The 57671-nt window shown below is 72.6% G+C and carries 49 protein-coding genes and 2 riboswitches (1 of these 51 running past the window's edge); of the genes, 25 read left to right on the top strand and 24 right to left on the bottom strand.

The genetic code is table 11. The features are described from left to right. Together icmF and ACFP1K_RS15465 are read right to left on the bottom strand one after the other, a co-directional pair. Positions 1-2604: the 5' portion of a fused isobutyryl-CoA mutase/GTPase IcmF gene (gene icmF / locus ACFP1K_RS15470; RefSeq protein WP_380752874.1), read on the bottom strand. The gene continues 609 nt to the left of window position 1, outside the view; only the first 2604 of its 3213 coding nucleotides appear in the window; its start codon is at positions 2602-2604; its stop codon lies off the left edge, out of view. A gap of 72 nt (positions 2605-2676) precedes the next feature. Continuing rightward, the gene (locus ACFP1K_RS15465) at positions 2677-3903 is read right to left on the bottom strand and encodes a serine hydroxymethyltransferase (RefSeq protein WP_380752869.1); all 1227 of its coding nucleotides are present in this window, start codon (positions 3901-3903) and stop codon (positions 2677-2679) included. 248 nt (positions 3904-4151) lie between these two features. On the opposite strand from ACFP1K_RS15465, the gene ACFP1K_RS15460 reads away from it, so the two are divergent. Further along, complete coding sequence (locus tag ACFP1K_RS15460; protein ID WP_380752864.1) at positions 4152-4382, top strand: DUF6400 family protein; 231 nt, start codon at positions 4152-4154, stop codon at positions 4380-4382. Continuing rightward, positions 4363-4599: a hypothetical protein gene (locus ACFP1K_RS15455; RefSeq protein WP_380752857.1), complete on the top strand. Its 237-nt coding sequence runs from the start codon at positions 4363-4365 to the stop codon at positions 4597-4599. The genes ACFP1K_RS15460 and ACFP1K_RS15455 overlap by 20 nt, the downstream gene beginning before the upstream one ends. A 156-nt stretch (positions 4600-4755) precedes the next feature. Here the strand turns inward: ACFP1K_RS15455 and ACFP1K_RS15450 are convergent, their stop codons facing one another. Further along, the gene (locus tag ACFP1K_RS15450; RefSeq protein ID WP_380752850.1) at positions 4756-6408 is read right to left on the bottom strand and encodes a sensor histidine kinase; all 1653 of its coding nucleotides are present in this window, start codon (positions 6406-6408) and stop codon (positions 4756-4758) included. A 290-nt stretch (positions 6409-6698) separates the two neighbouring features. Between ACFP1K_RS15450 and ACFP1K_RS15445 the strand changes: the two genes are divergently transcribed. Next, positions 6699-8405 (top strand): P-loop NTPase fold protein, encoded by a 1707-nt coding sequence (locus ACFP1K_RS15445; RefSeq protein ID WP_380752844.1) that lies wholly within the window; start codon positions 6699-6701, stop codon positions 8403-8405. Positions 8406-8408: 3 nt separating this feature from the next. After that, the gene (locus ACFP1K_RS15440) at positions 8409-10274 is read left to right on the top strand and encodes a hypothetical protein (RefSeq protein ID WP_380752841.1); all 1866 of its coding nucleotides are present in this window, start codon (positions 8409-8411) and stop codon (positions 10272-10274) included. A 3-nt stretch (positions 10275-10277) separates the two neighbouring features. Here the strand turns inward: ACFP1K_RS15440 and ACFP1K_RS15435 are convergent, their stop codons facing one another. Continuing rightward, positions 10278-10844, bottom strand: a complete 567-nt coding sequence (locus ACFP1K_RS15435) for a TetR/AcrR family transcriptional regulator (RefSeq protein ID WP_380752838.1) — start codon at positions 10842-10844, stop codon at positions 10278-10280. 145 nt (positions 10845-10989) lie between these two features. On the opposite strand from ACFP1K_RS15435, the gene ACFP1K_RS15430 reads away from it, so the two are divergent. From ACFP1K_RS15430 to ACFP1K_RS15415, 4 genes are all read left to right on the top strand, one after another. Further along, positions 10990-12594: an MDR family MFS transporter gene (locus ACFP1K_RS15430; RefSeq protein ID WP_380752835.1), complete on the top strand. Its 1605-nt coding sequence runs from the start codon at positions 10990-10992 to the stop codon at positions 12592-12594. A 99-nt stretch (positions 12595-12693) separates the two neighbouring features. After that, on the top strand, positions 12694-13626 hold the full coding sequence (locus ACFP1K_RS15425) for a Ppx/GppA phosphatase family protein (protein ID WP_380752831.1): 933 nt from the start codon (positions 12694-12696) through the stop codon (positions 13624-13626). A 124-nt stretch (positions 13627-13750) separates the two neighbouring features. Beyond that, the gene (locus ACFP1K_RS15420) at positions 13751-14374 is read left to right on the top strand and encodes a hypothetical protein (RefSeq protein WP_380752828.1); all 624 of its coding nucleotides are present in this window, start codon (positions 13751-13753) and stop codon (positions 14372-14374) included. Positions 14375-14649: 275 nt separating this feature from the next. Then, positions 14650-16236, top strand: a complete 1587-nt coding sequence (locus ACFP1K_RS15415; RefSeq protein ID WP_380752824.1) for an alpha/beta fold hydrolase — start codon at positions 14650-14652, stop codon at positions 16234-16236. Between the two features lie 18 nt (positions 16237-16254). On the opposite strand, the gene ACFP1K_RS15410 is transcribed toward ACFP1K_RS15415, so the two are convergent. The 4 genes from ACFP1K_RS15410 to ACFP1K_RS15395 form a co-directional block, all read right to left on the bottom strand. Continuing rightward, positions 16255-18432, bottom strand: a complete 2178-nt coding sequence (locus ACFP1K_RS15410; RefSeq protein WP_380752821.1) for a serine/threonine-protein kinase — start codon at positions 18430-18432, stop codon at positions 16255-16257. A gap of 154 nt (positions 18433-18586) precedes the next feature. Continuing rightward, positions 18587-20194: a monocarboxylate uptake permease MctP gene (mctP, locus tag ACFP1K_RS15405; RefSeq protein ID WP_380752816.1), complete on the bottom strand. Its 1608-nt coding sequence runs from the start codon at positions 20192-20194 to the stop codon at positions 18587-18589. Continuing rightward, positions 20191-20418 carry a DUF3311 domain-containing protein gene (locus ACFP1K_RS15400; RefSeq protein WP_380752813.1) on the bottom strand — a complete coding sequence of 76 codons (228 nt, stop codon included), beginning with the start codon at positions 20416-20418 and terminating at the stop codon, positions 20191-20193. Before ACFP1K_RS15400 ends, mctP begins: the two co-directional genes overlap by 4 nt. A gap of 159 nt (positions 20419-20577) precedes the next feature. After that, positions 20578-22173: a CocE/NonD family hydrolase gene (locus tag ACFP1K_RS15395; protein WP_380752809.1), complete on the bottom strand. Its 1596-nt coding sequence runs from the start codon at positions 22171-22173 to the stop codon at positions 20578-20580. Between the two features lie 401 nt (positions 22174-22574). Here ACFP1K_RS15395 and ACFP1K_RS15390 point away from each other — a divergent pair, with 401 nt between their 5' ends. Both ACFP1K_RS15390 and thyX read left to right on the top strand, forming a co-directional pair. Further along, on the top strand, positions 22575-24716 hold the full coding sequence (locus tag ACFP1K_RS15390; RefSeq protein WP_380752804.1) for an anthranilate synthase component I: 2142 nt from the start codon (positions 22575-22577) through the stop codon (positions 24714-24716). Between the two features lie 85 nt (positions 24717-24801). Continuing rightward, positions 24802-25512: an FAD-dependent thymidylate synthase gene (gene thyX, locus ACFP1K_RS15385; RefSeq protein WP_380752801.1), complete on the top strand. Its 711-nt coding sequence runs from the start codon at positions 24802-24804 to the stop codon at positions 25510-25512. 46 nt (positions 25513-25558) lie between these two features. Here the strand turns inward: thyX and ACFP1K_RS15380 are convergent, their stop codons facing one another. Together ACFP1K_RS15380 and ACFP1K_RS15375 are read right to left on the bottom strand one after the other, a co-directional pair. Then, a complete protein-coding gene (locus ACFP1K_RS15380) occupies positions 25559-25864 on the bottom strand; it encodes a hypothetical protein (protein ID WP_380752794.1) in 306 nt (101 codons plus the stop codon). Between the two features lie 287 nt (positions 25865-26151). After that, on the bottom strand, positions 26152-27225 hold the full coding sequence (locus tag ACFP1K_RS15375) for a globin domain-containing protein (protein WP_380752791.1): 1074 nt from the start codon (positions 27223-27225) through the stop codon (positions 26152-26154). Between the two features lie 661 nt (positions 27226-27886). Here ACFP1K_RS15375 and ACFP1K_RS15370 point away from each other — a divergent pair. Further along, positions 27887-28573, top strand: coding sequence for a gamma-glutamyl-gamma-aminobutyrate hydrolase family protein (locus ACFP1K_RS15370; RefSeq protein ID WP_380752784.1), 687 nt, complete (start codon positions 27887-27889; stop codon positions 28571-28573). 70 nt (positions 28574-28643) lie between these two features. Here ACFP1K_RS15370 and ACFP1K_RS15365 read toward each other — a convergent pair whose 3' ends face one another. Continuing rightward, entirely contained in the window at positions 28644-29825 is a 1182-nt protein-coding gene (locus ACFP1K_RS15365) for an acyl-CoA dehydrogenase family protein (protein ID WP_380752776.1), read from the bottom strand. Positions 29826-29897: 72 nt separating this feature from the next. Then, positions 29898-30497, bottom strand: a complete 600-nt coding sequence (locus ACFP1K_RS15360; protein ID WP_380752773.1) for a class I SAM-dependent methyltransferase — start codon at positions 30495-30497, stop codon at positions 29898-29900. Positions 30498-30766: 269 nt separating this feature from the next. On the opposite strand from ACFP1K_RS15360, the gene ACFP1K_RS15355 reads away from it, so the two are divergent. The 7 genes from ACFP1K_RS15355 (at position 30767) to gcvP (ending at position 40060) form a co-directional block, all read left to right on the top strand. Continuing rightward, a complete protein-coding gene (locus ACFP1K_RS15355; protein ID WP_380752770.1) occupies positions 30767-31345 on the top strand; it encodes a CDP-alcohol phosphatidyltransferase family protein in 579 nt (192 codons plus the stop codon). A gap of 93 nt (positions 31346-31438) precedes the next feature. After that, a complete protein-coding gene (locus ACFP1K_RS15350; protein ID WP_380752767.1) occupies positions 31439-33940 on the top strand; it encodes a sugar phosphate nucleotidyltransferase in 2502 nt (833 codons plus the stop codon). 361 nt (positions 33941-34301) lie between these two features. Next, positions 34302-34805: an FHA domain-containing protein gene (locus ACFP1K_RS15345; RefSeq protein ID WP_380752764.1), complete on the top strand. Its 504-nt coding sequence runs from the start codon at positions 34302-34304 to the stop codon at positions 34803-34805. A gap of 12 nt (positions 34806-34817) precedes the next feature. Continuing rightward, positions 34818-35483: a transcriptional regulator FtsR gene (gene ftsR / locus ACFP1K_RS15340; RefSeq protein ID WP_380752761.1), complete on the top strand. Its 666-nt coding sequence runs from the start codon at positions 34818-34820 to the stop codon at positions 35481-35483. A gap of 130 nt (positions 35484-35613) precedes the next feature. After that, positions 35614-36084, top strand: coding sequence for a bifunctional nuclease family protein (locus tag ACFP1K_RS15335; protein WP_347634304.1), 471 nt, complete (start codon positions 35614-35616; stop codon positions 36082-36084). 146 nt (positions 36085-36230) lie between these two features. After that, positions 36231-36854 carry a MerR family transcriptional regulator gene (locus ACFP1K_RS15330; protein WP_380752757.1) on the top strand — a complete coding sequence of 208 codons (624 nt, stop codon included), beginning with the start codon at positions 36231-36233 and terminating at the stop codon, positions 36852-36854. A gap of 59 nt (positions 36855-36913) precedes the next feature. After that, positions 36914-37039: riboswitch (glycine riboswitch) on the top strand. Continuing rightward, positions 37040-37155, top strand: a riboswitch (glycine riboswitch). A 46-nt stretch (positions 37156-37201) separates the two neighbouring features. After that, positions 37202-40060 carry an aminomethyl-transferring glycine dehydrogenase gene (gene gcvP / locus ACFP1K_RS15325; RefSeq protein WP_380752754.1) on the top strand — a complete coding sequence of 953 codons (2859 nt, stop codon included), beginning with the start codon at positions 37202-37204 and terminating at the stop codon, positions 40058-40060. A gap of 53 nt (positions 40061-40113) precedes the next feature. Here the strand turns inward: gcvP and ACFP1K_RS15320 are convergent, their stop codons facing one another. Then, on the bottom strand, positions 40114-40437 hold the full coding sequence (locus ACFP1K_RS15320) for an STAS domain-containing protein (protein WP_380752751.1): 324 nt from the start codon (positions 40435-40437) through the stop codon (positions 40114-40116). Between the two features lie 188 nt (positions 40438-40625). After that, on the bottom strand, positions 40626-40766 hold the full coding sequence (locus ACFP1K_RS15315) for a hypothetical protein (RefSeq protein WP_380752748.1): 141 nt from the start codon (positions 40764-40766) through the stop codon (positions 40626-40628). Between the two features lie 307 nt (positions 40767-41073). On the opposite strand from ACFP1K_RS15315, the gene ACFP1K_RS15310 reads away from it, so the two are divergent. Beyond that, complete coding sequence (locus ACFP1K_RS15310; RefSeq protein WP_380752745.1) at positions 41074-41910, top strand: tetratricopeptide repeat protein; 837 nt, start codon at positions 41074-41076, stop codon at positions 41908-41910. A gap of 91 nt (positions 41911-42001) precedes the next feature. On the opposite strand, the gene ACFP1K_RS15305 is transcribed toward ACFP1K_RS15310, so the two are convergent. Then, complete coding sequence (locus ACFP1K_RS15305; protein ID WP_380752742.1) at positions 42002-42400, bottom strand: hypothetical protein; 399 nt, start codon at positions 42398-42400, stop codon at positions 42002-42004. Positions 42401-42481: 81 nt separating this feature from the next. Continuing rightward, a complete protein-coding gene (locus ACFP1K_RS15300; protein WP_380752739.1) occupies positions 42482-43765 on the bottom strand; it encodes an endonuclease/exonuclease/phosphatase family protein in 1284 nt (427 codons plus the stop codon). A gap of 166 nt (positions 43766-43931) precedes the next feature. On the opposite strand from ACFP1K_RS15300, the gene ACFP1K_RS15295 reads away from it, so the two are divergent. Then, complete coding sequence (locus ACFP1K_RS15295) at positions 43932-44525, top strand: alpha/beta hydrolase family protein (protein WP_380752736.1); 594 nt, start codon at positions 43932-43934, stop codon at positions 44523-44525. 710 nt (positions 44526-45235) lie between these two features. On the opposite strand, the gene ACFP1K_RS15290 is transcribed toward ACFP1K_RS15295, so the two are convergent. Together ACFP1K_RS15290 and ACFP1K_RS15285 are read right to left on the bottom strand one after the other, a co-directional pair. Continuing rightward, positions 45236-45436: a DUF5999 family protein gene (locus ACFP1K_RS15290; protein ID WP_380752733.1), complete on the bottom strand. Its 201-nt coding sequence runs from the start codon at positions 45434-45436 to the stop codon at positions 45236-45238. A gap of 331 nt (positions 45437-45767) precedes the next feature. After that, positions 45768-46379, bottom strand: coding sequence for a TetR family transcriptional regulator (locus ACFP1K_RS15285; protein ID WP_380752730.1), 612 nt, complete (start codon positions 46377-46379; stop codon positions 45768-45770). 220 nt (positions 46380-46599) lie between these two features. Here ACFP1K_RS15285 and ACFP1K_RS15280 point away from each other — a divergent pair, with 220 nt between their 5' ends. After that, the gene (locus tag ACFP1K_RS15280) at positions 46600-46998 is read left to right on the top strand and encodes a hypothetical protein (protein WP_380752727.1); all 399 of its coding nucleotides are present in this window, start codon (positions 46600-46602) and stop codon (positions 46996-46998) included. A 549-nt stretch (positions 46999-47547) separates the two neighbouring features. Here the strand turns inward: ACFP1K_RS15280 and ACFP1K_RS15275 are convergent. The 3 genes from ACFP1K_RS15275 to ACFP1K_RS15265 all read right to left on the bottom strand — a co-directional run bounded on the left by ACFP1K_RS15275 (position 47548) and on the right by ACFP1K_RS15265 (position 50882). Further along, positions 47548-48969 (bottom strand): RNA polymerase sigma factor, encoded by a 1422-nt coding sequence (locus ACFP1K_RS15275; protein WP_380752724.1) that lies wholly within the window; start codon positions 48967-48969, stop codon positions 47548-47550. Positions 48970-49244: 275 nt separating this feature from the next. Continuing rightward, positions 49245-49589, bottom strand: coding sequence for a hypothetical protein (locus ACFP1K_RS15270; protein ID WP_380752721.1), 345 nt, complete (start codon positions 49587-49589; stop codon positions 49245-49247). A gap of 78 nt (positions 49590-49667) precedes the next feature. After that, on the bottom strand, positions 49668-50882 hold the full coding sequence (locus ACFP1K_RS15265; RefSeq protein ID WP_380752718.1) for an AMP-binding protein: 1215 nt from the start codon (positions 50880-50882) through the stop codon (positions 49668-49670). Between the two features lie 97 nt (positions 50883-50979). On the opposite strand from ACFP1K_RS15265, the gene menB reads away from it, so the two are divergent. The 3 genes from menB (at position 50980) to ACFP1K_RS15250 (ending at position 54300) form a co-directional block, all read left to right on the top strand. After that, positions 50980-51801 carry a 1,4-dihydroxy-2-naphthoyl-CoA synthase gene (menB, locus tag ACFP1K_RS15260; RefSeq protein ID WP_380753049.1) on the top strand — a complete coding sequence of 274 codons (822 nt, stop codon included), beginning with the start codon at positions 50980-50982 and terminating at the stop codon, positions 51799-51801. Positions 51802-51875: 74 nt separating this feature from the next. After that, entirely contained in the window at positions 51876-53564 is a 1689-nt protein-coding gene (gene menD, locus ACFP1K_RS15255; RefSeq protein ID WP_380752715.1) for a 2-succinyl-5-enolpyruvyl-6-hydroxy-3-cyclohexene-1-carboxylic-acid synthase, read from the top strand. Between the two features lie 10 nt (positions 53565-53574). Next, a complete protein-coding gene (locus ACFP1K_RS15250) occupies positions 53575-54300 on the top strand; it encodes a DedA family protein (RefSeq protein WP_380752712.1) in 726 nt (241 codons plus the stop codon). On the opposite strand, the gene ACFP1K_RS15245 is transcribed toward ACFP1K_RS15250, so the two are convergent. Continuing rightward, positions 54287-55027: a GntR family transcriptional regulator gene (locus ACFP1K_RS15245; protein ID WP_380752709.1), complete on the bottom strand. Its 741-nt coding sequence runs from the start codon at positions 55025-55027 to the stop codon at positions 54287-54289. The genes ACFP1K_RS15250 and ACFP1K_RS15245 overlap by 14 nt on opposite strands. 134 nt (positions 55028-55161) lie before the next feature. On the opposite strand from ACFP1K_RS15245, the gene ACFP1K_RS15240 reads away from it, so the two are divergent. Further along, positions 55162-55902 (top strand): sensor histidine kinase, encoded by a 741-nt coding sequence (locus ACFP1K_RS15240; protein WP_380752706.1) that lies wholly within the window; start codon positions 55162-55164, stop codon positions 55900-55902. Positions 55903-55918: 16 nt separating this feature from the next. On the opposite strand, the gene ACFP1K_RS15235 is transcribed toward ACFP1K_RS15240, so the two are convergent. Both ACFP1K_RS15235 and ACFP1K_RS15230 read right to left on the bottom strand, forming a co-directional pair. Beyond that, complete coding sequence (locus ACFP1K_RS15235; protein WP_380752703.1) at positions 55919-57064, bottom strand: hypothetical protein; 1146 nt, start codon at positions 57062-57064, stop codon at positions 55919-55921. 131 nt (positions 57065-57195) lie between these two features. Continuing rightward, on the bottom strand, positions 57196-57671 hold a 476-nt coding region (locus ACFP1K_RS15230; RefSeq protein WP_380752698.1), incomplete at its 5' end, for a cellulose binding domain-containing protein.

The raw sequence follows: 57671 nt of genomic DNA, 5'->3' as shown, positions 1-57671 counted from the left end.
CACCGCGATCAGCGCCTGCAGCGTGGTGCGGATGTCGTTGAAGTTCATCTCCTGGGCGTGCAGCGACCGCCCGGAGGTCTGGATGTGGTACTTGAGCTTCTGCGAGCGCTCGCCCGCGCCGTACCGGTCGCGCATGGCGACCGCCCAGATCCGGCGGGCCACCCGGCCGAGGACGCTGTACTCGGGGTCCATGCCGTTGGAGAAGAAGAACGACAGGTTGGGCGCGAAGTCGTCCACCGCCATGCCCCGCGCGAGGTACGCCTCCACGTAGGTGAAGCCGTTGGCCAGCGTGAACGCCAGCTGCGTGATCGGGTTGGCCCCGGCCTCGGCGATGTGGTACCCGGAGATCGACACCGAGTAGAAGTTGCGCACCCGGTTGGCGATGAACCACTCCTGCACGTCGGCCATCATGCGCAGCGAGAAGTCGGTGGAGAAGATGCAGGTGTTCTGCCCCTGGTCCTCCTTGAGGATGTCGGCCTGCACGGTGCCGCGCACGCTCGCCAGCGTCGCCGCGCGCACCGCCTCGGCCTCGGCGGCGTCCGGCCGCCTGCCGTGCTCGGCGGCGAAGCGGTCCAGCGCCTGGTCCGTCGCGGTGTGCAGGAAGAACGCCAGGATCGTCGGGGCGGGCCCGTTGATGGTCATGGACACCGAGGTGGACGGCGAGGTGAGGTCGAAGCCGTCGTACAGCGTCCTCATGTCGTCCACGGTCGCGATCGACACCCCGGAGGTGCCCACCTTGCCGTACACGTCGGGCCGCTCGGCGGGGTCGTTGCCGTACAGGGTGACCGAGTCGAAGGCCGTCGACAGCCGGACGGCGGGCTGGCCCTGCGACAGCAGCTTGAACCGCCGGTTGGTGCGGAACGGGTCGCCCTCCCCGGCGAACATCCGGGTGGGGTCCTCGTCGGCCCGTTTGAACGGGAACACCCCGGCCGTGAACGGGAACCGGCCGGGCAGGTTCTCCGAGCGCAGGAACCGCAGCAGGTCGCCGTGGTCGGTGTACCGGGGCAGCGCGACCCGGGGCACGCGACTGCCCGACAGGGTGGTGCGCCACAGCGGGGTGCGCTGCTCGGCGCCGCGCACCGTGACCACCAGCTCGTCGGCGGAGTAGGCGGCGACCGTCTCCGGCCAGCCGTCCAGCTGCGCCCGGTCGGCGGGGTCCTGCTCGGCGTCGGCCCGCTCGCGCAGCGCGTCCAGCGCCGCGGTGTCCCCGCCCTCGGCGGCCACCAGCGCGGACGCCTCGGCGAGCCGCTGGCGGCGGCGGGCGATCTCGGCCTGCTGGGCGGTGCGCCCGTGGTGGCCGCGCACCGTCTCGGCGATGTCGGACAGGTAGCGCACCCGGGACGGCGGCACGATGGCGGTGCCCAGGCTGGAGGTCGTGGTCTCGGACGCCGGCAGCAGCCCGGCGCCCCTCGGCAGCCCGTGCTCCTCCAGCAGGGCGCGCAGCCGGTGGTAGAGGGCGGTGACGCCGTCGTCGTTGAACCGCGCGGCCACCGTGCCGTACACCGGCATGTCCTCCGGCGCACTGCCGAACGCCTCGCGGTTGCGCACCAGCTGGCGCCGCACGTCGCGCAGCGCGTCCTGCGCGCCGCGCCGGTCGAACTTGTTGATCGCGACCACGTCGGCGAAGTCCAGCATGTCGATCTTCTCGAGCTGGGAGCTCGCGCCGAACTCGGGGGTCATGACGTACAGCGACACGTCGCTGAACGGGATGATCGCGGCGTCGCCCTGGCCGATGCCGGGGGTCTCCACGATCACCAGGTCGTACCCGGCGGCCCGGCACACCGTGATCACGTCGTCCAGGTGCTCGGGCAGCTCGTGGGCGCCGCGGGTGGCCAGGGAGCGGAAGAAGACGCGGTCGCCGCCGAGGCTGTTCATCCGGATGCGGTCGCCGAGCAGCGCCCCGCCGCCGCGGCGCCTGGTGGGGTCGACCGCGATCACCGCCACCTGGAGCTTGTCCTCGTCGTCGAGCCGCAGGCGGCGCACGAGCTCGTCGGTGAGCGACGACTTGCCGGACCCGCCGGTGCCGGTGATGCCGAGCACCGGCACGCGCCGGCCGTCCGCCGCCGCGCGCAGCTTCGCCAGGTACGCCTCGTCCGCCCTGCCCGTCTCGGCGAAGGTGATCGCGCGGGCCACCGCGCCGTGGTCGCCGGGCACGGCGGGCGGCTCGGCGCCCTCGGTGAGGTCGACGTCGCAGGCGGCGACGATCGTGTTGATCATCCCGGCGAGGCCGAGGCGCTGGCCGTCCTCGGGGGAGAAGACCTTGGTGACGCCGTGCTTCTCCAGGGCGGCGATCTCGGCGGGCACGATGACGCCGCCGCCCCCGCCGTACACCTTGACGTGCCCGGCGCCCCGCTCGCGCAGCAGGTCCACCAGGTAGGTGAAGAACTCGACGTGGCCACCCTGGTAGGAGCTGATCGCCACGGCCTGGGCGTCCTCCTGGATCGCCGCGGTGACGATCTCCTCCACCGAGCGGTCGTGGCCGAGGTGGACGACCTCCGCGCCCTGGGACTGCAGGATGCGCCGCATGATGTTGATGGCCGCGTCGTGCCCGTCGAACAGCGCCGCAGCGGTGACGACGCGTACGGGATTGGCAGGTGCGTGCACGGCGTGCCTCCGGGTTACTAGGACGTCCTACTAAATTGTAGGTCGTCCTAGTAATAATCTGTACCCTGTCGATCAGCCTGCCGCGCGCGCCTCGCCGATCGAGTGTCGTAGTGCCACCGTGTCCGCGCGCACCGCCGCCGGATCCTCGCCCTTGAGCAGGGCCCGCGCCATGAGCCCGGCCACGGCCGGCATGTGGCGCGGTCCGAACCCGTGCCGGGTCACCTCCTGGGTGCCGATCCGCAGGCCCCGCATCGGCTCGCCGGACGGCCCGCCGGGCAGGCCGATCCCGCTCAGGTAGATCCCCGCCGCCGCGAGCGCCCGCGCCGCCGGGTCGCCGCCGCCGAACGCCGAGGCGTCCACCGCGACGTGGTGGGAGACCGTGCAGCCGAGCCCGGCCGCCGCCACCGTGAACCCGGCCGAGCGCAGCTCCCCGGCCAGCGCCCTGGCGTTGGCCAGGCACGCGTCCGCGTAGGCCGGGCCGGTCTCGGCCAGCTCGGCGGCGGTGACGGCCAGCGGGGCCAGCCGGGCGGCGTCGTAGTTGGCGGTCAGGCCCGGGTAGGCGGCGGCCGACAGCCGCTCGGCCAGCCCGGCGTCCCGGGTGACGATCGCCGCGCCCGGCGGGCCGCCGAACGACTTGTAGGTGGACATGGTCAGCACGTGCGCGCCCTCGGCCAGCGGGCGCTGGAAACGCCCGCCCGCGATCAGCCCGGCCACGTGCGAGGCGTCGTAGACCAGCGTCGCCCCCACCTCGTCGCAGGCCGCCCGCACCGCCCCCACGTCGTGCGGGAACAGCATGAGGCTGCCGCCGATCACCACGATCGCCGGGCGCTCGCGGCCCAGGAAGGCGGGCAGCCGCTCCAGGTCGACGTTGAACGCGGCGTCGTCGTACGGCAGGTCCGCCACCCGCAGCCCGCGCACCCCGGCCGCGCCCTGCGCGTGGTGGCTGGCGTGCCCGCCGGCCGCCTCGGGCAGCACGGCGACCGTGTCGCCCGGCCGGGCGAGGGCCGTGTAGCAGGCCAGGTTGGCCAGCGTGGCGCTCTGCAGCCGCACCTCGGCGTACTCACCCTCCATGAGCGCGGCCATCCGCAGCGGCGCCAGCGTCTCCAGCACGTCCAGGTGGTCCAGTCCCGCCTGGAACTTGTCGCCGGGCCATCCCATGGAGGGGCGGGTGGACACCGCCGCCCGGTGCGCCGCGCGGGCGCGCGGGCTCATCGTGTTGGTGCCCGCGTACAGGACGACGCCGTCGTCGTCGAACGCGCGGCGGTGCGCGTCCAGCGCGCCGGTGACGGCCCGCACCACGCCGTCGGCGTCCAGCCCGCCGAGGGCGGCCTCGAGTTCGGCCAGGCGCCGTCGCGCGCGGGGGGAGGCCCAGGGGGCGACGCGGCTCTGCGTGTCCAGGGTGACCAGCTCCGTTCAGGGGGCAAAGGGAGATCTTTCGGCGTCCGGCCGCGGTATACCCGCTCTGGCCAGCAGACACCCATATAACTCTTATAAGGTGTCAAAGCCGACAAATCCCACGGAAAGCCCTGTTTATGCACTCTGATCACATGGATGTGTTCGAGTTCGACCTGACCGCGCACGAGGCGCGCCGCCGGGCCGAGGTGGTCGCCGCGCTCGGCGACGGCTGGGACCCGGTGGCCGTGCTGCGCTCGGAGCAGGAGGCGTACGACCTGCTCTATTCGGGCCTGGACGAGGACCAGCGGCGCACCTACGCGATGCTGGCCGACGCCGGCGTCCTGCCGCCCCGGGAGGACGGCCGTGCTGCCGATCGACCCTGACGCCGACCTGGGCCGCCGCGCCTGGGTGGCCTGCCCGCGGTGCCGCGACGACCGGGACTGCGCCCCCTGCGGCGACGGCCGCAACTGCGGCGACCACTGGCGCTACCTGCTCGGCTCGACCGGCGGCGTGATCCACCTCCAGTGCCCCACCTGCACCCACCTATGGAGCCACGAGACCGGCTTCGGCGCCGGCGGCCGCCCCGCCCATTTGTGGTGACAGTGGTGCCAGTGATGCCAGTGGTGACACAGGCACACTGACCTCACCGTTCCTCGCGGTGGCACCGTCCCGGCCGCGACGTTCCTCGCGGTGGCACCGTTCCGCCGTGACGGCGAGGCCGGGTGTTTCCGCCGCGCTGCTCCCGTGCGTGTCCGCCTATGGCCCCGGGTCCTGGGGGACGGTCGCGATCGCCTGTCCGGCGGGTCGCGGGGTGGCGGTCGTCCGGGTCCCCGGGTCCGGTGACGTGAGGTCCGGGACGGGGAGGGTGAAGACGAACCTGCTGCCCTCGGCTACGCCGGTGTCCAGGTGGATCTCCCCGCCGTGGTACTCCACGATCTTCTTGCAGAGAGCGAGGCCGATGCCGGTGCCGTCGTACTCCTCGCGGTTGTGCAGGCGCTGGAAGATCACGAAGATCTTGTCCGCGAAGCGGGGCTCGACGCCGATGCCGTCGTCCTGGACGGCGACCTCCCACATCTTCCCGGCGCGCTCCACGGTGATCCGCACCTGCGGTGCCCGGCCGGGTACCCGGAACTTCACCGCGTTGCCGATGAGGTTCTGCCACAGCATGGTCAGCAGGCCGGGGTCGCCGACCACCTCGGGGAGCGCGGGCCGCGCCACCACGGCCCCGGTCTCCTCGACCAGCGTGTCCAGGTTGGCCAGCGCCGCCTCCAGCGGCCGGTCGAGCGGGACGGGCACGTGCTCCTCGTGCGCGCGGCCGACCCTGGAGAACGTCAGCAGCCCGCTGATCAGCGTCTGCATGCGCTTGGCGCCGTCCACCGCGAACGAGATGTACTCGTCGGCCCGCTCGTCCAGCTGACCGGCGTACCGGCGCTGCAGCAGCTGGCAGAACGCCGTCACCTTGCGCACCGGCTCCTGCAGGTCGTGCGAGGCCACGTAGGCGAACTGCTCCAGCTCGGAGTTGGACCGGCGCAGCTCAGCGGCCTGCTCGCTCAGCAGGTCGGTCTGCTCCTGCAGCAGCCGCCGCGCCTCCTGGGAGACGGTGAGCTCGGTGGCGATCCGCTGCCGCATCGCCTCGACGCCCGCGGCGAGCGCGGTGATGTCGCTCGGCCCGCGCACGTCGATGCCGCGCCCGAAGTCGCCGCCGGCCGCGCGCCGCGCCGCCGTGCCGAGCCGGTCCAGGGGCCGCAGCACCGTGTACCGCAGCAGGATCGACACCGAGACGAGGGTCAGCACGAACACCACCAGGACGGCCGTGACGATCAGGTTGCGCCACAGCCGCGCGGTCTCCAGGGCCGCCTCGGCCCGCGCCTGCCCGCGGTCCAGGTCGCGCTCCTGCGCGGCCAGCGCCCGGCGGATCCCGTCGAACAGCTCCTTGCCCCGCGCGGCCTGCGCCGGGGTGACCGTGCCCGCGCCCCGCTCGGCGACCGCCGCCGCCATCGGCTCCGCGTAGTCCTCGCGCCACGACGCGGCGCCCCGCAGCACCGCGTCGAGGCCGCCGATCAGCCCGGTGCCCCCCAGCGCACTCCGCAGCCGGGCGACCGAGGCCGTCTCCTCGGCCACACCCCGCCGGTAGGGTTCGAGGAACTCCGGCCGCCCGCTCAGCACGTACCCGTGCAGCCCGGCCTCCTGGTCGAACAGCGCCGTGCGCAGCCGGTGGAACGCGAGCACCCCTGGGAAGATCTGCCGGGTCACCTGGTCGGTGGCCTGGCTGGTGGCGCTCAGCGCCCAGGTCATCAGCCCGGCCGACACGGCCAGCAGTACGGCGAGACTCCCCAGCGTGACCGTGAACCAGGCCCGCGTGCTCAGCCGCCGCCACCGCGCCACCGGAACCCCGCCGGATCCCTGCACACCACCCTCCTCAGCGTCCTCACCGGTTGACCGACCCTATCCGGATTTTCCCCTTTCAGTCCTGGCCACGGCACCGCCTGGCGGTGGCGCGGCGCATCCCCCTATCCGGGGATGGCCGGATCCCGGCGGGGCGTCCATAGTCATGAATGGCGAACCCCGGCCGTCCCGACTGAAGCCGGGTAAAGATCGAGCAAGACGAATCCCTTGATTTCACGCTTCAGGGGGCCCACAGTGGATTTCCGTGCGGCCGTTCCCGGGGGGGAACCCACATTGAGCGGGTCACGACCGGTATGACCACCGACACGAAACCGGAACGGGCCGGCGGGCAGCCGGCCAGGCGCGGGAGAAGGCTGCCCGCCGCCGTCCTCGTCCTCATCGTCCTCGCCACCCTCGTCGACCTGCTCGGCGCCGTGTGGCCCGCCGCGGTGACGCGGCTGATCCCGACCGGCCTCGCTCCGGTCGCCGCTCTGACGGCGCTGGTGCTGCTCGCGCACCGCCTCCACGCGCGGCTGCCCGCCCTCGCCGGGTTCGTCCTGCCGCTGGTGCTGGTCAACGCGGTGCTCTCCGCGATCGAGGTGCCCGGCCACCTCGGGCCGGCGGAGCGGACCGCGGCGATGGACACCGCCCTGCGCGTGCTGTGGGCCCTGTTCATGCTCTACCTCGTCGGCAAGGTGCTGCTGCTTCGCCGGTTCGCCCGCCGCGCCTACCCGGCGGGGGACCGGGTGCCCGACCCGATGACCCCACTGCCCTCGCAGGAGAAGGACCTGGAGAAGCTGGCCGCCCTCGTCGCCCCGGCCGGGGACGAGGCCGGGCGGGTGGTGCCGCTGCGCGGGCGCTGGGGCGAAGGCAAGTCGTTCCTGCTGCGGCTGCTCAAGGAACGCTGGGACCCCGACCCGGGCGCGCCCGCCCTGGTGATCGTGGACGTGTGGCAGCAGGAGACCGAGGCGGACCTCCAGGTCAGCATCATCGAGGCCGTGCTGAGCCACCCGAGCTACCTGCGGGACCTGCGCTGGTGCCGCATCCCGGTCTCCTTCCTGTTCGCCCGGCCGGTCGCGGGCCTGCGCGACTCGGTGCGCAGCGTCCAGTTCAGGATGCTGGAGAGCCGCGCCGGCAACCTGGAGGCCGAACTGCAGCTGCCCCGGGTCAGCTGGCAGGGACTGTTCGAACGCCTCACCCAGAGCGGGGCCCGCTGCCGCACCGTGATCGCCCTGGACGAGGCCGACCGCGCCACCCCGACCGTGACGCAGGCCGCGCTGACCCTCGCCCGCCGCTCCGCCGACAGCCCCCGCGTCACCGTCCTGCTGCCCTACATCCAGCCGCTGATCAGGTACAAGGCGTTCAACCCGCTGCTGCCCACCCTCCCGGACCTGGCCTCGTCCATGCAGGCCGTGCTGTACGAGGAGGCCATGGCCCCCGGCGGCCTGGCCGCGGCCGGTCACGGCCCCGACGGCGACGGCTCGATCCTGGACATGATCAAGAGGAGCAACTCCGGGTGGCGGGCCGCCGTCAAGGACATGCCGGGGGAGCAGATGCGGCTGGAGCCCACCGGCGCCGGCGAGGTCCTGCCGTGGCTGCTGGCCGCGACCTTCGCCTCGGCCGGGCCGGAGCGGCGCCAGATGCTCCAGGCGAGGTTCGAGGAGAAGTACCTCGGCCCGGCCGGGCTGCGGATAGCCCCGCCCGGCGCCGACGACCTCGCCGCCATGCTGGGGATCCTCGTACGGGTCCGGGACATCGTGGAGCACAAGCTCCTGCACGAGAAGCCGCTGTCCGCGCGGACCCACGAGGAGCTCGGCACGGCGATCCGCCAAGGACTGGAGCGCTGGCACAGCCGGCTGGCGACGGTCCCGCCGCTGCGCATCCTGGAGGGACGCCTGCACGAGGTGTTCTACGCCGCGGGCACGCCAGCCCGCCCGTGCGATCCCCGGGTGGTCGCCACCCTGGCACTGGCCGCCTACGACGTCGCCGCGCTGATCCACGGCGCCACTTTGGAGGGGTAGACGATGACCCATCCGCCTGCCGGACCCGGGGACGGTGCGGCGCCGCGGGCCGGGGTCCCGGCCGACGAGTCCGCCCAGCGGCTGGTGCCGCTGCGCGCCGCGACCTCCAAGGAGGTCTCCACCAGCGAGTCCGCGCCGCTGCCCGCCGAGTCCGCGCCCAGCGACCAGCAGACCTTCGCGGAGCTGTACGAGGACAGGCTCCGCGACATCTGGAGGGCGGTCCACGGCACCACCCCCGACGCCGTCGTCGGCGCGGACGCGGAGGGATGGCTGCTGGTCAGGGACGCGGTGTTCGCCGCCGGTTTCCTGTCCACACTGACCGAGGCCGTCCTGCGGCGCAGCATGGAGTCCGCCGCCGGGGACGAGCCGCTCGACGGCGACGCCGACATCGTGGAGCTCCAGGTCGCCTCGGTCACCGAGAACATGCCGGAGGCGATGCTGGAGAGGTTCATGCGCGGGCCGCTCGCCGCCACCGTGGAGCGACTGGAACGGCAGGGCGCCACGCGGGAGCAGGTGGCGGACATCATCCTGCGGCCGCTGCGCAGGGTGGTCGGCCGCCCCGGGGCCACCGTCCTGTCCATGCACCTGCTCGGCTACGTGCAGGCGCAGCGGAACCGCACCCTCGCCTACTACCTCACCGTGGCCATCATCGCCGACATGCTCGGGGAGTCCGCCGACCCGGAGTCCTCCGTCGCCTCGGTCATCGCCTACCACTGCGCCGTGCGCGGGGTGTGGCGGCTGGTCGCCGAGGACGAGGTGCGGTTCGAGGGCCGCGCGCGCCGGTTCGTCTCCACCAACACCACCAACCTCGCCACCGAGATGTGGAAGCTCATCGAGGCGGTGCAGCTCGGCGGCGAGCCGGGGGAGGCCCAGCACAACGTCGTGCGGAACCTCAAGACGATCGCGGCGGTCACCAAGGAGGCCCCGGCGGTCGAGGACGGCGACGCCACCACCCTGCTGGAGGCGCTCGGCGTGCCGGCCTCCCCGCCGCAGGCCGCGCTCGCGGTGATCCGCACCATCGGCATCGGCGTGGCCGACCTGTGGAGCGACGACCTGCTGGACCAGGCGCGGCTGCTGTCCACCGGCGCGGTCGCCGCCGCGACCATGGACGAGGCCGACCGCATGCCCGCGGCCTTCTTCAACGCCGGGGTGACCCTGCTGCAGAGCCCGCAGCGGGAGAGCGCCCCCGTGATCTGGGCGCGGATGGTGCTCAACCTCCTCGGCATGCGGTGGGCGCTCGCGGAGGACGACGCGCTGGAGGCGTTCATCGCGGGGGACGGGCTGGACTGCGCGGTGAACCTCCTCGGCAGCGCCGTGGAGCACCGGCGGCACGTCCGGGACCGGCCGATGCCGCCGGAGGTGCTGACGGTCGCGGGGCTCGTCCTCGGGCTGCAGGCCGTGATGCCCGACCGTCCGCAGAACCGCCTGAAGCTGTCGAGGATCTCCGGCTCGGGCCGCATCCTGGAGATCGCGCCGCTGCGGTTCACCGATCCGCGGCAGCTGGCGGCCGCCGTCGAGGCGGCGCTCACGACGCTGCGCGTGACGACCGGCGGGACCTGGCAGGACGACGCCGGCGCGCTGCTCGACACGGCGCGGACCGTGCGCTGGACGTTCGAGGATCTGCTCGACCGCCCGACGTGGCCCCTGGCCGCCCGCCTCACGGAGCTGGTCGCCATGCGGGCCGACGCCGGGAAGGTGTTCCTGGAGGTCTACGCCGAGTACGCCCAGCCGTACGACGACCCGTACGGCACCGGCCCGCTGGTCCGGGCGCGCATGCTGCCCACGCGCCAGTGGGGGGAGCGCTGCGCCCGCCTGCTCGGCACCGTCCCCGACTCGATGGTCGGGGCGCTGCGCAGCTTCAGCATCTGAGGCTCAGGCCTCGCCGGGGCGGGGCTCGATCAGTTCCATGGCCACCTGGAGGGCGGCCTCCTTGCGCTCCTCGTCGCTGATCTTGTCGTCGTTGAGGACGAAGACGGCGCCGTGCAGGGCGAACAGGGCCATGGAGGAGCGCAGGCGCTTGGTGACGGGGTCGCCCTCGTCCCACAGCACGCCGATCATGCTGACCATCAGGTCGCGCATCTTGCCGACCTTGGGGTTCTCGCGCAGCGCGGTCTGGTTGCGCTCCATGAACCTCATGAACGCCTGGTGGTGGCTGCCGAACAGCTCCTCGGCGTACCGCCGGACGAACTCCCGCCGGGTCTCGATGGTGCGCGGCTGGTCCTGCGCCCACTTGACCAGCCGTTCGATCGCCGCCTGCCGCTCCTCGCTGAGGCTGGCGATGATGTCGTCCTTGGTCTTGAAGTGGTAGTAGAGGGCGGCTTTGGTGACACCGAGGGCCTCGGCGATCTCGCGCAGTGACGTCGCCTCGTAGCCCTGTTCGGTGAACAGGCGCAGGGCGATCTCCTGGATGCGGGTTCGCGTGTCGGTCGTTTCCCTCATGTCTCCCCAGACGTTTCCTCGGGCCACTATTTGACTTGACGGTCGGCAAGTAAGGCCCCTACCGTTGCACTATACTAACTTACCGGTCGTCAAGTAAGTCCAGCTTTCCGCACGACCTGGGCAGCACCAAGGGGGCACAAAGAAAATGACGGAAACCGAAGCCGAGGCGGTTCCCGGCAGGCGGCGGGAGGTCATGCTGGTCCTTCCGGGCCTGATGCTGGCCGTGATCCTGGCCATGCTCGACAACATGATCGTCGGCACCGCGCTTCCACGCATCGTGGGTGAGCTCGGCGGCCTGGCCCACCTGTCGTGGGTCGTCACCGCCTACGTCCTGGGCACCACGGTGTCCACCCCCATCTGGGGCAAGATCGGTGACCTGTACGGCCGCAAGAACATCTTCCTGGCGTCGATCATCATCTTCCTGATCGGCTCGGTGCTGTGCGGCATGGCGGGCTCCGCCATGTTCGGCGGCACCGGCGGGGGCATGGGCGAACTGATCGCCTTCCGCGCCCTGCAGGGCCTCGGGGCCGGCGGCCTTCTGGTGAACGCCATGGCGATCATCGGCGACCTGGTGCCGCCCCGCGAGCGCGGGCGCTACCAGGGCATCATGGCCGCCATGATGTCGCTCGCGATGATCGCGGGCCCGCTGGTCGGCGGCTTCATCACCGACCACCTCAGCTGGCGCTGGGCGTTCTACGTCAACCTGCCCATCGGCGCCGTCGCGTTCGTGTGGCTGGTGTTCCGGCTCCACCTGCCGAAGTACCGCACCGAGCACCGCATCGACTGGCTGGGCGCCGGCCTGCTCGGCGTGGGCATCACCGCGCTGGTCCTGATCACCACCTGGGGCGGCACCGAGTACGACTGGGCCTCCCCGCAGATCATCGGCCTGGCCGCGGTCGCGGTGATCACGCTGGTCCTGTTCATTCCCGTGGAGCGCCGGGTCGCCGAGCCGATCCTGCCGCTGCACGTCTTCAAGGACCGCAACTTCACCCTCATCTCGCTGGTCGGCTTCCTGCTCGGCTTCGCGATGTTCGGCGCGATCAACTTCCTGCCGCTGTTCCAGCAGACCGTCCAGGGGGCCTCGGCCACCAACTCGGGCCTGCTGCTCCTGCCGATGATGGCCGCGATGATGGTCGTCTCGCTGTTCGTCGGCCAGGCCATCACCAGGACCGGCCGCTACAAGATCCACCCGGTGATCGGCGGCGTGCTCATGGTGATCGCCATGTGGCTGCTGTCGCTCCAGGACGTCAACACCCCGAGCTGGCAGACCGGCGTGTTCATCGCGGTGCTCGGGCTCGGCATGGGCTTCCTCATGCAGACCACGATGCTCATCGCGCAGAACAGCGTCGAGCAGAAGGACCTCGGCGTGGCCAGCAGCGCCTCCACGTTCTTCCGCTCCATCGGCGGCTCGTTCGGCGTCTCGATCTTTGGGGCCATCTTCAACCACCACCTCACCGCCAACCTCACCGACAAGCTCGGCTCGCAGGCCGCGTCGCTGGCCGAGGGCGGCGGCGGGCGCCTGGACCCGACGTCCCTCTCGCAGCTGCCGGCGCAGGTGCGCGTCGGGTTCCTGGAGTCGCTCGCCTCGTCGATCTCCAGCGTGTTCTTCTGGGCGATCCTGTTCGCGGTGGCGGTTCCGCTGCTCGCCGCGTTCGTCAAGGAGGTCCCGCTGCGCGGCGGCCCGGTCTCCCCGTCCGGCGAGGACGACGACCAGGGCCGGGCCCAGCAGGTCCTGGCGGCGCTCGACTGAGCGTGCCGTCCTGACCCGAGGCCGTCCGGTGGCCGTGATCCCTCCCGGGGTCACGGCCACCGTCGTGTCCGGGTACCCAAGGGGTAGTAGCGTCAGCTCATGAGAGTCGGCGTTCTGGACATCGGTAGCAACACGGTCCACCTCCTGGTGGTCGACGCCCACCGGGGCGCGCAGCCGCTACCCGCCTTCTCCCACAAGGCCGAGCTGCGCCTGGCCGAGCACCTGCACGACGGCAACACCCTGTCGCCCGACGGCGAGCGCAGGCTGCGCAAGTTCATCGAGGACTCGCTGCGCATCGCCGAGGACAAGGGCGTGGAGGACGTCATGGCCTTCGCCACCTCCGCGGTCCGCGAGGCGGTAAACGGCGAGGAGGTGATCGCGGGCCTGCGGTCGGCCACCGGCGTGGACGTCCAGGTGCTCTCCGGGCGCGAGGAGGCGCGGCTCACGTTCCTCGCGGTGCGGCGGTGGTTCGGCTGGTCCTCCGGGCGGCTGCTCGTGCTGGACATCGGCGGCGGCTCCCTGGAGATCGCCTCGGGCATGGAGGAGGCGCCGGACGTCGCGGTGTCCCTGCCGCTCGGCGCAGGGCGGCTCACCCGCGAGTGGTTCGCCGCCGACCCGCCGTCCGCCAAGGAGGTCCGGGCCCTGCGCAAGCACGTCCGCGCCGAGATCGGCCGGATCGTCGGCGACGTCGTCAGGCACGGCCGGGCCGACCACGCGGTCGCCACCTCCAAGACGTTCCGCCAGCTCGCCAGGATCGCCGGCGCCGCGCCGTCCGGCGAGGGCGCGTACGTCAAGCGCACGCTGACCAAGGAGGACCTGTCCCGCTGGACCGAGCGGCTGGTCACCATGACCCACGCCGAACGGGCCGCCCTCCCCGGCGTCTCGGCCGGCCGCGCCCCCCAGCTCGCCGCGGGGGCCGTCGTCGCCGACGCCACCATGGACCTGTTCGACGTGCCGTCCTTGGAGATCTGCCCCTGGGCCCTGCGCGAAGGCGTCATACTTCGCCGTCTGGACACGATGCCGGGCTCCTGACCGCCCCGCGCCACGCGTCCCCCCAGTCGCACCCGAACCACTGTCCCACCTGCTGAAACCAAGGTGTGAGCGTGCCCGTCGCGGGCACGTGAGGCCCATACACAAGAGAAGAGGAGGACGGGCGATGATGGCGATCATCGGCACGGTCTACACACTTCTGGCCGTCCTGATGCTCGTGACCCTGGCACTGGTACTGGTCGCCGTGCTCACCTTGATCACTCTGGCCCTCCTGGCCTCCAACACCAACCCGGAGCCCGGCCCGGAGGCCGAACCTCACACGGCCACCGAGCCGCAGCCGGCCGCCGAGCCACGGGTGACCATCGCACCGCGGGCACCCGCCGAGCCACGTATGGCTCCCGGCCCGCAGGTGGCGTTCGAGCTGGTAGTGCCTGCCGAGCCACGCGTGGCCGTCGATCCAGGGGTTCCCGCCGAGCCTCGCGTGGCGATCGAGCCACGGGTGGCCGCGGGGCCGGATCCCGCGGCCGTGCCCCACGTGGCCGCGGGGCCGGATCCCGCCGTCGTGCCTCAGGTGCCCGCCGGGCCGCGCCGTGATCCGGTGCGTCCGGCCTCGGCGCCCCGGCCGGACTTCCTCCCGCACACCGCGGCCGAGCACCGCAAGGACGCGGCGTCGCACGCGGCTCCAGGGTCACTGTGGGCAGGGGCGGCACCCTGGCCGGCGTCCCAGCTGCTGGGCCTGAAGTACGTGCCGAGGCGCTCCCGGCCGGTCGTCCCGCCGACGCAGCGGTAGGCCCGCCCGCCTCGCGCGAACGCCCCGGTGGCCGGGACGGGTGCTCGGCGGGAGGGGTGCCGTACGCCATGACTGCGATCACGGGCGGCACACCGCCGACCAGGGCGGACGTCACGTGACCCGGTCGCGCTCTTGACGGGGGGCTGTCTCCGCGTGACCGTCGGGGTCCGGATCCATCCGACCGTCCCCGGCGAAGGAGCCCCCATGCCGTCACGGCTGGACTCTCAGCACGTCTGTGACCGCGTGCCGTCCGCGAGCCGACAGGGGGCGGCGACATGACGGACCGGACAGGAGGCGCCGGTCGCCCGCGGAGCCGGTTCACGCGTACGGCCCTGGCCGTGGCGCTGACGGCGGCCGTGTCGGCGTTCCCCGCCCCCGCGGCCGCCGCGCCGTCCGGGCCGGTCCCGGCGCCTGCCCGGGTACGGGCCGCGACGCACTCCACCGGGGACGCGGCGGGCTCGCCCGCGGCCGGTCGTGCCCACGGCGCGGCGGGGACGAGCCTGCGGTGGACCGCCTGCGCCGGGGTGGACGATCCCGCGTTGCGGTGCGCGTCGGTGCGGGTGCCGCTGGACCACCGGCGCCCGCACTGGAGGGCGATCTCGATCGCGATCTCCCGGCTGCCCGCCACCGACCCCGCCCGGCGGCGGGGCGTGCTGCTCACCACCGGCGGCGGCCCTGGCGGCCCCGGGGTGCCGCTGCCGGTGAGCCTGGCGCCCTTCTTCTCCGGCGACGTCCGCGCCCGGTACGACCTGATCGGCTTCGACATCAGGTTCGCCGAGCGCAGCACGCCGATCGGATGCGGGCAGCCCGCCGAGGAGCCGGGCGGCTTCTGGGTGCGCACCGCGAGGCAGGGGAGCCTCCCGGCCGACGCCGCCGCGGCCCGGCGCTACGCCGAGGACTGCGTGCGCGCGGCGGGCTGGGCCCTGCCGCACGCCACCACGGCGAACGCCGCCCGGGACATGGACCTCATCCGGGCGGCGCTGGGCGAGGAAAGGATCTCCTACATCGGCGGGTCGTCCGCGGGGATGCTCGGGGCCGCCTACGGCACCCTGTTCCCGCACCGGGTGGACCGGTTCGTCCTGGACAGCCCGGTGTACGGGGACATCGCGTGGCGGGCCTTCGAACTGTCCCGCACCCCGGCCATGGAGGCCGGGATGGCCGCCTTCGCCGCCTGGACCGCCGAACGGGACTCCGCCTACGCGCTGGGCGGCACACCGGCCGAGGTGACCGCCGCGGTCACCCGCCTGCTCGACCGGGCCGCGAGCGCGCCGATCGTCATCGCCGGCCACCCGTGGACGGCGGGTGAGCTCGGCTACCTGCTGGTGGCCGCGGTCTACTACGACCGGTACTTCGGCCTGATCGCCGCCGCGCTCTCCGCCGTCGCGGCCGGCCGGGAGCCGTTCGTGCCGTTCCCCATCCGCCCGGCGCCCCCGGACGCCACGGTCCCGGTGGACAACCACACCGCCACCAGCACGGCCTACCGCTGCGCCGACGGTCCGTGGCCCCGCGACCCACGCGCCTACCGGCGCGACCTGGACTCCTACACGCGGCGCCATCCGCTGTTCGGCCCGGCCAACGCCAACATCACCCCCTGCGCCTTCTGGCCGCGCCCCGAGGACGGCCCCGTGTCGCTCCGCCACACCCGCGCCCCCGGCGCCCTGGTCCTCGCGGCCCTCCGTGACGCCGCCGTGCCACCGGACTCCAGCCGCGCCGTCGCCGCGCGGATCCGGGGATCCCGCCTGGTCACCGTGGACGCCCAGACCCACGCCCCGTTCCCCTACCAGGGCGACCCGTGCGTCAACGGCGCCGTGAACGACTACCTGGCCACAGGAGTCCTGCCTCCGGCCGACGTCGCCTGCTGAGCCGCCCCGCCGGGGGGTTCAGCGCGACGGGCGGAAGTACGTGCCGGGGGTCTCGCGGCCGGTCACACCGCCGACGCACCGGTAGATGCGCACGCCCTCCTTGAAGGCGTCGGGGCTCGGCGGGAGGACCGACACCATCCACTGCCCGGAGGGGATCGCCCGCGCGGTCCCGGTCCGGGAGCCGAGGAGGACCCGGGCCGAGCAGAGCCTCTTCACGACCGGGTGGGCCTCCAGGTCGGCCAGGTCGAAGGTCATCGCGTCTTTGGGCAGGGGGGCGATGGCGAACGTCTCCCAGACGTGGCTCTCCTCGCAGGCGCGCCGCCGCACCGACACCGCCCCGGTGATGGCGACGATGCCGCCCCAGCACTCGGCGTCCCGCCCGCAGGCCGCGCCCGCGCCGGTGACCGCGGTGGCCGGGCAACTCGCCGTGGTGACGGGCACCCCGCCGAGCGTGCCCGCCGGATCACCCGTTCGCCCCCCGCCCGAAGCGGACGGCGCCGGATCGGACCCGGATCCCGTCCCCGGCGCGCCGGAGGCCCCGGGCGGCCCCGCGGTGCCGGTCCCCGGGTCGCCGCTCTCGAACCACGCGATGGTGACGCCGATCACCAGCAGCAGCGCGAAGACCCCCGCGAGCACCCCGTACAGCTTGGTGTGCCCAGGCCGCGGCACAGGAGGCACAGGCGGACGCGTGATCTCGCTCCGGCTGATCGGCCCCGAACCCCGCCCCCCGGCCCCCGGCACCCCGTCACGACGACCTCCAGGCCCGGTCACCTGCCCCCGCGGCCCCTGCTCGACGCCCCCCGCCCACCCGCCGGGGACACCCCCGGGACGCCCACCCGGCCCGCCGCTCCGGCCACCCGGCCCTACGGCCCGGCCGTGACCGTCCGGCCCGGCGGCCTGGCCGCCGGACCCGTATCCCTGGCCGCCGGACCCGTATCCCTGGCCGCCGTCCCCGGGCCTGCCGCCCGATCCACCGGGGCCACCCGGCCCGGTGACCTCCACCGGGCCCGCGCCCCTGCCGTGCCTGCCCCGCCCGCTCGGCCCGGTCGAGCCTGCTCCCTGACCGGGTCCCGTGGCGTCGGGGACGAACCCGGCGGGCGCGGATCCGCGCGACCCGGGGGAGGCGTACGGCGACGCGGGCGGCCCCGCCGCATGGGCCGGGGGACCGGAGGGGCCCGGCGAGAACGAAGGGGACACCGGGGGATGGGGAAGCGAGGGGGACGCGGGAGCGTAGGGACCGGAGGATCCGTGCGCGTAGCCGTCCGCGCCGGGAGAGGAAGGGCCGGCGGCGGGGGTGTACGGGCCCGAGGACCCGTGGGAGTGGCCGTCGGGAGAGGCGGGAGTGCGGGAGCCCGAGCCGGATTGGATCAAGGCCTCGGCGGGGACGGCGGAGAGGGCGTCGCGAAGAGCGGCGGCCGAGGGGAGGCGGTCGCGCGGGTGGGTGGCCAGGCCGGCGCGCAGGACGGCGGTCAGCTGGGGCGGGACCCCGGGGATCTCGGGCACGGGGAGCCGGTGCAGCGCCATGATCATGGCGACGTTGACGACCCCGCTCTCCGGGAAGCGCGGCGGACGGCCGTTGAGCAGCGCGTACAGCGTCGCCGCCAGCGAGTACACGTCCCCGGCGGGGCTCGGCTCGGCCAGCTCGAACGCCTCGGGCGGCCCGAAGGCCGGGGTCAGCGACTCCCGGGTGACCGACACCTCGCCCTCGGCGTGCGCGGTCGCGGCCAGCCCGAAGTCCGACAACGCGACCATGCCGTACCTGTTGATCAGGATGTTGGCGGGCTTGACGTCACGGTGCAGCACCCCGGCCGCGTGCGCGGCGGCCAGCGCGTCGGCGATCCGCACCCCGATGTCCCGCACCTCGGCGGCGGGCAACGGCCCCCGCTCCCGCAGCCGGTCCGACAGCGACCCGCCCGGGCACAGCTCCAGCACCATGTAGGGCCGCCCGTCCCCGAGCACCCCCGCGTCGTAGACGTGCGCCACGTGCGGATGCCCCGACAGCGCCCCCGCCGAGCTGACCTCCCGCATGAACCGCCGCCGGTCCCGCTCGGAGACCAGCACCCGGTTGTCCACCTTGAGCGCGACCTCGCGCCGCACCGCGAGCTGCCGGGCCCGGTACACGACCCCGAACCCCCCTTGCCCCAGGATCCCGAGCATCTCGTACCCCGGCACCCCGGGTGCCCCCGGCTCGGTCACCTGTCGCCCTCCTCGCTGTCCGCGAGCGGCAGACTACCGGAATGATCCCATCCGTATTCCCCTTTAGATCACCATTTGGGAGTGCGGGGACACGGGACGGTCCCCGGGAACCGGGCGGCTCCCGGGGACCCGGACGCCCCGGCGGCGGGCGGGGTCAGTGCGAGCCGGAGAGCTCGATGTCCTGGACGCGGGGGTCGCCCTCGTCGGCGGTGTAGTCGGCAGGGCGGGTGGCGTCGGCGCCTTCGGGGGACTTGGCGGCGCGGGCGATCAGGGTGGCGACGACGGCCACGGCCAGGTTGACGGCCAGGGCCAGGAAGCCGGCGTAGATGGTGATCTTGGTGTCGAAGCCGAGTTTGGCCAGAGGGAAGGCGGAGCCGCCGAAGTGCTCGTGTTTGATGACGGGGTTGGAGATGTTGTAGAGCATCAGCATGCCCGCGCCCATGCCGGCGGCCCAGCCGGCGATCAGGCCGACGCGGTGGAACCAGCGGGTGAACAGGCCGAGGGCCACCGAGGGCAGGGTCTGCAGGATGATCACGCCGCCGATGAGCTGCAGGTCGATGGAGAACTGCGGGTCGATGAGCAGGATCACCAGCACCGCGCCGACCTTCACCACCAGTGAGGTGACCTTGCTGACCGCCGCCTCCTGCGCGTCGGTGGCGTCCGGCTTGATGTACTCCTTGTAGATGTTGCGGGTGAACAGGTTGGCGGCGGCGATGGACATGATCGCGGCGGGCACCAGCGCGCCGATGCCGATCGCGGCGTAGGTCACCCCCGCCAGCCAGTCGGGGAACATCTTGTCGAACAGCAGCGGCACCACCGTGTTGGCGTCGGTCTTGCCGTCGGCGGTGATCGGTTTGATCCCGGCCGCGATCGCCATGTAGCCGAGCAGCGCGATCAGGCCGAGCAGCAGGCTGTAGGCGGGCAGCGCGGCCATGTTGCGCTTGACGACGCCCCGGTTGCGCGCGGCCAGCACGCCGGTGACGCTGTGCGGGTACAGGAACAGCGCCATGGCCGAGCCGAGGGCCAGCGTGACGTACTGCAACTGGTTGCCGGAGTTCAGCAGCCACCCGTCGCCGGGCGCGGGGGTCGAGGCGAACTTGTCCCGGCCCGCGTCGAAGATCGCGTCCCAGCCGCCGAGCCGGGTGGGGATGTAGATGATCGCGATCAGGATCACGATGTAGATCAGCGTGTCCTTCACGAAGGCGATCAGCGCGGGGGCGCGCAGCCCGGACTGGTAGGTGTAGGCGGCCAGGATGGCGAAGGCGATGATGAGCGGCAGGTCGCCGGTCACGCCCATCGTCTTCAGCACGGCCTCGATGCCGACCAGCTGCAGCGCGATGTACGGCATGGTGGCCACCAGGCCGGTGATCGCGATCAGCAGGGCCAGGGTGGGGGAGCCGAAGCGGGCGCGCACGAAGTCCGCGGGGGTGACCATGCCGTGCACGTGCGCCACCGACCACAGCCGGATCAGCACCAGGAACACCAGCGGGTACACGATGACGGTGTACGGCAGCGCGAAGAAGCCCGTCGCCCCGGCGCCGAACAGCAGCGCGGGCACGGCCACGAAGGTGTACGCCGTGTAGAGGTCGCCGCCCACCAGGAACCACGTGACCCACGAGCCGAACTTGCGCCCGCCGAGGCCCCACTCGTTCAGGCTGGCCAGGTCGTCGGGGCGGCGCCAGCGGGCCGCGACGAACCCCATGCCGCTGACGAGCACGAACAGGACGGTGAAGACGACGATCTCCACGATGTGGTCGCTCATCGCCCGCTCCTCCCGCCCATGCGGTACACGATCGTCGTGCAGCCGACGCCGATGACGATGAACGCGAGCTGGAGCCAGTAGAACAACGGGAACCCGAACAGCCGGGGATTCTCGGAGTTGTACAGGGGGGTTATCAACGGGACGACGATCGGCAGGAGCAGGAGCCAGTTCCACCGGCTGCGGTCGCTGCGTTCCGGACGCTGGTCGCTGGGCGGCGTGGTCAACGCGTTCTCCTCGGTATCAGTGTGGCTTAACAGCTCTGTTGAGACTGTTGAGCCTGGTCAACCGGATGGGCGAAGCGTAATTTCGTTCGGTCCGTGTCAAGCTCACCAATCGCCGAACGGCCTTGTCGGCGCGGTGAGCGGCCCCCGCGGGCCGGGTGGTCAGCCGGTCACGTGCCGCAGCACGACCGCCGACGGATGGGCCGGGTCGTGGAACACCTCCTGCTCCACCGGGACCGACTCGCGGCCGGTGGCCAGAGGCTCCCCTGTGCCGAGGTTACGCGCCAGCCGCGGGTAGGCGCCGCCCGCCACCTGCACCCGCACCCGGTGGCCGCGCTTGAAGCGGTGCGCGATCGGCCACAGCTCCACCTCGGCCCGGCGCACGCCGTCCTCGCCGCCGGCGGGCGCGCCGGGGGCCATCCGCCGCACCCCCTCGCACACGTTGAGCGACGTGCCGTCGGGGTGCACGTCGCAGACCCGGACCACCAGGTCGGCGTACCCGGTGCCGGTGCGCACGTACATCTCGGCGGTGACCGGCCCGATCACGTCCAGGTCCTCCCGCAGCACCTCCCCGGTGTACACCAGCACGTCGGGGCGCCGCTCCAGGCGGCGGTTGTCCCTCGGCGCGGAGTTGCCGAGCAGGGTGGGCCCGCCCATCACCGGCGTCGGGCTGGCCGGGTCGAAGCGGAACAGGTCCGGTTCGCCGTCGGCGGGGCCGCCGGGCCCGAGCCCGTGCCCCGCCTGCAGGTGCCAGCGCTGTTCCCGCGAGCCGGGTATCGGCCAGTCGGCGTAGTCCCGCCACTCGCCGGCGCCGGTGACGTACACCCGCACCGGGCTCTCCCGCAGGTCGGAGCTGTCGCCGAGCAGGTGGGCGCGGAACCACGCGAGGGCGTCCAGGGTGGCGAGCCGGCCGTGGCGCACGTCGGCGTGGTGCCAGGGGCCGATGGTGAGGTGCGGCTGCCGTCCCGCCGCGCGCATCGCCGCGTAGTCCTGCAACTGCCACGGCAGGAACACGTCGTACCAGCCGCCGGTCATGGTGACCGCCGCGTCGACCTCGCCGACGGTGGCCGAGTGGTCGCGCTTCTTCCAGAACGGCGCGTCGGGGTCGGCGTGGTGGGTGAGCACCTCCTGGAAGAACGGCAGGCGGCGCCCGGTGGCCAGCACGTCGAACTCGCCGACCGGCCGGTCCGACGACACCGCCCGCCGGGTGCGGCGCGGCGCGAAGAACACGGCCGCGCCGCTGAGCGGGCCGTTCATCATGGACGTCAGCGTGCTCCAGCTGAGCGTGGCCTCCAGCGCGAACGAGCCGCCGACGTAGGCGGCGTCGCGCAGCTGCGAGGCGGTGACCTGCGTGGCCATCGCCTTCAGGTCGGGCCCGGCGTAGGGCGCGATGCCCCAGTGGGCGTGGCCGAGGTAGCTCGGGCCGTGCAGGGCGAAGCTGCCGCCGTACCACGGCTGGGCGCGCATCCACTCGATGGTGGCGAGCCCGTCGTCCTGCTCGTCCAGCGGCGAGGCCACGCCGCCGGAGCCGAAGCCGCCGCGGCAGCTCTGCAGGATCACCTGGAACCCGTGGCGCGCGAACGCCCTGCCGTAGGCCAGCCCGAACATGCCGCGCCTGCCGTACGGCGAGCGGACCAGCACCGTCGGCGCCCGGCCCGCCCCGACCGGGATGTAGCGGTCGGCGAGAAGGACGACCCCGTCGGGCATCGGCACCCGCATGTCCCTGTGGACGAGCACCTTGTAAGGAACCCGAGCCATGCGCGCCCCCTCTAGCCGGAGGATCACTCCGATTGCGTTGTAAGCAGCGCTTTACTCGCGAGTAACATTCTAGTGCTAGAATCGCCCGGCCGCTGTGACGGGCGTCACCCTGGGGTTTGCCCGGCGACACCACACGTCACTCCCGCGCCACCCCGCATCACCCCGGCCCCACCCCGGCGCGCCGCGCGGGCACCCCGAAGCGGTGGCGTCGCGCTCGCGGGCCCGCTAGCATTCACCACATGCGATCCATCTCGCCCGCTCAGTGGTGGCGCTGCTCATAGGCGGCGCGGACTTCGCATGTTTTCCAACGGCCGCCCCGGAGGCGGCCTTTTTCGTGCTCGCCCGGGGCTTCACCGATCACATGATCATTTAGATCGGCGATCAAGAAGGGCGAGTGCAAGGTGAACACGAGCGGATACACCACCGCGGGCGGCGTCGGCGTCGAAGTGACGACGGCGGACGTGCCCGAATCGGTGCTGGAGGAGGTCGTGGCCTCCCTCGGTGAGCGCCGCGGCGGCGTGCTCTCCTCCGGCATGGAGTACCCCGGCCGCTACAGCCGGTGGCACCTGGCCTACGCCGACCCGGTGCTGGAGATCGTCGCCCGGGGCCGAGTCATCGGCGCCAGGGCCCTCAACGACCGCGGCCGGGTCGTGCTCCCGGTCGTCACCTCCTGCCTGCTCGCCGCGGGCAAGCCCACCTGCGAGCCGACCGCCGACCACGTCGAGGTGCACGTCCCCGAGTCGGAGGAGATCCTCCCCGAAGAGATGCGCAGCCGGCGGCCCACCGTCTTCACGGCCATCCGCGAGGTGATCGCCGCCTTCGCCGGCGCCGACGGCCACCTCGGCCTGTACGGCGCGTTCGGCTACGACCTGGCCTTCCAGTTCGAGCCGATCCGCCAGGTGCTGGAGCGGGCCGCCGACCAGCGCGACCTCGTGCTCCACCTGCCCGACCGGATCATGGTCGTGGACCGCAAGCGCGAGACCAGCAAGGAGTACCGCTACGAGTTCACCGTGGACGGCGTCTCCACCCGCGGGCTGCCCCGCACCGGCGACCCCGTGCCGCCGGCGGCCGTGCCGGAGGAGATCCCCCCCGGCCCCGCCACGGGCGGCTACGCCACCGTGGTGGAGGCCGCCAAGGCCAGGTTCCGGCGCGGCGACCTGTTCGAGGTGGTGCCCGGCCAGGTCTTCCACGGGCCCTGCGCCGACCCCGCGGCCTTCTACCGCGCCCTGCGGCAGATCAACCCCGCGCCGTACGAGTTCCTGTTCAACCTCGGCGAGGGCGAGCACTTGGTGGGCGCGTCGCCGGAGATGTACGTACGGGTGCAGGGCGACCGGGTGGAGACCTGCCCGATCTCCGGCACCATCGCCCGCGGCGCCAACCCCGTCGAGGACGCCGAGGCCATACGCACGCTGCTCAGCTCGGTCAAGGAGGAGTCGGAGCTGACCATGTGCACCGACGTCGACCGCAACGACAAGTCGCGGATCTGCGTGCCGGGCACCGTGCAGGTCATCGGCCGCCGCCAGATCGAGATGTACTCCCGCCTCATCCACACCGTCGACCACATCGAGGGCCGCCTGCGCCCCGGCTTCGACGCCCTGGACGCCTTCCTCACCCACATGTGGGCCGTCACCGTCACCGGCGCGCCCAAGACCTGGGCCATGCAGTTCATCGAGGACCACGAGGCCACCGCCCGGCGCTGGTACGGCGGCGCGGTCGGCTACCTCGGCTTCGACGGGTCCATGAACACCGGCCTCACCCTGCGCACCGCGCAGATCCGCGGCGGCGTGGCCACCGTGCGCGCCGGGGCGACCCTGCTGTACGACTCCGACCCGGCCGCCGAGGAGCGCGAGACCGAACTGAAGGCGAGCGCCCTGCTCGGCGCGCTGGCCGCCGTGGGGACGACCGCCGAGCCCGTCGTCGCCGCACCGGCCGAGCGTCCGGGTGAGGGCATGAAGGTGCTGCTGGTCGACCACGAGGACTCCTTCGTCAACACCCTGGCCGACTACTTCCGCCAGCAGGGCGCCGACGTGCTGACCCTGCGGCACGGGTTCCCGCTCGGCATGCTCGACGAGGCCGCGCCCGACCTGGTCGTCCTGTCGCCCGGCCCCGGCTGGCCGTCCGACTTCGGCTGCGCCGCGCTGGTGGACGCGCTGTACGGGCGCGGGCTGCCCGTCTTCGGCGTGTGCCTCGGCCTGCAGGCCATGGTCGAGCAGGCGGGCGGCACGCTGGAACTGCTCGACTACCCCGAGCACGGCAAGCGCGGCAAGGTGGGCCGGGTCGGCGACAGCGCGATGCTGGACGGCCTGCCCGCGGAGTTCACCGCCGCCCGCTACCACTCGCTGCACGCCAAGACCCCCGGCGTGCGGGGCTTCACCGTCACCGCCACCACCCCCGACGGCGCGGTGATGGCCATCGAGGACACCGCCAACCGCCGGTACGCCGTGCAGTTCCACCCCGAGTCCATCCTCACCACCGAGGGCGCCGCCGGCGCGCGCGTCGTCGCCAACGTCCTGCGGCTGTGCCGCACCGAACAGGCCGGCTGAGCAGCGGAGGGGAGGCGGTGCGCCCGCCGGGCGCGCCGCCCCCCGCCACCAGTACCATTGGCGGCCGACGAGAGGGGATTGAGGCGTGGAACTGGTCAGCGAAGTGACGGTGGAACTGGTCAAGCACAGCGCGTCCGACTCGGACGTGGTCTGGGCGGCCCGGGTCTCCACGGCGGGGGAGAAGTCCCTGGACGCCGTGGGCCAGGACGCCGAGCGCGCCAAAGGCTTGATCAACTACCTGATGCGCGACCGCCACGGCAGCCCCTTCGAGCACAACTCCATGACCTTCTTCATCAGCGCCCCCATCCTGGTCTTCCGCGAGTTCCACCGCCACAGGGTCGGGTGGTCGTACAACGAGGAAAGCGGCAGATATCGGGAGCTTCAGCCCGTTTTCTACGTCCCCGGGCCGGATCGGAAGCTCGTCCAGGAGGGCAAGCCGGGACGGTACGTGTTCGTGGAGGGGTCCGCCGAGCAGCACAAGCTGGTGGGGGAGGCGATGGAGCGGTCGTACCGGGAGTCGTACGAGGCCTATCAGGAGATGCTGGCGGCGGGGGTGGCGCGGGAGGTGGCCAGGGCGGTGCTGCCGGTCGGGTTGTTCTCGTCGATGTACGCCACCTGCAACGCTCGGTCGCTGATGCACTTCCTGTCGCTGCGGACCAAGGACGAGCGCGGGGTGGTGCCGAGCTTCCCGCAGCGGGAGATCGAGATGGTGGCGGAGAAGATGGAGGCGTTCTGGGCGGAGCTCATGCCCATCACCCATGCCGCCTTCAACGCCACGGGCCGCGTCGCCCCCTGAGCCGGTCGCCGGGCGGGGCCCGCGAGGGTTGTGCCGTGCGGGGCGGCTATAAGGCGGGCACGACGTAGACCTCGGCGCCGGGGGGCAGGGCGCAGGCCAGGCCGCCGAGGCGGCGGGCGTTCTCGCCGCAGACGAACATGCTGATGTGGCGGCGGATGCCGCCGTACTCGTCGCACAGGCGGCGTTCCAGCTTGGGGTTCACGCGGCGCAGGGTGTGCAGGGCGGCGCCCAGGGTGGGGCAGCTCTCGTCGGAGTCGGCCACGGCGAAGACGCGGACCTCGGTGGCCCCGCTTCCCCAGTGGCCGAGGGCGCTCGGCAGGACGAACGTCACGAGCGTGACGGGCTTGGCCATGGCGGTCAGCGCACCGCCGGCCCGGCGGGGGAGACCGGGGTGCTCCCGGGGGGCGGTCGCCTCGGGCCGGCGGCGTGCGGGAAGCCGGGCATGATCGCCCTTCCTTTCACGGCGGGGAGAGCGGCACGCCCGTCCCCCTGGCTCGGCGTGGTCTCCGCGGCTCGACATGGGTCACCGCTGTGCGGATCGGTGTCATCGTGTCACGTCGCCGCGGAGGCCGCCGGACTCCACGTGATTTGGGTGATCAGTTCGCCCGGAACGTCCGGGATATCGGGTTGATCGGGAGGTCAGATCCTCTCGTGGGAGGTGTCCCGGTGGATGCGCCCCGCCGGCACGCCGCCGTCCCGCAGGCGGCGCACGGTCTCGTCCACCATCCCCGGCGGCCCGCAGACGTAGCACTCGTGCTCGCCGAAGGAGGGGAAGCGCCGTATGACGTCCGGCAGCCGCCCGCGCATGCCGTCGTAGGACGGCTGCTCCGACACCACGGGCACCACGCGCAGCCAGGGGAAGGACGACTCCATCCGGATCAGGTCGCTTAGGTCGTACAGCTCGGCCGCGGTGCGGGCGCCGTAGAGCAGGTGGACGTTGGGGCGGCGGCCCGAGGAGATGACGTGCTCGATGATCGCTTTGAGCGGGGCCAGCCCGGTGCCGCCCGCCACGCACAGCAGGTCCCGTCCGGCGTCGCCGCCGCCGCACGGCGGGACCATGGTGCCGACCGGCGGCCCGACCAGCAGCGAGTCGCCGATCTTGGTGTGCGAGACCAGCGCGTTGCTGACCCAGCCGCCGCCGACGGCGCGCACGTGCAGGCGGATGGTGTTGTCCGGGCGCGGGGCGTTGGCGATCGAGTACGTGCGCCACACCCGCGGCCAGCGCGGGCTCTGCACGTTGACGTACTGCCCGGCGGTGAAGCGCAGGGGGGTCCCCGGGCGCAGGGTGACGATCGCGATGTCGGGCGTGCGCAGCTCGTGGTCGACGACCTCGGCGAGCCACCAGGCGGGGGAGACCCCGGCGTCGGCCTCGGCGGCGTCGATCATCATGTTGGCCGCCGCCGTGTACGCCGCGACCCAGGCCGCCTCCATCTCGGCCGACCACATGTCCGCGGCGAACCTCCTGATGGTGGCGAGCAGGGCGTTGCCCACGGCGGTGTAGTGCTCGGCGAGCACGCCGTACTTGCGGTGGTCGCGGCCCAGCTGCCCGAGATAGGGCGTGAGGCCGTCGGGGCTGTCGATGCTCCAGACGATGCGGGTCAGCGCGTTGAACAAGCGCTCGCGCTGGACGTCCATGGCGGGGGGGAACATGCCGCGAAGGTGAGGATTCTCCGCGAACAAGCGCCCGTAGAAGTAGGCCGTGGCCTTCGCCATGACCGGCTGGACGACAGAGAAGCTTTCTTTGATAAGACGGGGATTCAATGACATTAATGGACGCCACCCTAATGGGATCGGATTCAACCGATCCGGTCTGCCCTCCTTGACGGCCCGGGTAGTGAGCGGACGGCGGTCCCGGCCCGGCCGTTCGCTCGAAATGGAGTCTTCCATTCCGCCTTGCGCCTCACAACCGTTTCACCACAATGCACGGGGTTAGCGAACTCTTGGTAATCAGGTCATGATTGTCGGTGTGCGGTGGATCTGGAGGCGAAACGGGCATTGATGAACGAAATTCATCTCCTTTTTCACGAGGAACTCTCAGATGTGATCACTTCCCTGCAATCCGGAATGCCGCTGATATTTCCCCGGCCTGGGAGGTGCAATTGAGGGGCAATTGCCGCGATCGCCGCGGCGGGGCCCGCCCGGCACGCCCGGCGGCCCGGGGGATGCGCGCGGGACGGGGCGGGCCGGCCTCCCCGCGCAGGTCTGGCCCCGATTGGACCGTGCCAGTGTGACGAATGATGCTGAAGTGACGTGACTGATACTCGGATGTGCGACATACCCGAAATGCAGTACGTCATGATGGGCTTGCCACTGGAATGGGCTGGATGCCGCCGCACCTGGGCGGTATGACCTCGCGCGAGCCCCTGGAGATCGCATGTCCCGACCGTTGATCGGTATCACCACCTACTTCGACGCGGCCCGCTGGGGCACGTGGGTCCGCGAGGCCGTGCTCTCGCCGCCCGCGTACGCCAAGGCAGTGGACCGTGCGGGCGGCGCCCCGGTGCTGCTCCCGCCGCTCAGCCAGGGGGCGATCGACGGCTACGTGCGCGGCCTGTCCGGTCTGATCCTGGCCGGGGGAGTGGAGGTGGACCCCGCCGCCTACGGCGAGGAACGCGACGAGCGGCTGGAGGAGCCCCAGCCTGGCCGCGACCGGTTCGAGACGGCGCTGGCCCGCGCGGCCGTGGAGGCCGGCGTGCCCGTGCTCGGCGTGGCCCGGGGCATGCACGTGCTCAACGTCGCCCTCGGCGGCACGCTCATCCCGTGGCTCCCCGCGGCCGTGCACCACGAGAGGCACGGCGCGAGCGCCCCGCACGTCGTCCAGGTCAGCGTGTCCAGCAAGGTGGGCAAGGCACTGGGCGACCGCATCGAGGTGTCCATGCCGCACAACCAGGCCGTGAAGCGGCTCGGCAACGGCCTGCTCGCCGTCGCCTGGGCCGACGACCAGATCGTGGAGGGCGTGGAGCTGTCCGGCCACCCCTTCTGCGTGGGCGTCCAGTGGCACCCCGAGCGCGGCGAGGACAACCGCCTGGTGGACGCCCTGGTCGAGGCCGCGATGCCGTGACGGCTCCCCCGGGTGAGGACGCGGCGCCCGCCGTACGGCGGGCGCGGGCGTCTCTGAGGGCCGGCCGCCGTCAGAAGCTGCGCGGCAGGCCGAGGACCTGCGTGGCGAGGTAGTTGAGCAGCAGTTCCTCGGTGACCGGCGCGACCCTGCCGATGCGGGCGTCGGCCAGCAGGCGGGCGACGGGGTACTCCAGGGAGTACGCCATGCCGCCGAAGGTCTGGAACGCGTGGTCGGCCGCCTCCCAGGCGGCCTGCGAGGCGGTCAGCTTGGCGATGTTGGCCTCGGTGGCGCAGGGCTCGCGCCGGTCGAACAGCCAGGCCGCCTTGTACAGCATCAGCCGGGCCAGCTCGATCTTCGCCTTCACCTGCGCCAGCGGGAACGCGATGGCCTGGTTGGCGCCGATCGGCCGGCCGAACACCTCGCGCTCCTTGGCGTAGGCCACCGCCACCCGCAGCGCCACCTCGGCGCCGCCGAGCGCGCTCGCCCCGAGCAGCACCCGCTCGGGGTTGAGGATGTCCCACAGCACCTGCGCCCCGGCGTCCACCTCGCCGAGCACGCTCGCGGCGGGCACCCGCAGGTCGTCCAGGAACACCATGTTGGACGGTGTGGTGTTGGCGCCCATCTTGGGGATCGGCCGGAAGGACAGCTGCCCGGCGGCGACGGCCTTCGGCACGTCCACCAGGAAGACGGTCATCCCCGCGGTGCGGGGCCTGGCCTGCTCGGCCGGGATGGTCCGGGTGACCAGCAGCATCCAGCGGGCCCGCTGCACGCCGGTGATCCAGATCTTCCTGCCGTCGATCACGTACTCGTCGCCGTCGCGGCGGGCGGAGGTGGTGATGGCCAGCGAGTTGGACCCGGCGTCCGGCTCGGTGAGCGCGAAGCAGGTCTCGGCCTCCCCGGCGGCCAGCCTGGGCAGCAGCTCGGCCTTCTGCGCCTCCGACCCGTGGCGGGCGACGGTCATGGCGCCGAAGCCGGGGGTGAGCACATAGGTGAACGCCGAGCCCCCTGCGGCGCCGGAGGCCGCCAGCGTCTCGGTGGCCACGGCCAGCTCCAGCAGACCCTGGCCCCCGCCGCCGTACTCCTCGGGCACCGCCAGGCCGAGCCAGCCGCCCTTGGCCAGCTCCGACCACACCTCGTCCGGCCAGCGCTTCTCGGCCTCGCAGCGCTGCCAGTACTCCATGTCGTACCGCGAGCAGACGTCCGCGATGCCGCGCCGGACGTCCTCGGCGGTCTCCGGAAGCGTGAAATCCACCGTGATCACTCCATTCCCGTCGGGGCGCAATAGTAGAACGTAGTTCTGCCCGCGACGAGGAGGCGGGACGGCTCAGCCCGCGTGGGCCCGGGGCCGCCGGGAGTGGTACACGAACGCGGGCGGGACGTTGCCCCACACGGTGCGGCTCGGCACGACCTCCTCGAAGGTCGCGGCGAGCAGGCGGCGGAACCGCAGGGCCGGGGGCAGCGTGCGGGCGTGCACGTAGGCGAAGGTGGTGAACGCCCCGTCCGGCGCCAGGGTCGCGACGATCGCGTCGAGCAGCCGGTCCTGGAGCGCGGAGGGGAAGGCGGCCCACGGCAGGCCGCTGATCACCGCGTCGGCCCGGGCCAGGCCGCGGTCGGCCAGCAGCCGCGGCAGGTCGGCGGCGTCGGCCACGACGACCTCGGCGCCCGGGTGCTTCTCGGCCAGCAGCTCCGCCAGGCGGGGGTTGATCTCGACGGCCAGGTGGTGGCCGCGCCCGCCGAGCCTGCGCTGGATCTCCGCGGTGAACGAGCCGGTCCCCGGTCCCAGTTCCACGATCACCGGCTCGCCCCGCTCGGGCACCGGGCTGGCGATCGCCCTGGCCAGGCGGCGCGAGCTGGGGGCGACGGCCCCTGTGGTGCCGGGCGACCGGACGAACTGCCCGAAGAACACTGCGGAGTCATTGGCCATAGGCCTGACATTAAACAACAAAGCGGTCTGCTCGCTTCCACCGCGCGGCCGATCTCATGGACACCAGGAGAATGCCATCTCCGCCTCCGGGATGACGCCATCTCGCCGTTCGCGTCGCGCGAGGCTCGCCCGCCGCGTTCCGCCGCCCACCGGATAGGGTCGGCATCAGTGTCGCGAACGGGGCACGCGGAGGCGCGCACGCACGGGCACGCCGGCCACACAGGGCACACGGGGGCGGGTGGCGAGTGTCACATGACGGGAACCCAGGGGTGAACTCCGCGGAGGACCGCATCTGGACGGTTCCGAACGCGCTGAGCATGATCCGGCTGCTCGGCGTGCCGGTGTTCCTGTGGCTGGTGCTCGGCCCCAAGGCCGACGGCTGGGCCCTGCTGCTGCTGATGGCGGCCGGCTTCTCCGACTGGCTGGACGGCAAGCTGGCGCGCGCGTGGAACCAGATCAGCCGGATGGGCCGCCTGCTGGACCCCCTGGCCGACCGCCTGTACATCCTGGCCACCCTGATCGGCCTGACCCTGCGCGAGGTGATCCCCTGGTGGCTGGCCGCGCTGCTCATCGCCCGCGACCTGCTGCTCCTGCTGTGCGTGCCCATCCTGCGGCGCCACGGCCTCGGCACGGCGCTGCCGGTGCACTTCCTCGGCAAGGCGGCCACCGCGGGGCTTCTGTACGCCTTCCCTTTGCTCTTCCTGGCCTCCCACGACGGCTGGTACGCGGACGTGGCCCGAATCCTGGGATGGGCCTTTGCCATCTGGGGAACAGGTCTGTATTGGTGGGCGGGGGCGCTGTACGTGGTTCAGGGGCGCCGGCTCATCGGAGGGGCGAGCCGGGCATGAACGATCGTGGGGCCCGCCCCGGCGAGTCCCCTTCGGTGATGCCCAGCCGCGCGATCGGGTGCCCACCGTGACACGACATCCGGAGGGTGATCAGTGAAGGCCGTCGTGATGGCGGGCGGTGAGGGCACTCGGCTGCGGCCGATGACCGCCAACCAGCCCAAACCCCTGCTTCCCGTGGTCAACCGGCCCATCATGGAGCATGTGCTGCGCCTGCTGAAACGGCACGGGTTCACCGAGACCGTGGTGACCGTGCAGTTCCTCGCCGCGCTGGTGCGCAACTACTTCGGCGACGGCGACGAGCTCGGCATGAGCCTGCACTACGCCACCGAGGAGGTCCCCCTCGGCACCGCCGGCAGCGTCAAGAACGCCGCCGACAAGCTGCGCGACGAGCGTTTCCTGGTCATCTCCGGCGACGCGCTGACCGACATCGACCTGACCGACATGATCAGGTTCCACGAGGAGAACCACGCCCTGGTCACCATCGGGCTCAAGCGGGTGCCGAACCCCCTGGAGTTCGGCATCATCATCGTGGACGACCACGGCCGGGTGCAGCGCTTCCTGGAGAAGCCCACCTGGGGCCAGGTGTTCTCCGACACCGTCAACACCGGCGTCTACATCATGGAGCCCGAGGTCCTGGACGAGGTGGCGCCCGGCGTGCCCGTCGACTGGTCGGGCGACGTGTTCCCCAAGCTCCTTGCGCGCGGCGCGCCGCTGTACGGCTACGTCGCCTCCGGCTACTGGGAGGACGTCGGCACCCACGAGAGCTACCTCAAGGCCCAGGCCGACGCCCTGTCGGGCCGGGTGCGCCTGGACCCCGACGGCTTCGAGCTGTCCCCGGGCGTGTGGGTGGCCGAGGGCGCCTCGGTGGACCCCGAGGCCATCCTGAAGGGCCCGCTGTACATCGGCGGCTACGCCAAGGTGGAGGCCGGCGCCGAGCTGCGCGAGTACACCGTGCTCGGCGACAACGTGGTGGTCAAGGAGGGGGCCTTCCTGCACCGGGCCGTGGTGCACGACAACGTGTACATCGGCCCGAGCGCCAACCTGCGCGGCTGCGTGGTGGGCAAGAACACCGACATCATGACCGGCGCCCGGATCGAGGAGAACGCGATCGTCGGCGACGAGTGCGTGATCGAGGCCGAGGCCTACGTCTCCTCCGGCGTGAAGATCTACCCGTTCAAGACCATCGAGGCCGGGGCGGTCGTCAACACCAGCGTCATCTGGGAGTCGCGCGGCCAGCGCAGCCTGTTCGGCCCGCGCGGGGTGTCCGGCCTGGTCAACGTCGAGATCACCCCGGAGCTGTGCGTGCGGCTGGCCAGCGCGTACGCCACCACGCTGAAGAAGGGGGAGTCGGTCATCACCTCGCGCGACTCCTCCCGCGCGGCGCGGGCGTTCAAGCGGGCGGTGATCAGCGCGCTGAACGCCAGCGCCGTCAACGTGCTGGACCTCGAGGCCGCCGCGCTGCCGGTGGCCCGCTTCCACACCGCCAACGGCACCGCCTCGGGCGGCATCGCGCTGCGCACCACGCCGGGCGACCCGCAGAGCGTCGACATCATCTTCATGGACCACAACGGCGCCGACCTGTCCCAGGGCGCCCAGCGCAAGCTGGAGCGGGTGTTCTCCCGGCAGGAGTTCCGGCGGGCCTTCCCCGGCGAGATCGCCGAGCTGAGCTTCCCCGCCAGGGCGGTGGAGGACTACACCCGCGAGCTGCTGCGCTGCATCGACATGTCCGGCGTGCGGGACGCCGAGATGAAGGTCGTGATCGACTGCGCCGGGGGCACCTCGTCCCTGGTGCTGCCCTCCCTGCTCGGGCGGGTGGGCGTGGACGTGCTCACCGTCAACAACCGCCTGGACGACTCCTCGCCGACCGAGACGCTCGCCGAGCGTCGCAGGGACCTGCAGCGGCTGGCGGAGCTCGTGGGGTCGTCCAGGGCCGCGTTCGGGGTGCGTTTCGACACCGTGGGGGAGCGCATCTCCCTGGTGGACGAGATGGGGCAGCTGATCAGCGAGGAGCGGGCGCTGCTGGTGGTGCTGGACCTGGTGGCGGCCGAGCGCCGCGGCGGGCGGGTGGCGCTGCCGGTGACTACCACCCGGGTTGCGGAGCAGGTCTGCCGCTTCCACGGCGCGCAGGTGCAGTGGACCCCCACCGCGCTGGACGCCCTCACCTCGGCGGCGGGCGACCCTGACCTGATCTTCGCGGCGGACGGCAGGGGCGGGTTCATCGTGCCGGAGTTCGCGGCCACCGTGGACGGCCTGGCCTCGTTCCTGCGCCTGCTCGGCCTGGTGGCACGCACCCGCCTGTCGCTGAGCCAGATCGACGCCCGCATCCCGCGCGCCAAGATGCTCAAGCGCACCGTCCCGACGCCGTGGGCCGCCAAAGGCGCCGTGATGCGGTCGGTGGTGGAGGCCGCCGACGGCTACCATCTGGACACCACCGACGGCGTCCGGGTGGTCGAGGAGGACGGCGGGTGGGCGCTCATCCTGCCCGACCCGGCCGAGGCGGTGACCCACCTGTGGGCCGAGGCCGACGACATCGACGTCGCGCAGAGCCTGCTGGAACGCTGGGCGCGTGTGGTGGAACAGGCGGTCGGCCCCTGACCCCCAAGGAATCGCCCGTTACGCCGCAAACGACCTGATTTCTGGCGCATTCGAACGGCGCGCCGCATGGACCGGAGGGCGCGGCGGGCGGTAGCTTTGGACCGGCGCGGCGAGCCGAGTCGGAAGGGGCGAGGGGCGAGCGCCGTTCACCATCACGCGAGCCCCCGTCAGCGATGACTCGAACGAGCCCGACCAGCAGCATGTCCCGTCCCGCGAGCCTGACCTCATCTTGACCTTTGCGACTCAATCAGCGTAGGTTGCGGCATTCGCAGACTGAAGCAATCTTGAGAAGCGAAGCACCGAGGCACGCCGCACTGAGCACCGTCGCCGCGACTTCGCGGTAGGAGGCCGAGCCGATCCGATGCCGAGCGTCTACTGCACGCAGTGCGGTCATGCCAACCCTGACGACGCCCGTTTCTGCTCTCGGTGCGGGTCGCCGCTGAGCCGTGCCGAGAACACGCCCGGGGACACCACCTCCACGATCTCCCTGAGCGGGATCGAGGCGATGGACGGCGAGGCCACAGGACAGACGCTCCTGCCGGACCGGGCGGCGGTGGATCAGCTGCCGCCGGGCACCGCCCTGCTGGTGGTGATGCGCGGCCCGAACGCCGGGAGCCGGTTCCTGCTCGACAGCGACCTCACCACGGCGGGCCGTCACCCCGAGAGCGACATCTTCCTGGACGACGTCACCGTGTCACGGCGCCACGCCGAGTTCTACCGCCGGGGCGGCCATTTCACCGCCCGCGACGTCGGCAGCCTGAACGGCACCTACGTCAACCGCGAGCGGATCGAGGAGTACCCGCTGACCGGCGGCGACGAGGTCCAGATCGGCAAGTTCCGGCTGGTGTTCCTCACACGTGGGTGAGCGGGGGCGGTGATGGGCGCGCAGGCCGCCAGGGCGTTCATGAGCATCGGGGAGGTCCTCGAGCTCCTGCGCGCCGACTTTCCCGACATCACCGTCTCCAAGATCCGCTTCCTGGAGGGGGAGGGGCTGATCGAGCCCCAGCGCGCCCCCTCCGGGTACCGCAAGTTCACCCACGCCGACGTGGAGCGCCTGCGCTTCATCCTCACCGCCCAGCGGGACCGCTACCTCCCGCTGCGCGTGATCAAGGACCACCTGGACACCGCGGGCGACGAGGGCACCGGGCCCCGCTCCCTGGAGTCCGCGGCGCCCGAGGTCCGGCTCGGCCGCGCCGAGCTGTGCGAGGTGGCCGGGCTGGACGAGGAGACCCTCGCCGAGCTCGAGGACTACGGCCTGCTGGCCCCGGTGGCCCGCAGGTACGACGCCGAGGCCCTCGCCGTGGCCAGGGCCTGCGGCGCCCTGGCGGCCTTCGGGCTGCACCCCCGCCACCTGCGCGTGCTCAAGGCCGCCGCCGAGCGTGAGGCGGGCCTGGTCGAGCAGGCCGTGGCGCCCCTGCTGCGCCGCCGCGCCCCGGGCGCCGCCGGCCAGGCCGAGGAGGCCGCCCACGAGCTGTCCGGCCGGCTGCTGGAACTGCACGCCGCCCTGGTGAGAGGCGCCCTGCGCGGCATTCTGGGCCGTTGACCGAGGCACCCGGACATTTCGGGGTGCGAGGATGTTACGTTGAGGTTTGCGGCGATGGTCACGCCGCGAGCCGTGAGCCGCGAGGGAGCAGGCCTGAAGCGGGCCGGCGACCAACGAGACGGAGCCGCCTGTGTTGCAGATGGAGGTCGTGGGGGTCCGGGTGGAGATGCCCTCCAACCAGCCCATCGTCCTGCTCAAGGAGGCGAAGGGCGAGCGTTATCTGCCGATCTGGATAGGGATGACCGAGGCCACGGCCATCGCTCTCGCACAGGCCGAGGAGCCGCCGCCGCGGCCGCTCACGCATGACCTGTTCAAGGACGTGATCGAGGCGCTCGGCGTCCGGCTGCAGACGGTCAACATCGTCGCGCTGCGCGACGGGATCTTCTTCGCCGACCTGGTGTTCTCCAACGGCGTCGAGGTCAGCGCGCGGCCGTCGGACTCGATCGCGCTGGCCCTGCGGACCGGCGCGGGCATCTTCGCCAGCGAGGACGTGGTCCGCGAGGCGGGTGTCATCATCCCCGACGATCAGGAGGACGAGGTCGAGAAGTTCCGCGAGTTCCTGGACACGATCACACCGGAGGACTTCGGTCGCGCCGGTTAGTCATATCGGGCATTTACGCTTCACGACGCGCCGAGCGGGATCGTTGACTGAGCATGCCGCCGGTCCTACGGTGCAAGGGAACCCACGGTTGTAATTCACGAACCCCCAGATCAGACCGTGGGATGAGAGAAAGCCGGAGGTCCGCAGTGGCGGTCAGCAGCGGCGAGGGCAAGTCGGCCGGCCAGCGCGATCGGGCTCAGCGTCAGTCGGCACGTGAGCGCGCGGGCGAGCAGGGCCTGCTGTTCGGCGAGCGGCCCGGGTCGCTCCCCGCCGACGTGGGCTACCGCGGCCCGACGGCGTGCTCGGCGGCCGGCATCACCTACCGGCAGCTGGACTACTGGGCGCGCACCCAGCTCGTCGAGCCGTCCGTGCGCCCCGCGCAGGGCTCGGGCTCGCAGCGGCTGTACAGCTTCCGCGACATCCTGGTGCTCAAGGTCGTCAAGCGCCTGCTCGACACCGGCGTGTCCCTGCAGCAGATACGCACCGCCGTCCAGCACCTGCGCCAGCGCGGCGTCGACGACCTCGCGCAGATCACCCTGATGAGCGACGGGGTCAGCGTCTACGAGTGCACCTCGGCCGACGAGGTGATCGATCTTCTGGAGGGTGGGCAGGGCGTGTTCGGCATCGCCCTCGGCGGGGTGTGGCGCGAGGTCGAGGGATCTCTCGCCGAACTGCCGGGGGAGCGTGCCGAGCCGGCCGACCGGGACCCTTTCGCCGAACACCCCGGTGACGAGCTGGCCCAGCGCAGACGGGCGCGCCGCACAGGCTGAGGGTGGGGTAGGGGTAGCCCCTCACAAGGGGCGGGACGGTACCATTGGCGTGAAGCTTTCGACCCTGCGCGGGAGAGTCCCGGGCGCGGGCCGGTTCCGTGCTCCACGCGGCGCCGGCATGTGACCCGGGCGCCGAAGGAGCAACCTCCCCGGAATCTCTCAGGCCCATGTACCGCGCGGGCGAGGCAACTCTGGAAAGTAGGCGTGCCCGCCAGGCGTGCCTCACCGACGGTGCAAGCCCCCGTCAGGGGGTGAAGCTCTCAGGTCGTGACGAGGAAGTCGCGCTGACAGAGGGGGAGAACCGGCGATTCAGCGCGCCCGCTCCCAGCCACTTCCAGGAGGGCCTCATGACCGATCGGTCCCCGCTCCGCGACCTGTCCGCACCGCCGTTCGTGACCCGGCACGTCGGTCCCTCCGACGACGAGCAGGCCCGCATGCTCCAGGCCATCGGGTACGCCTCCACCGCCGACCTGATCGCGCTGGCGGTGCCCGGCGCGATCCGCGCCGAGGCCCCCCTCGACCTGCCCCCGGCGGCGAGCGAGACCGAGGCCATCGCCGAGCTGCGGCGGCTGGCGGGGCGCAACCAGGTGCTCACCTCGATGATCGGGCTCGGCTACCACGACACCGTCACCCCCGCGGTGATCCGGCGCAACCTGCTGGAGAACCCCGGCTGGTACACCGCGTACACGCCGTACCAGCCCGAGATCTCGCAGGGCCGCCTCGAGGCGCTGCTCAACTTCCAGACCATGGTCGCCGACCTGACCGGCCTGGACGTGGCCGGTGCCTCGCTGCTGGACGAGGCCACGGCCGCCGCCGAGGCGATGACCCTGGCCCGCAGGGCCGGGCGCGCCCCGGGCGCGACCTTCGTGGTGGACGCCGACGCGCTGCCGCAGACCAAGGCGGTGCTGGCCACCCGGGCCGAGCCGCTCGGCATCGAGCTGGTCGAGGCCGACCTCACCGGCGGCCTGCCCGAGGGCGAGCTGTTCGGCGTGCTCGTGCAGTACCCCGGCGCGAGCGGCAGGGCCGCAGACTTCCGCGCGGTCGCCGAGCAGGCCCGCGAGCGCGGCGCCCTGGTGGTGGCCGCCGCCGACCTGCTGGCCCTCACCCTGCTGGAGGCGCCCGGCGCCCTCGGCGCCGACATCGCGGTCGGGTCCACCCAGCGCTTCGGCGTCCCCCTCGGCTTCGGCGGGCCGCACGCCGCGTACATGTCGGTGCGCGAGGGCCTGCAGCGGCAGATCCCCGGCCGCCTGGTCGGCGTGTCGCGGGACGCCGACGGCCACCCCGCCTACCGGCTGGCGCTGCAGACCCGTGAGCAGCACATCCGCCGCGAGAAGGCCACCAGCAACATCTGCACCGCCCAGGTGCTGCTCGCCGTGATCGCCGGCATGTATGCCGTCTACCACGGCCCCGACGGGCTGCGGCGCATCGCCCAGCGCGTCCACCGCCACGCCGCCGTACTGGCCGCCGGGCTGCGCGGCGGCGGGGTCGAGATCGTGCACGACGACTTCTTCGACACCGTGCGGGCCCACGTGCCCGGCCGGGCCGCCGAGATCGTCGCGGCCGCCGCGGACCTCGGGGTCAACCTGCGGCAGGACGGCCCCGGCCACGTGGGCGTCACCTGCGACGAGACCACCACGGCCGACCATCTGCGCGCGGTGTGGAAGGCCTTCGGGTGCGACGGCGCGGTGCTGGACGACCTGGACACCGCCACCGCCGACGCCCTGCCCTCCGGCCTGCTGCGCACCACCGGCTACCTCACCCACCCGGTGTTCGGCGCCCACCGCTCCGAGACGGCGATGCTGCGCTACCTGCGCAGGCTCCAGGACAAGGACATCGCGCTCGACCGCTCCATGATCCCGCTGGGCTCCTGCACGATGAAGCTCAACGCGACCACCGAGATGGAGCCCATCACCTGGCCCGAGTTCGCCGGCGTCCACCCCTACGCGCCCGCCGCGCAGGCCAAGGGCTACCTCGAGCTCATCGGCGACCTCGAGCGCTGGCTGGCCGAGGTCACCGGGTACGCCGCGGTGTCGCTCCAGCCGAACGCCGGCTCCCAGGGCGAGTTCGCCGGTCTGCTCGCCATCCGGGCCTACCACAAGGCCAACGGCGACGAGGGCCGGGACGTGTGCCTGATCCCGTCCTCGGCGCACGGCACCAACGCCGCGAGCGCCGTGATGGCGGGCATGCGGGTCGTCGTGGTGGCCTGCGACGACCAGGGCAACGTCGACGTGCCCGACCTCGTCGCCAAGATCGGCAAGCACCGGGAACGGCTCGCGGCGATCATGGTGACCTACCCGTCCACGCACGGCGTGTACGAGGAGACGATCACCGAGATCTGCGAGCTGGTCCACCAGGCGGGCGGGCAGGTCTACGTGGACGGCGCCAACCTCAACGCCTTGGTCGGCCTGGCCAAGCCCGGCTGGTTCGGCGCGGACGTCTCCCACCTGAACCTCCACAAGACCTTCTGCATCCCGCACGGCGGCGGCGGCCCCGGCGTCGGCCCTGTGGCCGTCCGCGAGCACCTCGCGCCGTACCTCCCCGGCCACCCGGGGACCGAGAGCGCCGTCGGCCCCGTCTCGGCCGCCCCGTACGGCTCCGCCAGCATCCTGCCCATCTCGTGGGCGTACGTCCGCATGATGGGCGCCGACGGCCTGAAGGCGGCCACCGAGCAGGCCATCCTCTCGGCCAACTACCTGGCCCGCCGCCTGTCCCCGCACTACCCCGTCCTGTACACCGGCCGCGAGGGCCTGGTGGCCCACGAGTGCATCGTCGACCTGCGCCAGATCACCAAGGAGACCGGCGTCACCGTCGACGACGTGGCCAAGCGCCTCATCGACTACGGCTTCCACGCCCCCACGATGTCGTTCCCCGTGGCGGGCACCCTGATGATCGAGCCCACCGAGAGCGAGGACCTCGCCGAGTTGGACCGTTTCTGCGACGCCATGATCGCCATCCGGGGTGAGATCACCAAGGTCGCCGAGGGCGCCTACGACCGCACCGACAACCCCCTGCGCAACGCCCCCCACACCGCCGACTCCCTGCTCGGCGACGCCTGGGAGCACCCCTACAGCCGCGCGGAGGCGGCCTATCCAGTCCTCTCGCTGCGCGACGCCAAGTACTGGAGCCCGGTCCGGCGCATCGACCAGGCCTACGGCGACCGCAACCTGGTCTGCGCCTGCCCCCCGCTGGAGGCGTACGAGGACTAGTCCCGGCGGACCCGGTGAACCGGCCCGGTCCCCGTCACGGGGCCGGGCCGCGGTCAGATCGTGATCGGGAGGCTGCGGTCGAGTCCGGTGATGCGCAGGACGCGGGACATCTGCGGGCGCGGCGACCTCAGGGCGAAGGCGACGCCCCGGGCCCGGGCGCGGTGCTGGACGCCGACCAGGACGGCCAGGCCGGAAGCGTCGCAGAACGACACCTCCGACAGGTCCACCACCAGCGAGCCGACGGTGGAACGTAGCGCGCCGAGCAGGCGGCGCCGCAGCGCCTCGCTGGTGAAGATGTCGATCTCACCGGTCAGGCGCACGATGTTGGGGGCCGGCTGACTGATCCCGCTGGGCGGGGCGATGTCGATGACGGTCATGGGGTCTCCTATCGGAGCAGAGACAAGACTAGGCGCCTGCCGGCCGGAGATCGGTCGGCCGCCAGAAGGGGCGGTCCCGGACCGCTCGATCCGGCCGGCAGGCAGCACGGGGTCATGCGCCCCGGTCACGGCGTGCACGCGGTGACCGGCGGGGATGAGCGGCCCGGCGCCGGCGACGTGCGAGGTGGTCACGCGCGGACCCACGCTCCGTACAGAGCAGTACGTGGGCCCGGCACGGGCTTGACGACGAGCAGGACCGGGAAGTCCGCGACCGGCTCGACGGCGGCGGCGGTCAGCGGTCCGAGCTGGGAGAGGAGAGTCGGCGTCATGGTCGCCTGGCCTTGTCCGGCCCCTCGTCGGGACCGAAGTCGTTTATCGCCGCGGGCGACGCCGACCTGAATGCCAACGCACGAAGTGTCCTCGGTGCCAACAGCGTACCTCACCGCGCTGTGCGGACTCCGGAGCGTGCTGTGGCGACCGGCGGGTAGGGAGGCCATGTCGTCACTTCCCGGTGACGAGCCATACGGAGACCGGGGCATCACCCTCGGAACCCGGGCGGGATCGGCATAATGGTCGCGGCGTGGCGGCACGGCGGCGTGCGCCGGTGGATGCCCCTATCCGGAGATGAGGTCGCTCATGGCGGCGCGCGAGGTGCAGTCCGGGCGGCCGATCGACGACGCGCGCAGGCGGGCCGAGAGCGGTGACCTGGACGGTGCCGCCGAGATCTTCGCGGAGCTGGTGGCCGACGACCACGAGGCCGACCGTGCGCAGGCCGCGGTGGGTCTGGCCGTGGTGCTAGAGGAGCGGGGCGACGTCACCGGGGCACGGGCCGCGGCGCGGACCGCCCTGGCCACCGGGCATCCCGAGTACGCGGCCCAGGCGGCGTGCCACCTGGCCCGGGGGTTCGAGCGCGATCTGCTGCCCGACCAGGCCCGTGCGGCGTGGCAGGCCGTGATCGGGCTCGGGACACCCGCGTACCTCCCGGCGGCGCACATGGCGCTGGCCCGGCTCGCCGCCGGGCGGGGCGAGGACGCCGAGGCCGAGTCCGCGCTGCGGGCGGCCCTCGCCACCGGCGACCCGAAGATCGGATCCCGGGCGGCTCAGCACCTCGCGGAGTACCTTCTCGCCGAGGGGGCGCCCGGGGAGGCCGCCGACGTGTTGCTGACGGCCCTGGAGCTGCCGCAGGTCGCCGACTCCGGCCGGCTGCGCGTGCTGCTCGGCATCGCCCACCTGGACATGGCCTGCGCGGAGCTCGCCGCGGCGGCCGAGACCGCCGAGGACGCCGACAGCGTGGCCCTGGCCGTCGAGCTGCTGGCCCGCACCCTGCCGCTGCGCGGCCGGGACGACGACGCGGACGCGGCCTGGACCTACGGCCTCGACCACCCCGACCCGGCCGTGGCCGAACAGGTCGCGCTGCGCCTGCACCGCGACGACCCCGGAGAGGCCCCCGGCCCCGAGTCCCCCGACGCGTAGCCGGCCCGCTCGCGCGGGTCCCGGCACACGGCCTGGACGTCCCCGTGACGGCACCCGCTACGCGTACCCCCGATGGTCGCGGCGGCGGGTGTCAGCGGCTGCGGCGGCGGCCGAGCGCGGCGGCGATGTTGACGACGACGATGCCCGCCCAGGCGAGGAACAGCCCCGCCGGCCCCGCCTGCGTGGCGGCGATGGCGGTCAGCGGGATGCCGATGCCGAGCGAGCCCAGCGCGATCGGGATCATGCCGTCGCCCTGCTGCTTCTGCTTCTGCGGTGGAGGCCCGTACTGGGGGACGCCGTGCGGCCCAGGCGGTGGCGGCCCGTGGCCCGTCTGCGCCGCCACCTCCGCACGCACCCTGGCTTGGATGGCGCCGTCGACCTTTTCGAGGAACGACTCGACCAGCGCGCTCTCATACTCGGGGCCGAGGTCGCGGCGGGCCTCGACAGTGGCGCGAAGCTCGTCGCGCGGCAGGGATGAATTCTCCGGCACGGTCCTAATCTGACATAGATTCATTTCCCACGGCATCCCCCCCGAGGACTAGAGGCATCGTCCCCCGGTACCGAACATGTCTCAGCGCAAGCAGGCGGGAATACGCGGCCGCAGCGCGCACAACGCCTCAGGGTTGACCGGCTTCGGCGCGGCGAGCTTGGGAAGGGTGAGCACGGCCGCGACCCGCGGGTGGTCGGACATCCCGGCGGGCGGGCAGTACGGCCCGCCGTACACCCCGTCGTAGCTCAGCGCCTTCATCGGCGGGCGCGGCAGGATCAGGTCGATGCGGTCCCCGCAGTGCGGCTGTCCGTCCGGGCCCGGGAACACCGACGGCGCGGTGTCCGCGGCGTCCAGCAGGGGCCCGCCCTTGGCGATCACCAGGCTGTCGTCCCCGTTGAAGTCCCCGACCACGACCACGTGCCCCCGGTACGGCGTGACCAGCACGTCCTTCACGTATTTGGCCTGCGCCGCCCGCCACGCGGTCCGATCCAGCTTCTGCGGGGCATAGTCCCCCGACAGGTGGGTGTTCACGATCCGCACCGGCTGCCCGTGGACGTCCGCCGTGGCGGCGAGGATCCACACCGGCCCCCCGCAGTTGATCCCGAGCACGCACCCCGGCTTGGGCCCTTCGAGCCGCCGCACGTCCGACAGCGGATGGCGCGAAAGGATCGCCTGGTCGGGCACGCCGGCGGCCGATCCCACCGTGTGGTACGGGAACCCGGCCGCGTGCGCCAGCCGCTCCGCCTCGCTCGCGTCCGCCACCTCCTGCAGTCCCACCACGTCGAACCCCCGCAGCGCGGCGGCCATCGGGGAGATCCGGACGTCGAATCCCGGAAGCCCGCCGGCCCGCGCCGTGTCGTCGTTGCCGAGGATGTTCAGCGTGGCGACGCTCAGCGTCGCCTGCCCCGCCGGTGCCGCCGGCGGGCCCGCCGACAGCACCTGGCATCCGAGGGTCACCGGCTCCCGTGGTCCCTTGTCGACGGCCTGCACGCAGATCCTCGGGTGCCCCTTCATCGCCGCCAGCAGCACGTCGAACCCGTGATCGGCCCCCTGCCGTGGATGCGCCGCCGCGACGTCGGGCCGGTTCTCCGAGGCCGTCAGGGTCTTCTTCACCACCCCCGACACCGAGATCCGTACGCCGACCGCCGCCGTCCCGTCCGGATCGATCACCCACCCACGCACCCGCACCCCGCCGGCGACGCTCACCACGCTCTCCAGCTCACCGACCGGCGCCCGCCCTCTGGGCTCCCCACCCGGATCGTTCTTCCGGCACACCGGCGGCGGCTTGGGCACGTCACAGTCCGGCGCGCTCCCCAGCGCCGGCACCGCCGCCGTCACCACAGCCGGGCAAAGAACAGCGAGCACTGAAACGAGGCGACACGCCCCGAGAACGCGACGGCCCGATCCCATGTCCTACTGACGCCCGGCATCCCGGAGCCGTTGTCACGCGCGGCCCTGTCCGCCCCGCCGGCCGGCCGTCTCCCGGGGGATGGGGTCCCAGGCGAGGTGGGGGGTCGGCTAGCGTGGCGCCATGCGGGTGATGACCGGGCGGGGGCCGGCGATCGTGGCGGTCGACGAGGTGGCGGACGCGCGGTTTCTGCTGGTGCTCACGCACGGGTCGGCCGGGGGAGTGGAGGCGCCTGATCTGCTGGCCGTGCGGGATGCGGCGCGGGCGATCGGGGGGACCGTCGCCCGGGTCACGCAGCCCTTCCGGGTGGCGGGTGCGCGGGCGCCGGGGGCGCCGGCGCGGCAGGACGAGGCGTGGGTCACGGTGCTGGAGGAGATACGTGCGGGTTTCCCCGGTCTTCCCCTGGTGCAGGGTGGCCGGAGCAACGGTGCCCGGGTGGCCTGCCGCACGGCACGGGAGGTGGGGGCGCGCGCCGTGGTGGCGCTGGCCTTCCCCCTGGTCCCCCCGGGCAAGCCGGACCGCTCCCGCGCCGGAGAACTACGCGAGGCCGGAGTCGACGTCCTCGCCGTGAGCGGCGACCGCGACCCCTTCGGTGTCCCGGCCGGGACGGACGCCTCCCGCGTGGTGGTGATCCCGGGGGAGAACCACGACCTGAAGAAGGTCCCCGGCCGGGTCGGCGAGGTCGTCGCGGCTTGGCTCGCCCCGATGTTCCGCTGAGTACGGGGGCCTCTCGACGTCGCCGTGATCCCGCGTTCAGGCGGCCGTGATTCCGCGTTCAGGCGGGTGCCTGTTGCGGTGCGTCCGAGGCGGGGCGGAGGCCGGGGGTGTGACCCGTGTCCGAGCGACGCGTCCTGTGCGCGTGTGCCGGCTGGTCGTGCGGTCATTCGCATCCGGGCCGGGGTGCCGGGCCATGGGGCCGGGAGTGGGGTGGTCCGCGGGGCGGCTGATCGCTCGCGCGCTCGCGGATCATGGGGCGCGCCCGGATTTCGCCGGGTGGCCTAGTGGGAAAGGAGGGAATGTGGGGCTACACTTGTGGGAACGTCCGACGTTCGGTTGATTCGCCGGGAGGGTGTTCGGTGGCCGGCAAGGGTTTTCGGTCGCTCCACGGTGGAAGATCTTGGAACGGCGGGGTATTCGGTCGCCGTTGTCCTCGGAGCGCCGTCGGCGGTTCGAGCTTCCGGCCGCAGGGTTCACGGCAGGAAGCCATCGACACCGTGCTCTACCGGCTGGTTCGCCCCGTCAGCCGGAGGGTATGGCCATCGGCCGCCCGATTTCGGCATGCACTTACTGAATCGTTCGCCGGTTCGCGGCCGATCTTCGCAGCCACGCCGGTCGGCGTGGCCCCCTGTCGCCCGTTTCCGGGCAGGCGACGGTCGGCTGCATTCCCCGTTCGGCGGATCAGTCGATGCCGAAAGGTGCTTGGTCGTTCAGGCGGCGCTGATGGCGAGGTCGGTGGGGCGGTGCGGGGCGATTACCGCACCGTCGGGCAGGAGCTCCCCGGTGTCCTCGAAAAGCACGATGCCGTTGCACAACAGGCTCCACCCCTGCTCGGGGTGTGCCGCGACTGTGCGGGCGGCTTCGCGGTCCGATGCTGCACTGCTCGGACAGGACGGCTCATGCGGGCACATGGGTGTGCCTCCGGATTTCTCTCTCGATCTGTTGTGCTCGGCCGGGATCCCTCGGGCAGATGAGGCGGCCGCCCCCTACCCGTTCCCCCGACCCCCGTAGGACGGGGCCGAGCGCTGTCTGGTTGCCGTGTGCGCTAGGCACATCTTCTAGAGTAAGTGTGCTGCGGGTCACACGCGCGCGACATAGCCCGTTAGGACGGTTTCCGGTCGTGAGTCAGGGGTCCGGGTAGGTCTTCGGGGCCTGGTTTGGGCATGTGACCTGCGACACAAGCGTGCCCCACCGAATATAACGGTCCAAGCACGACTCGCCGCCGAACAGATAAACGATGAATTACGGCTCCCCGAGGCCTTTGAGCACCGCATGCAGGCCTCGGTCGAAGGCGGCCACGGCGGCGTCCGTGGACTCGGGGGCCGCCGCCCGGGGGAGGGGCACCGCGGCCGCGTCCGGCTCGCCGTCCGGCTCGGCCGGCGCCGCCCAGCCCGAGCGCTGGATCTCCACCGCGACGCTGCCCATCGTGTACGCGCGCAGGGTGCGCACCGCCGGGCCCGGTTCCCGCAGGCCCGACGCGGCCAGCTGCTCGGTCTGCTCCCTTATGGCCAGGAGCGCGGTGCCCTGGGGAGGCTTGGTCAGGGCGAGGGCGAGCACGCCGGGGTGCTCCAGCAGGGCGGCGCGGCCGGCGTGTGCCCAGGCGCCGGCAACGTCCTGCCAGGTCCGCAGGCCGGCGGGGTCGACGGCGACGGTGGTGACGTGTTCGGCGAGGGCGTCCAGGAGGGCTTCCTTGCCGCGGGGCAGGTGGTGATATATCGCCATCGCCTCCACCTGGAGGGCGTCGCCGAGGCGCCGCATGGTCAGGCGGCGCAGGCCCTGGCCGTCGGCGATGTGCAGGGCGGCCTCGATGATGCGGTCACGGGAGAGCGGGACCGGGGGTCGTTTGGCTGGCATGCCCCCGATGATCCACAGGTCGGCTTACTTTGTAAAGGGCGGCGCGCCGTGTCGGCGCCGAGGTCAAGGACGCCCTCGCGATCGGCCGGAGCCGGCCCCTCGTATCGGCTCTCGATCGGCCGGAGCCGGGACCGCGTACCGGTCCGCCCTCGCGGAGTCGTACGCTGAACACCATCGACGACGCCGGATCGACCGGCGGTATGCCGGAAAGGAGCGGGCGATGGCGTTTTTCCGACCGAGGGTCAGCCGGGAGGCCGAGGTCAGGCATCATGCCGACCACGAGGTCGGCGAGGGTCTCCCCGCCCTGCTGGACAAGGCCCGCGAGGCTGAACGCGCCCTGCGCCAGGCCCAGGCCACCGCCACCAACCCCTCCGAACTGCGCGCCGCCGGCCTGGCCTACGACCGCGCCCTCACCGAGGCCCTCCGCGCCGCCGAAGCCGCCAAGCGCGCCGCCCTCGGCGTCAAGGCCTACGACGACCGCATCCGCCGCCGCAAGGGCGTCGCCACCCCCCGCGGCGCCATGTGGACCGCCGAGGTCGACCGCCTCCGCACCCTCCGCGAGGAACACCGCCTCACCGGCATCGCCCGAGTCCCCCACCCCACCCCTGCCGCCGGCTGACACTTCCCTCCAGCTACCCGGCACCGCACTCGACATCAACCCCGTCGATCCGGCATCCGTCATGCTGACGGACAGAGCAGGTGCCCGATGCGCCGCCGTACGGTGGCGCCGGATTCGCCGTACGGGGACCCCGCCGCGTCGGCGCCGGCAAAGGGCCCGCTCATGGGAGCGATGCGGCCCCGTGCCTGGTGGGCCGCCGTACGGCGGCGCCGGATTCGCCGTACGGGAATCCCGCCGCGTCGGCGCCGGCAAAGGGCCCGCTCATGGGGACGATGCGGCCCCGTGCCTGGTGGGCCGCCGTACGGCGGCGCCGGATTCGCCGTACGGGAATCCCGCCGCGTCGGCGCCGGCAAAGGGCCCGCTCATGGGGACGATGCGGCCCCGTGCCTGGTGGGCCGCCGTACGGCGGCGCCGGATTCGCCGTACGGGAATCCCGCCGCGTCGGCGCCGGGGACGAGGGCCCTCTGGCCGGGGTGATGTGGCCCCGTGTCTGCCGCGGTGGCGCGGGACGGGTCCGGCCGGGCGCGGTGGGTCTTGGCTGGTGGGGGGTTAGCTGGCCCAGTCCAGGAGGGGGCGGGTGTTGCTGGGGTGGCGGAGTTTGGAGAGGGACTCCTTTTCCAGCTGGCGGATTCGTTCGCGGGTCAGGCCCAGGTGTTTGCCGATTTCGTCCAGGGTGTGGGGCTTGCCGTCGATCAAGCCGAAGCGGAGGGCCATGATCTTGGCTTCGCGAGGGGTGAGGTTCGCGAGGACGCTGCGGAGTTCGGCGCCCAGGAGCTGGCGGTCCACCACTTCGGAGGCTTCGGGGGCGTCCACGTCCTCGATGAGGTCGCCGATGGTGGTCTCGCCGTCTTCGCCGATGGTGGCGTTGAGGCTGATCGGCTGGCGGCTGGTGCGCAGGAGCTCTTCGATCTGGTCGGGGGTCTTGTCCAGCTCCACGGCCAGTTCCTCGGGGGTGGGCTCGCGGCCGAGGCGCTGGTGCATGTCACGCTCGACGCGGGACAGCTTGGAGAGCATCTCCAGCACGTGCACCGGCAGCCGGATGGTGCGGGCCGAGTCGGCGAAGCCGCGCTGGATCGCCTGCCGGATCCACCACATGGCGTAGGTGGAGAACTTGTAGCCCTTGGAGTAGTCGAACTTCTCCACGGCGCGGATCAGCCCGAGGTTGCCCTCCTGCACCACGTCGAGCAGCGCCATACCCCGGTCGGTGTACTTCTTGGCCACCGAGACGACCAGCCGCAGGTTGGCCTCCAGCATGTGGTCCTTGGCGCGCCGGCCGTCGGCGGCGACCCATTCGAGGTCGGTCCGCTCGTCGCCGGTGAGGATCTCGTTCTCGAGCTTGTGCTCGGCGTACAGGCCGGCCTCGATGCGCTTGGCCAGCTCGACCTCCTCCGCCGCGGTGAGCAGCGTACGGCGGCCGATCGACTTGAGATATGTGTGCACGGAGTCGCCCATGACCGAGGACTGGTCGTCCAGGTCGAACGTCTCGCTCTGCAGCTCCGCCTCGTCCGGCTCGGCCAGGGCGTCCTCGGCGTCGGGCTCGGGGCGCGGCGCCGGGGTCTCGGCCTCGGCGGCCTTGCGGGTGCGCCGCGCGGCGGTGCGCCGCACGCGGGTCTCCTCGCCGGCGTCCGTCCGCGCCTCGGCGGTCTCGCCGGCCGTGTCGGCGGGCGTGATCGTGGTGCGGGTCATCGCGGTCTTCACGGTAGTCTTCACAGTGGTGCTCTTACGGGTCTTCCTCGCCGGGGCTCCGGGTCGCGTGGACGGCTTGTCGTCCGCGGTCAGGCTCACACCGGCGTCGGTGAGCTCGCGCAGGATCGACCGGCCTCTGGCAGGCGTGATCCGCGCCCTGTGGAACGCCTCGCGAAGTTCCGCGAGGGAAAGGTGACCTTGGGCGCGCCCGCGGTCGATGACCTGGGCGACAATCGTCGGGGTGGCCTCGCGCTCAGTCGAGGTCGCCACGGCTGTTCGGGGCATGAGCACACCTCCTCCGTCACGGAGTCGCTACGTTCGATGGGGTGGCGCGGCATCCAGGCGCACCAGTATCAATAACGCAACGAAGCGTCATTTGTTCCCGCGGCGGGCCTGAGGCTCCCCATCACCACCGCCGTCCTGTGCTACCCATCTTTCCTGGTGTCACTCCCCGTCCCGCGCGCGGGGGCCCCGGCACGGCGAGAGGCGGGCCGCACGCGGCGACCCGCCTCCCTGGAAAGATCCGCCGGCCGGCGCGCTGCCGCGCCGGGGGCCGGGCGTCAGTCCTTCTTCTTGGGCTTGTCCGGGGTGAGGACCGGGATGGGGAGCGGCTCGGCCTGCTCCATGCGCCTCTCGGTCCAGAACTCCGCGACCTTCTTCGGGTCGGGGTTCACGTCCTCGCGGACCACGAACTTCTCGGGGGAACGGGTGGGTTCGGCGTTCTGCGGGACCGCCGGGCCGGGGATCTGCCCGGGAGCCTCACCAGGAGCGTCGGTCGAGGTGCCGCTCGGGCTTCCCGCGCCCAACCCTCCCGAGGCGGCCGCGGCCGCGACGGAGATGCCCCCAGCGAGGATCACACCGGCCACACCGGCGGAGATCCACATCTTGCGGGTCGGCTTAGTCAAGTCGTCGTCCTTCCTGGGTCCGGCTGCCGGTATGACGCGCCGGATGTGACTTCTGGTTCCCTTGACCGGACATTGTGGTCAAGAATCATCCTTCTTGCTAGCAAAGCCGAAAATATTGCGGCGTATCGCGACAAGATCATGTTTGCCGTTGGGGAGCAGCGGAAGCCGGTCCAGCACCTCCAGCGCCCGCGGCGCCGCGTACCCCGGCAGCGTCTCCTTCACCGCCGCGCGCAGCTCGCCCAGGGACGGCGGCGCGCCCGGATCGGCGGGTACCACCACCGCGACCACCTCCTCTCCCCACTCCGGGTGGGGACGGCCCATCACGACCGCGTCGCGCACCGCCGGGTGCCCCGCGAGCACCCCGGCCACCGGCCCGGCCGCCACCTTGCGCCCGCCGGTGTTGATCACGTCGTCCGCGCGGCCCAGCACGCGCAGCCGTCCCTCCCGGATTTCGCCTACATCAGATGTGACGTACCAGCCGCCCTCCAGGTTCGAAGCGGCGGAGCCGGGCCGCAGCCGGTACCCGGAGAACAGCACGGGCCCGCGGATCCTGATCCGCCCGCCCGCGGCCCGCGCCTCGCCGTCCCCGGGGCCGCCGTCGCCGGCGGTGACCTCCACCCCGTCCAGCGGGACGCCGTCGTAGACGCACCCGCCGCAGGTCTCGCTCATGCCGTACGTCGTCACGACCCGGGTACCCGCCTCCGCGACGAGACCGGGAGGCGCGGCGGCGCCGCCGAGCAGGACGGTGCGGAACCGCGACAGGCGGGCGCCGTGGTCGATGAGGCGCCTGAGCTGCGTCGGCACCAGGGACACGTGGTCGGCGCCGCTCGCGGCCACCTCGGCGGGGGAGAAGCGCGGGTGGATCAGCGGCCTGGACCCCGACAACAGCGACCGGACCAGCACCTGCAGGCCCGACACGTGGGAGGGCGGCAGGCAGCACAGCCAGCGCTCGCCGGGCCCCGCGCCGAGCCGCCGCAGCGAGGCCGAGGCCGAGGCGATCAGCGCCTCGGCCGTCAGCTCCACCCCCTTGGGTGTCCCCGTGGAGCCGCTGGTCGCGATGATCACCGCGGTGCGGGGATCGGCGGGCACGCCGTCCGGAAGGGGCCGGGTGCCCTCGGGGGTCACCAGGTGGGTGGGCCGCAGCGCGGCGAGGACCGCGCGCAGCGCCGGGCCGGGCAGCTCGGGGTCCAGGGGCAGCACGGCGGGGCCGTCGCCACGGAGCGCCAGGCCGATCAGGTCGAAGAGGGCGTCACCCGGAGGGCGAACCACCGCGTGCACAGGGCGCTCACTCACGGTCGTAAGGTTAGTCCCGTCGTATGCACGCCCCCGCCCGAGTCGCCGGCCGGGCGACGCGCAGGTGAGCGCAGGTGAGTGAGGAGCGAGTGTGACCGTGAGCACTGTCGACTGGAAGCGGTCCGGTGACTACGAGGACATCATCTACGAGACCGGCGAAGGCATCGCGAAGATCACCATCAACCGTCCCGAGCGGCGCAACGCCTTCCGGCCCACCACGCTGTTCGAGCTGCGCGAGGCCTTCGAGAACGCCCGCGACGACGGCGACGTCGGTGTGATCATTCTCACCGGCGCGGGCACCGAGGCGTTCTGCTCCGGCGGCGACCAGAAGATCCGCGGCGACGACGGCTACGTCGGCCCGGACGGCATCGGCCGTCTCAACGTGCTCGACCTGCAGATCCAGATCCGCCGCCTGCCGAAGCCGGTCGTCGCGATGGTCGCCGGGTACGCCGTGGGCGGCGGCCACGTGCTGCACGTCTGCTGCGACCTCACCATCGCCGCCGACAACGCCATGTTCGGCCAGACGGGCCCCAAGGTCGGCTCGTTCGACGGAGGGTACGGCGCCTGGCTGCTCGCCGAGACCGTCGGCCTGAAGAAGGCCCGCGAGATCTGGTACCTGTGCCGTTTCTACAACGCGGCCGAGGCCGAGGCCATGGGCCTGGTCAACAAGGTCGTCCCGCTGGCCGAGCTGGAGGCCGAGACCGTCCAGTGGTGCCGCGAGATGCTCGACAAGTCGCCGCTGGCGCTGCGCATGCTCAAGGGCGCCATCAACGCCGTCAGCGACGGCGCCGCGGGCATGCAGCAGTTCGCGGGTGACGCCACGCTGCTGTACTACATGAGCGAAGAGGCCCAGGAGGGCCGTGACGCGTTCAAGGAGAAGCGGCGCCCCGACTTCTCCAGATTCCCCCGCCGCCCGTAGATGAGTCCCTCTTCCGTGCCCGCGCGCCCGCGTCCCCCGCGGGGACGCGGCGCGGTCTCGCCCGAGGAGGGCAGGTGAACCCCGCGACCGCACTGTCGGCCGTGCTGATCGACGAGCTGGTGCGCTGCGGTCTGACCGAGGTGGTGCTGGCCCCCGGTTCACGCTCGGCGCCCCTGGCCATCGCCGCGCACGCCGACCCCCGGGTCCGGTTGCACGTGCGCGTCGACGAGCGGTCGGCCTCCTATCTGGCCGTCGGCCTGGCCCGCCGCTCCGAGCGCCCGGTCGCGCTGGTGTGCACGTCGGGCACCGCCGCCGCCAACTTCCACCCGGCGGTGATCGAGGCCCACGAGTCCGGCGTGCCGCTGCTGGTGCTGACCGCCGACCGGCCGCCCGAGCTGCGCGACACCGGCGCCAGCCAGACCGTCGACCAGATCAAGATGTACGGCTCGGCGGTCCGCTGGTTCGCCGAGGTGGGCGCGCCCGAGGAGCGTCCCGGCCAGGTCGCCTACTGGCGCTCGCTCGTCTGCCGGGCCTACCAGCGGGCGCTCGGTCCCGGCGACTCCGGTCCCGTCCACCTCAACCTCGCCTTCCGGGAGCCGCTGATCCCCGACGGCGACGACTCCTGGTGCGAGCCCCTCACCGGCGCCCCCTCGGGGCCGTGGGTACGCGCCCGGGTGGCGCCGCCCTCCGCCGCCCTGCACGTCGCCCCCACCCGGCGTGGCGTGCTGGTCGTCGGCGACGGCGCCGTCAACGTGCGGCGTTACGTCGCCGCGGCGGGCATGGCGGGCTGGCCGGTGCTGTCGGAGCCCACCGGGGGCGCCCGGTACGGCGACCACGCCGTCTCGGCGTACCACTTCCTGCTCGGCACCCCCGAGTTCGCCGACGCCCACGTGCCCGACGTGGTGGTGACGCTCGGCCGGCCGAGCCTGTCCCGGCCGCTGCTGAGCTGGCTCAAGCGGGCCGCGGAGCACGTCGTGGTCAGCCCGGACCTGGCGCGCTGGCCCGACCCCACCCGGTCGGCCACCCAGGTCGCCGCGGCCGTGGAGATCCCGGGCGCCGCCGGGGACGACACCTGGCTGCGGTCCTGGCGGTCGGCGGAGGCCGCCGCGCGGGAGGCCGTCGACGCCGTGCTGGACGACTCGGGCATCAGCGAGCCGCGCCTGGCCCGCGACCTCGCCGAGGTGCTGCCCAACAACTCTCTGCTGTTCTGCGGGTCCTCGATGCCGATCCGCGACCTGGACCAGGCGATGCGGCCCCGGCGCGGCCTGCGGCTGCTCGCCAACCGGGGCGCGTCCGGCATCGACGGGCTGGTGTCCACCGCCGTCGGCGCCGCCCTCGCGCACAACGGCCCGTCCTACGCGCTGATCGGCGACCTGACCTTCCTGCACGACCAGAACGGGCTGATCCTCGGCCCGCGCGAGCCCCGCCCCGACCTGTGCCTGGTCGTGGTGAACAACGACGGCGGCGGCATCTTCTCGCTGCTGCCGCAGGCCGGGCTCACCGATCCGTTCGAGCGGGTCTTCGGCACGCCGCACGGCGTGGACCTCGCCTACGTGGCGGCGGCCACCGGCACCCCGCACACCCTGCTGTCCTCGGCGGGCGACCTGCCGAAGGCGATCAGGGGGGAGGGGCTGCGCGTGGTCGAGGTGCGCACCGAGCGCGCGGAGAACGCACGGCTGCACGTGGCGATGCGCGAGGCCGCGCAGGAGGCCGTCAGATCATTTCTTGAAACGGCCGGAAGCGCATCGCATCTCACCGCATAGGGTGTGAGTCATGCATGTCGACCAATGGCTACAGGCCATCGAGCCGACCTGGATCTATGTGATCGTCGGGCTGGTCATCGGCCTGGAGAGCCTCGGCATCCCCTTGCCGGGCGAGGTGGTCCTGGTCAGCGCGGCGCTGCTGTCGGCGCAGCACACGGTGAACCCCCTGTGGGTGGGGGTCTGCGCCAGCGTGGGGGCGATCGTCGGCGACTCGATCGGCTACGCCATCGGCCGCAAGGGGGGCCAGCCGCTGTTCGACCGGCTCGGCAGGCGGTTCCCCAAGCATTTCGGGCCCTCTCACCTGGTCAAGGCCAAGCAGGCCTTCGACCGATGGGGCATGTGGGCGGTCTTCTTCGGCCGCTTCATCGCGCTGCTGCGCATCCTGGCCGGGCCGCTCGCCGGTGCGCTGCGCATGCCGTACTGGCGGTTCCTGGTGGCCAACGTGCTCGGCGGCATCGTGTGGGCGGGCGGCACCACCACGGTGATCTACTACCTCGGCATCGTGGCCGAGCGGTGGCTCAAGGGCTTCTCGTGGGTGGGGCTGGTCGTCGCCGTGCTGTTCGGCATCGGCACCACGCTGTACGTCAAGCGCCGGGCCTCGCGCGCCGTCGCCGACCCCGAGGACGGCGCGGACACTCCCGGGGAGGCCGATGGTGAGGCCGCGCCGGTGGTGGGCGAGGCCGTGCCCGGCGTGACCGGGCCCGAGCCCGCCGCTGGCCCGGTCAGCGCTCGATGAGCGTGACCTCCAGGGAGTAATGCGCGGCGCGGTACACGTGCGAGCCGTGCTCCACCGCCCGGCCCTGGTCGTCGTAGGTGGTGCGGGTCATGGTGAGCAGCGGCGCGCCGCGGCGCTCGTCCAGCAGGCGGGCCTCGGTGTGGGTGGCGGCCTTGGCCCCGATGCGCTGGTTGGCCACGCGCATGCGCACCCCGGCGCCGCGCAGCAGCTCGTAGAGCCCGCGCTCCTCCAGTGCCTGCGGGGTGAGCGGCCCGAGCCCGGCGGGCAGCCAGTTGTGCAGCAGCGCCAGCGGCTCCCCGGCGGCGTACCGGACCCGCTCCAGCCGGACCACCTGGGTCCCGGCGGCGACGCCCAGCACCGCGGCGATCTCGTCGTCCGCGCCCACGGGCTCCAGCGACAGCACCCGGGTGCTCGGCTCCTGCCCCGCCCGCCGCAGGTCGTCGTAGAGGCTGGTCAGCTCGACGGACCGCTTGACCTGCCCGTGCACCACCTGCGTGCCGACGCCGCGTTTGCGCACCAGCAGGCCCTTGTCCACGAGATACTGGATCGCCTGCCGGATGGTGGGCCGCGACAACCCGAGCCGGTCCGCCAGCAGGATCTCGTTGTCCAGCCGGGACCCCGGCACCAGGTCCCCCCGCCTGATCGCCTCGGCGATCTGCTCGGCGACCTGGAAATAGAGCGGTACCGGGCTGGAGCGATCAAGATCGATGTCGAGTCGAGTGCTCATCGCGTACTCCCGGCTCCGTGACCGACCGCCTACGGGGAGAGGTTAGCTGACGTCAGAATGTCCTGACAAATCCTGACCGCAGGGAGCGCCCGCGGTCAGCTTGGTAGTATGGGCACGCTCTGGGGGAGCCCCATATGGACCACTCAACCGATCTGCGGGATTGCCTGTACGAGCTGGATCGGGTTCACGGACTGCTGACGAGGACGCGCCGCGAGATGGACCGCGCGCGCGACCAGCAACGCCAGTTCGCCGCGAACGCCGGGCACGAGCTCCGCACCCCGCTGGCCGGGCTGCGCGTCGAGCTCGAAGAGGCCCGGATGAATCCCGGGCTCACACGCCTGCCCGAACTCCTGGACCGCGCGCTCAGGGACGTCGACCGGATCCAGGACATCGTCACCGACCTCCTGCTGCTGGTCCGGCTGGAGGCCGGCGCCACGACGGAGCGGCGGCACGTGGACCTGGCCGGGCTGGTCGGGGACGTGGTGGGCCGCCGCGGCGACGAGAAACCGGTCACGCTGCGCCTGACCGCCGCGGTGACCGCCGACATCGTCCCCCACCTGATCGAGCGGGCGCTGGACAGCCTGCTGGACAACGCCCAGCGGCACGCGGCCGGCAGTGTGGAGGTGTGGCTCCGGCGCGACGGCGGGAACGCCGAGGTGGCCGTGACCGACGACGGGGCGGGCATCCCCGTCCGCGACTGGAAGAGCATCTTCGACGTCTTCGCCCGCCTGGACACCGCCCGCGACCGCGGCGACGGCGCCGGCCTCGGCCTGGCCCTGAGCCGCAGCATCGCCCTGGCCCACGGCGGAGACCTGGTCCTGGACCCCTCCCATGCCGGCGGGGCGAGGTTCGTCCTCCGCCTCCCGGCCGCCTGACCACCCCGGCCCGGGGTCAGCGGAGGCGCGGCGAGTACGCGGGGAACGACGCCGGGTCGGTGAGGTCCAGGTCCGCGTCGGGCCACCGGCGGCGCAGCAGGCCGCTGGTCCGCAGCGCCCATCCGGCGAGATGGGGCAGGGCGCCGTGGGCGGCGGCGGTGCGGGCGGCGGCCTCCAGGGTGGCGACGAGCTGGAGACGGCTGTGGTCGCCCGGCGGGCGTCCGTCGACCGCGCCGAGCCGTTGCAGCCGGACGAACATGTAGGAGAAACAGGCCGCCGCCAGGCCGAAGCCGTACCGGCGGTCGTCCTCGGCCTCGGGAACGCCCCGGGCCAGCGCCCGGCGGTAGGCGTCCGCCGGGCCGCCGGCCTCGGCGTCCCCGATCGAGAGCCACGCGGGGCCGGGGACGTGCAGGCAGACGGCGTCGCTCAGGGCGTGGGTGTAGCCCGCGAACTCGAAGTCGATGAGGCGGGGGTCCGGGTCGCCCGACGCGTGCACGAGGACGTTGTTGGCCTCGGGATCACCGTTGCTGAACGCCAGGAACGGCCCCGGTTCGTCCAGTTCCTCCAGCACCGAGACCAGTTCACTCTCGGCGGGCCCGGAGACGGCCACCCCGAAGTCCGCGGCCTGCCCGATGCCCTCCGCGCGGAGCCCGACCCACCGCCCCGTACGGTCGGCCGCCGCGTCGACCGGCCCGAGAGCCGCTCTGCGGGCGTAGTAGACCGCGGCCCTCCCCGCGGTGGCCGCGTTGAGCTCGCCGCGTGCGCCGGCGAAGGCGGCCAGCCGCTCCGCGTGGGCGGTGGCGCCCTCCGCCCGCAGCAACTGGTCCAGCGGCGTACGCGGGAACAGGTCCTCCAGCACGATGACCTCCGCCGCCGGATCGGCGGCGACGACCCGCGGGGCCAGCCGGAGGCCGAGGTCGTCGGAGAGGAACCGCAGGGCGGCCAGTTCGGTGCGCAGCCGCCACGTCAGGGTCCGCGTGCGGTCCGGGTGGTCCCGTCCCCATTTGACGATCACCTGCCGCGGATGGCCGGCGCCTTCCAGCCGCACCCGGGCGACGGTCCAGGGTTCGAGCCGCTGCCAATCGGCGACGACAGGCGCGGGACCGTGGCGGGACAGGAGGGACCGCACCACGCCGAGCTGACTGATCACTTCGGCGGCCATCCATGGAGCCTACGACGATCACGCGCCGCGTGAGCGGCTCCCGGCACGCGAGGAGGCACCCCCGCTCGCGTGCGAGGGTGCCCCTGCTTCTCGTCCGACGATCACCGGCGCGTCGCCGCGCCGTCATCGGGTCAGGACGCGGTGCAGCTCAGCGTGGGCGTGGCCGCGGTGCCGCCTCCGGTGAAGCCGAAGGTGGTGGTGCCGTTGGCGGCGAGCCTGCCGTTGTAGGTCTCGTTGCGGACGCTGACGTTGGCTCCGGAGCCGGAGCGGACGCCGTTCCACAGCTGGGTGATGGTCTGGGATCCGGGCCAGGTCCAGTTCACGGTCCAGCCGTTGATGGCGCTGGTTCCGGCGCGGACGGTGACGGTGGACTGGAACCCGCCGGACCAGGAGTTCACCGTCTGGATCGTCGCCGCGCATCCGCCGGGCCCGGTCGTCGGGGTGACGGTAGGCGTGACGGTCGGGGTCACGGTCGGGGTCACCGTGGGGGTGACGGTCGGGGTCACCGTCGGTGTGATGGTGGGGTTGGTGTCGGTGAGGGTGGGGGTGGTCCAGTCGCGCCATTCGGTGAGGTTGCCGCTGGCGCGGGAGGAGATGCGCATGGTGC

The sequence above is a fragment of the Sphaerisporangium aureirubrum genome, assembly GCF_042658925.1.
GTDB lineage: Bacteria > Actinomycetota > Actinomycetes > Streptosporangiales > Streptosporangiaceae > Sphaerisporangium > Sphaerisporangium aureirubrum.
Note: the sequence above shows the minus strand (reverse complement) of the source record. Positions and strands in the feature narration are given on the sequence as shown.

Coding starts and splice junctions, on each gene's coding strand:
- ACFP1K_RS15460 (WP_380752864.1), top strand. CDS start 4,152: ATGGATGTGTTCGAGTTCGACCTGACCGCGCACGAGGCGCGCCGCCGG.
- ACFP1K_RS15445 (WP_380752844.1), top strand. CDS start 6,699: ATGACCACCGACACGAAACCGGAACGGGCCGGCGGGCAGCCGGCCAGG.
- ACFP1K_RS15440 (WP_380752841.1), top strand. CDS start 8,409: ATGACCCATCCGCCTGCCGGACCCGGGGACGGTGCGGCGCCGCGGGCC.
- ACFP1K_RS15435 (WP_380752838.1), bottom strand. CDS start 10,844: ATGAGGGAAACGACCGACACGCGAACCCGCATCCAGGAGATCGCCCTG.
- ACFP1K_RS15430 (WP_380752835.1), top strand. CDS start 10,990: ATGACGGAAACCGAAGCCGAGGCGGTTCCCGGCAGGCGGCGGGAGGTC.
- ACFP1K_RS15425 (WP_380752831.1), top strand. CDS start 12,694: ATGAGAGTCGGCGTTCTGGACATCGGTAGCAACACGGTCCACCTCCTG.
- ACFP1K_RS15420 (WP_380752828.1), top strand. CDS start 13,751: ATGATGGCGATCATCGGCACGGTCTACACACTTCTGGCCGTCCTGATG.
- ACFP1K_RS15415 (WP_380752824.1), top strand. CDS start 14,650: ATGACGGACCGGACAGGAGGCGCCGGTCGCCCGCGGAGCCGGTTCACG.
- mctP (WP_380752816.1), bottom strand. CDS start 20,194: ATGAGCGACCACATCGTGGAGATCGTCGTCTTCACCGTCCTGTTCGTG.
- ACFP1K_RS15395 (WP_380752809.1), bottom strand. CDS start 22,173: ATGGCTCGGGTTCCTTACAAGGTGCTCGTCCACAGGGACATGCGGGTG.
- ACFP1K_RS15380 (WP_380752794.1), bottom strand. CDS start 25,864: ATGGCCAAGCCCGTCACGCTCGTGACGTTCGTCCTGCCGAGCGCCCTC.
- ACFP1K_RS15375 (WP_380752791.1), bottom strand. CDS start 27,225: ATGGCGAAGGCCACGGCCTACTTCTACGGGCGCTTGTTCGCGGAGAAT.
- ACFP1K_RS15370 (WP_380752784.1), top strand. CDS start 27,887: ATGTCCCGACCGTTGATCGGTATCACCACCTACTTCGACGCGGCCCGC.
- ACFP1K_RS15360 (WP_380752773.1), bottom strand. CDS start 30,497: ATGGCCAATGACTCCGCAGTGTTCTTCGGGCAGTTCGTCCGGTCGCCC.
- ACFP1K_RS15345 (WP_380752764.1), top strand. CDS start 34,302: ATGCCGAGCGTCTACTGCACGCAGTGCGGTCATGCCAACCCTGACGAC.
- ftsR (WP_380752761.1), top strand. CDS start 34,818: ATGGGCGCGCAGGCCGCCAGGGCGTTCATGAGCATCGGGGAGGTCCTC.
- gcvP (WP_380752754.1), top strand. CDS start 37,202: ATGACCGATCGGTCCCCGCTCCGCGACCTGTCCGCACCGCCGTTCGTG.
- ACFP1K_RS15320 (WP_380752751.1), bottom strand. CDS start 40,437: ATGACCGTCATCGACATCGCCCCGCCCAGCGGGATCAGTCAGCCGGCC.
- ACFP1K_RS15315 (WP_380752748.1), bottom strand. CDS start 40,766: ATGACGCCGACTCTCCTCTCCCAGCTCGGACCGCTGACCGCCGCCGCC.
- ACFP1K_RS15310 (WP_380752745.1), top strand. CDS start 41,074: ATGGCGGCGCGCGAGGTGCAGTCCGGGCGGCCGATCGACGACGCGCGC.
- ACFP1K_RS15295 (WP_380752736.1), top strand. CDS start 43,932: ATGCGGGTGATGACCGGGCGGGGGCCGGCGATCGTGGCGGTCGACGAG.
- ACFP1K_RS15290 (WP_380752733.1), bottom strand. CDS start 45,436: ATGTGCCCGCATGAGCCGTCCTGTCCGAGCAGTGCAGCATCGGACCGC.
- ACFP1K_RS15285 (WP_380752730.1), bottom strand. CDS start 46,379: ATGCCAGCCAAACGACCCCCGGTCCCGCTCTCCCGTGACCGCATCATC.
- ACFP1K_RS15280 (WP_380752727.1), top strand. CDS start 46,600: ATGGCGTTTTTCCGACCGAGGGTCAGCCGGGAGGCCGAGGTCAGGCAT.
- ACFP1K_RS15275 (WP_380752724.1), bottom strand. CDS start 48,969: ATGCCCCGAACAGCCGTGGCGACCTCGACTGAGCGCGAGGCCACCCCG.
- ACFP1K_RS15250 (WP_380752712.1), top strand. CDS start 53,575: ATGCATGTCGACCAATGGCTACAGGCCATCGAGCCGACCTGGATCTAT.
- ACFP1K_RS15245 (WP_380752709.1), bottom strand. CDS start 55,027: ATGAGCACTCGACTCGACATCGATCTTGATCGCTCCAGCCCGGTACCG.
- ACFP1K_RS15240 (WP_380752706.1), top strand. CDS start 55,162: ATGGACCACTCAACCGATCTGCGGGATTGCCTGTACGAGCTGGATCGG.
- ACFP1K_RS15235 (WP_380752703.1), bottom strand. CDS start 57,064: ATGGCCGCCGAAGTGATCAGTCAGCTCGGCGTGGTGCGGTCCCTCCTG.